Below are 57,671 nucleotides of genomic sequence, written 5' to 3' on the forward strand. Positions count from 1 at the left end.
CATGTGGCTGTGCGGGCTCTTACACGGCACACGCAGCTGTTGAACTGTACGCAGAAGTATTCGAACTAGAAGGCAAGATTGAGAACCTAGAAGCGTTCGCAAGCCACAACGGCCCAGACTTCTACGGCATCCCACGTAACACAGACACCATCACTCTAGTAAAAGAAGAGTGGAACGTTGCTGAAACCATGCCATTTGGTTCAGACATCGTTGTGCCAATTCGTGGCGGCGAGACGATCGCTTGGTCAGTAAAATAAGCACTCGGAAGGCAAATTAAATACGTTGTAGATACTTCGTAAATACTTCACTTCGACTAAAAAGGGTCACCCAGTTATGGGTGACCCTTTTTAATATGTATGAAAGGAACGCTTTTAGACGTTGTTTAAGCCCTACTTGCCGCGAACCTTCTCTATCACACTCCAAAACGCGACAACAAGTAACCCTGCCACTACACCAATCACACCATTCAACAAAGTAGGAACAACCGCAGTCGAAACCGTATGTCCGCTGAAGTCCATGATGATAGGCTCAATCAAATGATGAATGGCGGGAACGTTATGAACCACGATACCACCGCCAACCAAGAACATGGCAGCCGTGCCGACAACAGCAAGCATCTTCATTAGCTTTGGCGCAAAGGAAACAAGCCCATTACCAAGCTTTGCTTTTACTGCGCTACCGTCAGATGTACGTTGAAGATAGAAACCTAAGTCATCTAACTTAACGATCCCTGCAACCAAGCCATAGACGCCAATCGTCATCACAACAGCAATCAAGCTCACAACAATAATCTGGGTCAAGATACTTGTCCCCGTCACGGTACCCAGAGCAATCACAATGATTTCTGCGGATAAGATGAAGTCGGTGCGAATTGCGCCTTTAACCTTTCTCTTCTCATAGTCCTCAATGGACTCACCGGTTTTATCTTCATCTCCTTTGTCGTTATCTTGGTGGGCATGCGGGAAGAACTTTTCTAAGATCTTCTCGGCCCCTTCGAAACAAAGAAATAAGCCACCAATTAACAACAATGGCATGATCAACCAAGGAATAAATGCACTAATCAATAAAGCGGCAGGCACAAGAATCAACTTGTTCTTGAATGAGCCTTTTGCAACCGCCCACACCACAGGGATTTCTCGTTCAGCAGAGACACCCGAAACTTGCTGTGCGTTAAGTGCTAAATCATCGCCCAATACACCTGCGGTTTTCTTCGCCGCCACTTTAGACATCAGTGCAACATCGTCTAGCACTGTGGCTATGTCGTCTAACAGTGTGAGTAAACTTGCTCCAGCCATTTTATTGTCTCTTTTAAAGGATTGAACAACAGATAAAATGTAACACTATCAATTCACTCATCAAAGTTATGAGTCTGTAAAAAATAAAGTCACAAACTGTGTTTTCTATTGCCGTCTCAGCGAGACAGGACTAGTCTGTCTGCATCTTTCACGAACATAAAAGAAAAAGTATAGATGAAAAGTGAATACAGCTACCCAATCGGTGAACCTGGAAAAAAATGGCAAGAAGTAGAACGTCAAGCATGGTTTGCTCAAAGAACCGTTAAGCGAGAATACCAGCAAGAAGTCGTTCCTAAAATCCAAGCATTAGCAGACCGCTTTGACATCGAGCAGTACGGCGCACTGAGCTACGATGAAGCTCGTTTCCCTCTATTTGCAATCAAGAGCAAAAACTGGGATGCATCAAAACCAACCGCTCTGGTCACGGGCGGTGTTCACGGTTATGAGACAAGTGGTGTGCACGGTGCGATCAAATTCGCAGCTACTCAAGCAGAGAAATACGCAGCGCATTTCAACGTAGTAGTTGCACCTTGTGTTAGCCCTTGGGGTTACGAAGTTATCAATCGCTGGAACCCAAACGCCGTTGATCCAAACCGTTCTTTCTATGAAGGTACCCCTGCTGAAGAATCAGCAAACTTACGTGCATTAGTGACGTCTCTACCAGAGGTGCTGGTTCACGTTGATCTACACGAAACGACAGATTCTGATGAGACTGAATTCCGCCCAGCACTTGCTGCTCGTGACGGCATTGACTACATCGAAGGTATAATTCCAGATGGTTTCTACACAGTCGGCGACACTGAAAACCCTCAGCCAGAGTTCCAAGCGGCTGTCATTGCTTCAGTTGAAAAAGTAACGCACATTGCACCAGCAGATGCAGACGGCAAGATCATTGGCTCAGAGGTGACACAGCACGGTGTGATAAACTACCCAATGAAAGAGCTAGGCCTGTGTGGCAGCGTAACGAACTGTAAGTACGGCACAACGACAGAAGTTTACCCAGACAGCGACAAAGTAACAGATGAAGAGTGTAACGACGCACAAGTTGCAGCTATCGTTGGTGCTTTAGATTACGTGATTAAACACGAGCTAAAGGCGTAAGCGAATAATTTATCTCTAGAGAACTAGAATAAAGTTGAGAAAAGCCACAAGTGACAAATCATTTGTGGCTTTTTTATTTCTTGATAGCGCACATAAAAGACTCCCTCGCACTGAGTACAAGAGAGTTTCAGTAATACTTAGGGCGTCATTAGCGAGTAATTTATCTCACTAGAAAATCGCCCTATTTAGCTGTTTCGCTTACGTTTGCTTGGCTTTTATCTACTTCCGTAAATAGACCTTTCAGCAGGCTCACACAGCCAATCAGAAGAATGACAGTGAACGGCAGCGCTGCAATAATCGTGATAGATTGCAGTGCTTGGATAGATTGAGTACCACCAATCCACAACATCACCATCGCAATCACGCCTGAGATAACCGCCCACACTACTTTCTGTTTCACTGGTACTTCAAGCTTACCACCAGCCGTCATACCATCGATAACAATCGAACCTGAGTCAAGTGTCGTCACGAAGAACACAATGATCAGTGCCACTGCGATAACCGATAGAATACTACCAAACGAGTACGCATCTAACATATGGAACAAGCTTAGCGATACATCAGTGATACCCTGATCAAGACCAAGTTGACCGACATGATTAATAACCTGTTCAATCGCCACACCACCAAACACAGACATCCAAGCCGAAGTCACTAGCGTCGGAATAATCAGTACACAGAACAAGAACTCACGAACCGTACGACCTTTAGAAATACGCGCAACAAACATACCGAAGAATGGTGCATACGCTACCCACCACGCCCAGTAGAACACAGTCCAACCATGCAGCCATGTCGTGTCTTCACGACCTGAACTCTCGCTCAATGCCAAGATATTTTTCACATAGCCCGTTGCTGCTGTTGCCACAGAATCAAGCACAGTAGTGAAGTTGAGCACAGCGATAAGGCCAAGGAACACAAATGCAATAACCATGTTTAGGTTACTTAGGAACTTAACACCCCCGTCCATACCACGAAGTACAGATATGATCGCTAGGCCCATGATCAAAACAATAATAGATTGCTGGAGTAGGATATTATTTTCCAAGCCAAACACATGGCTAATACCACTTGCCGCTTGCGTACCACCTAAGCCTAACGAAGTCGCCAAACCGAACAGAGTAACCAGTACCGTTAGCACATCGATCACATCACCCGTTTTGCCCCACACTCGCTCACCCAAGATCGGGTAAAAAACGGAGCGCATAGATAGCGGAAGACCTTTGTTATAAACAAAATACGCTAGGCAAAGTGCTGTCATGCCGTAGATAGCCCAAGCATGGAAACCCCAGTGGAATACCGTTGCACCCAGCGCTAACTCACGACCTGCTTCTGTAAAAGGTTCTGCGTTCAACGGAGTACCAAACCAGTTGGTAAAGAACGCTGTTGGCTCAGCAACCCCCCAGAAAATAAGTCCGATACCCATGCCGGCTGCGAATAACATCGCAATCCAAGAGGCCATTGAATAGTCTGCCGTTGCGTCTTCACCACCTAAGCGAACTTTACCTAGCGGTGAGAATGCCAAAATAACAGCAAAAATTAACATGATGTTGGCTCCCCACATGAACAGGAAGTCAAACTTTGATAGAACCGCACCCTTGATGGAGTCAATTGCCGCTTTGGCATCTGCAGGAGGCAGAGCAAGAAGGGTGATGATGAAGAGAAGAGATAAGCCAACAGAGGCTACGAAAACTGTGTTATGGACATCCATGCCCCATTTACTGACGTTATCTTGACCAACTTGATAGTCAGTAGAATCAATACTGTACTTTTTTGATTTAAAACTCATAAATTATGATGTTCGAATATCCGAATCAACGAATATAAGGACTCGCTCCATATCCAACTATTACTTGATTGGCTCGCCAAATCACCTAAACAACGCATGGTGAAAGTCACTATCTGAGATAGTGAATGGACTTACTAGCTCAATCCCAAGCCGCACAATATAGCACAACACGAAGCATTTTTACTGATTTTTAGCTCAATAGTTACTCATAATCGCCTTAATAATGATAATTAACCCAATAAAATAAAGCTCAAAGAAACAATAAAAAACCATAAATTACAATAAGTTAAATCAGAACACTGCATCATAAAATCTTTTTTAAAATTTCGTCAGATAATTTTAATAAACACGATATTTACTTATAGCTCTAATAAAAAAGCCCCGCTATAGGGGCGGGGAAATTACCAAAGGTAAAAGAGAAATGGATGTTAGCGCTTCGCACTGCAGCGCTTGATATTAGAGTGCGAAACAAAAACCAAGGTTGTAGTCATCGCCATTTTTCGCAGTGAACTCTTTTTCTTCACTTGATGCATTTGGCCGACCACTTTCATCGCCCTTCACCAAGCTAACCCAGTGTCGGATTCCAGAAGAAATACTTGCGTCTTTTTGACCAAACGTGGTGCATGTCTCTAGTTGGATGTCTTCGATGTCTACAAACTCAAGATTACCTGTGCCTTTTCGAGCACCAATCGTCACTTCCAGATGTGTACCACTTTCATCGCGAAACAGGATTGATGAGGGCTTAGATTTATCACCGGTGTATGCCACAAAATGCTTCGCACGTTTCAGGCCTGTGTGTTCGCCATTTTTGAAGTAAACCTGAACATGTCGGTAGTCAATCTCATAGCTCACAACATTTTCATGAGAGCCCGACTCAAGAGGAAATAGAGTATCTAGCAACTGTTTCGACATCTTCTGCTTTTCGAGCTGCTTGTCTGCTTTCACCATTTCGACGGCAAAGACAGCTTCAGCAATAAAAGTTGAATGGTTTCTGTGAAGTTCTGTTTTGTCTAGTGTCAGCATATTCATAGTCTACCCCTCGTACGGCTTTAAATTTCACGTGTGTCAAACATCCTAATTGACCCTTTTCAGATTTGTTCTTTACTGCTTTGTTTCCATGCTTTTCATACTACTGTTATTTTTGAAACAATTTCACAACAAAAATTACACACTGTGAATTTTACTAAATTGCTTTTTTACACAGCCTTACTTTTGGGGGTAATATGGATAACAAGCATATAATTTTTATAGACTTATGGGGCGTAATATTCTCATTTCAGGTCTTGTTTGACTCGTGTACTAACTTCCTCGTGAAAATAGTGAGTAACAATTTAGTGATCCATTGGCGGAAAGAGTACATTTTAGTTGCTCATCAATAAGGAACCACAATGCTCAAAATCAACAATAAGCAATTACTCTCTTTTATGGTGACAGAAGCAGATAGTGCGGTTGCGGTCACCAATCCAGCAACCGGTGAGCTCATTGGCTATGCGCCAATCTCTACCGAGGTGGAGCTAGATAACGCTATCAAGCGTGCAAATATCGCACAGAAAGAGTGGGCAAAAGTTCCAGCCAAAACTCGCGCTGCGCTGCTTAATAATTGGTATAAGTTGATCCTTGAAAACAAAGATGCTCTTGCTCGCTTGATGACCATGGAACAAGGCAAACCGTTGGCTGAAGCCACTGGCGAAGTGGTTTACGGAGCAAGCTTCATTGAATGGTTCGCCGAAGAAGCTAAACGCACCTACGGCGATTCGATCCCTAGTACTGCGGCAGATAAGCGTTTAGTTACTATCAAACAACCAATTGGGGTGGCCTGTGCCATCACGCCATGGAACTTTCCCGTTGCGATGATCACCCGTAAAGCAGCGCCTGCATTAGCGGCTGGCTGTAGCTTCATTGTGAAACCTTCTGACGAGACACCACTTTCAGCATTTGCGGTCGTTAAACTGGCTTACCAAGCTGGAATCCCTGAAGACCTTATTCAAGTGGTTTTAGGTAATAGTCCTGAACAAATCGGTGAACTGTTTACCTCACACCCATTAATCAAAAAGATCTCATTTACGGGCTCTACCCGTGTTGGCAGCATCTTAATGGCGCAAGCCGCCAAAGGCATCAAACGCACTTCAATGGAGCTTGGCGGCAACGCACCCTTTATTGTGTTTGACGACGCAGACATCGACGCTGCCGTGCAAGGTGCAATGGCATCTAAATTCCGCAATGCAGGGCAAACTTGTGTTTGTGCTAACCGCTTCTATATCCACAGTAAAGTACACGACGAATTTGTGGCTAAGTTCGACCAAGCAGTACAACAGCTTAAGGTCGGAAATGGCTTTGATGAAGGCGTCAACATTGGCCCAGTCATCAGTGAAAGAGCGAAGCAAAATATCCAAGGTTTAATTGACCGAGCTATTGAGCAAGGTGCACAGCCAGTGACACCAATCCAATTACTCGATGGCCAGTTTATTCATCCCGTCATTCTTAAAGACGTGAAACATGACATGGACATCGTTCAACAAGAGATCTTTGGTCCTGTCGCTCCAGTTATGAAGTTCGACAGCGATGAAGAACTCATCGAGATGGCGAACGATACGATTTATGGTTTAGCGTCTTACTTCTACAGCCAGAATATTCACCGTGTGTGGAAGGTATCAGAAGCGCTTGAATACGGTATGGTTGGCATCAATGACGGCTTGATCTCTACTGAAGTAGCGCCGTTTGGTGGGGTGAAACAGTCGGGCATTGGTCGTGAAGGGGCAAAAGAAGGCATCGATGAGTACATGGATATTAAGTATCTATGTTTTGGTGGAAATTAAGGCTTCGGTGGAAACTAAGGTCTCGGCAAAAACTAGGTTTTAGCGGTAACTAAGCTTTTCTCCTCAAACCCTCTGAAACGAAAGCAAAAAAAAGCCGCGCTATATTGCGCGGCACCTTGGGCTCGGTTAAGGGGGGTACTTTTATCGTTGTTATTCTTTTCTTTCTTATTATCCGGTTATTTTGCTATTTAAGTGATTTCAGTTTCAAGCGCATAGCGTGGAGTACTGGCTCGGTATAACCGTTTGGCTGAGCACAGCCTTCAAACACCAACTGACACGCTGCAGAAAACGCAATGCTGTTTTCAAAGTTTGGCGCCATATTCTGGTAGCTTGGATCCCCAACGTTTTGCTCATCAACAACAGCAGCCATGCGCTTCATCGTTTCCATCACTTGGGCTTCATCGCAAATGCCATGACGTAACCAGTTTGCAATGTGCTGGCTCGAAATACGCAGCGTGGCACGGTCTTCCATGAGTCCTACGTTATTAATATCAGGAACTTTCGAACAACCTACACCTTGGTCAATCCAACGCACTACGTAACCTAGAATGCCTTGCGTGTTGTTATCCAATTCATTTTGAATATCTTGTGCAGTTAGCTTTTGATTACCCAGTAGAGGAATAGTAAGGATATCGTCAACGTTTGCTCTCACACGCTCGCGCAGCTCTTTTTGGCGACTCGGAACACTCACCTTGTGGTAGTGCAATGCGTGCAAAGTAGCAGCGGTTGGCGAAGGAACCCAAGCGGTATTAGCACCCGCTCGTGGGTGACCAATTTTGGCATCCATCATCTTGGCCATGTTATCAGGTTCTGGCCACATACCTTTACCAATTTGGGCTTTACCTTGCAGGCCACAAGCTAAGCCCAGATCAACGTTTTGATCTTCGTAAGCGCCAATCCATGTCATGGTTTTCAGTTGCGTTTTAGGAGCAAATGGACCCGCTTCCATACTCGTATGAATCTCATCCCCCGTTCGGTCTAAGAAACCTGTGTTGATAAACACAACACGATCTTTAGCGGCGCGGATACACTCTTTCAAGTTCACAGAGGTACGGCGCTCTTCATCCATAATGCCAACTTTGATAGTAAAGCGTTCTAAACCTAATGCGTCTTCAATGCGACCAAACAGCTCATTGGTAAATGCCACTTCTTCAGGGCCATGCATCTTAGGTTTTACGATATTGATGCTATTAGCGGTCGAGTTTTGGTAAGCACTGTTACCTTTCAAGTCGTGCATAGCGATCAGTGAAGTAATCATGCCATCCATGATGCCTTCAGGTACTTCATTCCCTTCATCATCAATGATCGCTGGGTTCGTCATTAAATGACCAACATTACGAACAAACAACATGCTTCGACCTTTAAGCGAGATCTCACCACCCGTTACGCTGGTGTATTGGCGATCTGGATTAAGGCTACGAACAATAGTTTTGCCATTTTTTTCTAGCGACTCTTGTAGGTCTCCTTTCATCAAGCCTAACCAGTTACGGTAAGCCAGTGCTTTATCTGCACCATCGACAGCGGCTACTGAGTCTTCAAAATCCATAATGGTCGTTAGTGCAGCTTCCACAAGCACATCTTTAATACCGGCTGCATCAATGCTGCCGATTGGCGCACTAGGATCGATTTGAATTTCGATATGAAGGTTATTGTGTTTAAGCAGGATACAAGACGGCGCACTAGCGTCACCTTGATACCCAATAAATTGATTGCAGTCGATTAGCGTGACTTCTTCGCCGTTATCTAGAGTCGCCGTAAGCGTATTACCAATACTCACGTTACTGATGCTGTATTTGGTCACGTCTTTATGAGAAACACCATTGAGCGGTGCGGCATCATCAAGGAAGCCGCGAGCATAGCTCACCACTTTGGCACCACGTACCGGGTTAAAGCTACCGCCTTTCTCGGCGCCATCACTCTCGCTGATCACGTCTGTGCCGTAGAGCGCATCATATAGACTGCCCCAGCGCGCGTTTGCTGCGTTAAGTGCAAATCGCGCGTTCATGATAGGCACTACAAGCTGCGGCCCAGCTTGCGTTGCGATTTCAGGCTCAACATTGGCAGTAGTTACTTGGAAGTCATCAGCCTCAGGTACTAGGTAGCCGATCTGCTGTAGGAACTGTTTATATTCTGCAGCATCCAGTTTTTGACCAGCACGCTCTTGGTGCCATACATCGATTTGATGTTGGAGATCTTCACGCTTGATAAGCAATGCACGATTCTTTGGTGCCAGATCTTTGAGGATGGCTGCAAATGACTGCCAGAAGTCTTCTGCAAGAATACCCGTGCCAGGGATGATCTGTTCATTAACTAGTTGGTAGAGGGTGCTATCTATGTTCAAGCTTCCCTGTTGAATACGACTGCTCATAAAATCTCTCTCAAGTTAATCACTGACTACTCACTTAAATTTACGTAACTGACAAAAATTTAGCTAATTTATGCCAGTTATAATGGACATTCACAAAAGAAATACCCTAAAAATAGGGTTATTCTGTCACACCACTTTCGATTTCATTGGCGACACTTTTGATCAAGCGACGCATCCACTGGTGGTCTGGATTGGTTTGTAACAACGGGCTCCACGCCATCTTCACCTCAAAAGGTTCAATGGCAAAAGGGGCAGGTTTGATCAATAACTTAGGGTTGTTGCGTTGCAGCTGTGCTGCTTTGGTTGGGATGGTAAGGATCAGGTTTTTCTGTTGCGCGAATAAAATCGCTGACAGGTAGTGTCGAGTAAACACAGTAATGTTTCGGGTTTTACCAATACGCATTAGCGCTTCATCGATCCACCCTAATTTCTGCGCTTCACTTGGGTTAATCCCGACCCCCGTCCCCATACCGGTTTTGCTCACCCAAATATGTTGCGCTTTCAAATAAGAAAGAATATCGAAATTGTCAGCTATCGGGTTGTCGCAGCTAAATAAGCAAGAGAAGCCGTCGTGCCAAAGGCTCATTTGGTGAAAAGACTGAGGAATATCATCGAAACGGTTAATAATGATATCAACGGTACCCTGTTCTACATCCTGATAGCTCACGTCACTTGGCGTCATAATATCGAGGCGTATTTTCGGCGCTATCTCACTCAACTTTCTTAATAGCGGCTGAATAATGGTGGATTCAGCATAGTCACTCGCCATGATACGAAATACGCGTTCACTATCTTCTGCGTTAAATTCCGTCGTTGGTTGCAAGGTCTTTTCTACATTCGCCAAGATGTTGCGAATCAAAGGTTGCAACTTTTGCGCGCGCTCGGTTGGCACCATTCCTTCACTTGTTCTTACCAGCAACGGGTCCTCAAGTAGATCGCGTAATCGGCGCAGTCCATTACTCATTGCAGGCTGAGTAATCCCCAACTGATTCGCTGCTCGTGTAACGTTTCTTTCACGTAGCAACATGTCTAAATACACAAGTAAATTAAGGTCTATACGAGCAATATTCATATAAAAAATACCGAATATAATAACTATAAATTAACAAAATTATCACATGCATGATTATTCTTTGTCCATGGCAAAGTTTTAATCCAAGCCAAGTTGGCAACCATACCCACGTGAAACTAAGGAATAGTTATGTCGCAAATTACACAAGATATCGAAATGATAGAAGTTGCAAAAAGCGCTGCAGGTGCTTCATGGGATGCAATCGATGCTGAATCTGCTGCTCGTATGCGAGCTCAAAACAAATTCAAAACAGGTCTAGATATCGCACAATACACGGCAGATATCATGCGTGCGGATATGGAGGCTTACGATAAAGACAGCTCTCAATACACTCAATCTCTAGGTTGCTGGCACGGTTTTATCGGCCAACAAAAGCTGATTTCTATTAAGAAGCACTTTGATGGTAAAACAGATCGCCGCTACCTTTACCTTTCTGGTTGGATGGTTGCAGCACTTCGTTCAGAGTTCGGTCCACTACCAGACCAATCAATGCACGAGAAAACATCAGTTGCAGCGCTAGTTGAAGAGCTATACACCTTCCTTCGCCAAGCAGATGCACGTGAACTAGGTGGTCTATTCCGTGAACTAGACGCAGCTCGTGAAGCGGGTGATGTTGACCTACAAGATCGCATCCAAGACCAAATTGACAACCACGTAACACACGTTGTACCAATCATTGCGGATATCGATGCTGGTTTCGGTAACGCAGAAGCGACTTACCTAATGGCTAAGCAGATGATTGAAGCTGGTGCTTGTTGCCTACAAATCGAGAACCAAGTTGCCGATGAGAAGCAATGTGGTCACCAAGACGGCAAAGTAACCGTACCTCACGCTGATTTCCACGCGAAACTACGTGCACTTCGTTACGCTTTCTTAGAGCTAGGTATCGACAACGGCATCATCGTTGCGCGTACTGACTCACAAGGTGCTGGTCTAACAAAAGAAATCGCAGTAGTGAAAGAGCCTGGCGACCAAGGTGACATCTACAACTCTTACCTAGATGTTGAAGAGATCGATGTAGCTGACATGAAACAAGGCGACGTTTGCTTCAACCGTGAAGGCAAGCTGGTACGTCCTAAGCGTCTACCATCTGGCTTGTACCAATTCCGTCAAGGTACTGGTGAAGACCGCTGTGTATTTGACTGTATTGAAGCAATCAACGCGGGTGCTGACCTGCTTTGGATTGAAACAGAGAAGCCTCATATCGGTCAGATCAAAGAGATGATGGATGGCGTTCGTGAAGTACACCCTAATGCGAAGCTGGTATACAACAACTCTCCATCGTTCAACTGGACGCTAAACTTCCGTCAACAAGCATACGATGCGATGGTTGAAGCTGGTGAAGACGTTTCTGCATACGACCGTGCTAACCTAATGAGCGCTGAGTACGATGAATCTGAACTATCTCAGCGTGCTGACGACAAGATCCGTACGTTCCAAGCAGATGCTTCTCGTGAAGCGGGTATCTTTCACCACTTGATTACTCTGCCTACGTACCACACTGCAGCGCTGTCTACTGACAACCTTGCTAAAGAGTACTTCGGTGACCAAGGCATGTTGGGCTACGTTGCTAACGTTCAACGTAAAGAGATCCGCCAAGGTATCGCATGTGTTAAACACCAAAACATGTCTGGTTCAGATATGGGTGATGACCACAAAGAGTACTTTGCAGGTGAAAACGCATTAAAAGCAGCGGGTGAACTAAATACATCGAACCAATTTGATTAATCGCTAGCACTTTTTGATTAGTCACTAAAGCTAAAACCTCCCCCGTCCTTCTCTCTTACTTCGGTAAGAGAGAAGGACGGGGGAAGGCTTTGAGATAAAGCTTGTACTGCCGGCTTTATCTCAAAGTCTCAGATTTGTGCCCTAACCCACGGCCAAGTGAGAAACTTCGGTTTAAGCTAACTGTATTCATGTTTTATGAGATTCCTGTTTGTTGAAATTTCTTTTGATTGAGAGCGCCTATGACTTCAATACCTAAACACCTACAAGATGCAAAAACACTGCTATCAGAAAATGGTTTCGCAACAGGTGATACTTGGTATCACGGAACCTCTTCAGCGCTAATCGCTTCCATTAAAGGCCAAGGACTAAAACGCTCGGGCGACAAAGCACTCAACCAAGCCGCCGTAAAAACCATGGCCACGATCGGCAATAACTACACAGAATCGGTTGAGCCAGTCTTCTTAACCCAAAGTAAAGAGCTTGCATACTACTGGGCACAACAAACGGTGAGAGAGCGCAGCGTTCGTTTCGAAGGGGAGGAACAGCCTGTTGTCTTAGAGGTGAATTTATCTGAAAAGCAACACGCTAAAGTAAGACCAGACGTTGGCGCAATGAGTTTGCTAATGATGAGTGTAGGCGAGAAGTTCATGGCTCACCTCGCTAAGGTTTACCAAGAGAACGACATTACAGGCCCAGATATCGATCTTCGTACTGCAGACCGCATGGATTACCTGAACAAACTGGGTATGGCGTACATCGATGAAGACATCAGCCGAGCTTGTATTTTGGAGTTATCCGAAAGCGAACTATCAAAACCTGAATTATCCGAGGCGTAATAAACCATTACGAACTTACGATAAAGCACTTACCAAAATAAAAATGGCTCCTAATTTTGGAGCCATTTTTGTGTTAGACGCTATGTTTGATATCTAACTGAGGCTATTGGCACAAACGGCCTTGCTGCGCGGCCTGAACCATTTCGGTATCGCCTTGTAGAGAGCGGTATACGATCGTATTCCACACTTCACCATTATCCATTTCAAACTCAATCGCGTAATTCAAACCAGCCACAACTTGAGTTCGAACGCTCAAAATCTGTTTAAGCTTTGCAGACGTGTTCATCTGGCTAAGCACGGCGTCTAACGCTTGCTCAGCTTGTGGTGTAACTTCACTTTTCGACCAACCACCTGTTAAGTTTTTAGTACTACAGATCGGATTCGTTTTCTCTTGTGATTGAGTCATCACTTCACCACTCTGACTGCATCCAGCCACAGCAACCACGCCAGCTAAAGTCGCTACCCCAAGTAGTGATGTTAATCGTGTTTTCTTCATAAATCCTCACTAAATAAATCATTCAGTTTTAACAAGTGACCACACCGTTATCGGGGTGTTTTATATGCTTACAAGCTTAAACCGCCAATGTCATCACTTCATCAGAGATTATGGTGAAACTACTCTATAAACACAGAAAAATGTCAGAAAAACAAAGCCGGGCATTCATACTCAGCTTGTTTTCCATGTATTCGAGATTTGTGCCTTAATGAAAATAGACCAAGATCTCGACATCATCACCTTGCTCTACTGCACTTAACAAGAAATGTAAGTACCCTTCCTCAGTCACTGGTATTTGCAGATACTCATTGCTGCCACGATAATCCGACGCATAATCATGCTGCCCAGCGGTTGGCCAGTATGCGCGGCTCGCAAACAGATCAACATTACCTTGTCCTATTGAACCAATGTTTTGATCGGTTAACCATACGCGAACCTCTCGCACTCCCTGCGGAACATAAACAGCAGCGTAACGTTGTTGATGAACCGTAAACAGGTGAGCCTTACCAGATTCTAGTACCACAGGCGTTAGGTCATCTTGCTCTGGAGAAGGTGGAACGGGGTGCTCTGTTTCCAACGATGCAAGCAGCCTCACCCCGTTGAATTCAGTTCGTCCCACAACACTCATGTAGTAACGACCAGGCTTAATATATCCCGTCGCCTCTGACTCAAATGTCACCATCTCATTACTGCCACTGCCATATTGACTGAACTCAAAATCATAGTAATGCGCAGTGCGGTTATAGCTCATGTAGAGATCTGCATCCCCCTGATTTTGTCCTTCAATTGATACCTCAAAATGAGTGGTGTTCTCAGGTACGTCGATGTAGAACAGTTGCTCACTGTATGCTTTACCGCTCAACAGCACGCTTTGGTTAGCGACAAGATCCTTGATTTGATCGCTTGGTTCTGTCGGCTCATTTGGTTTTTCGGGTTCTAGTTTTGGCTCGTCCGCTACCGTATCTAACCAACGCTCAAACTCACCCTCGTACTGCTGGCCAAACACTATAACCAGCTTTGCCCAGTCAGCGAACTGACCAGAGCGAGACAGTGCCAGTAAGCTTTGCACTTCATTGGGGTGCTCCTCTAGCATAAAGCGTGTCGCTAAATATCCCCATCGGTAAATACGATTAGAATCATGAGAGTAAGTGGTCGCAAACACATCTGATAGGCGCATCTTACCGCCATCAATTAAGCGAATTGCAGCATCGTAGCCTTGCTTATAGTGCATGTATTCAGCGAAGCCTTCTAACCACCACACTACGTAACCATGAGCCAAGTTATCATCAAATGAACCATGTAGATTGAAGCGCGCATCTAGGTAATGCGTATATTCATGTTCAAAATTCAGAATAGATAGCTCATCACCATCGTCGAATCGGTAAGCTACGAAGCGCGCTACATTCTCCAAGTCAGTCGGATTACCCTCTAAGTACTGACCACCGTTATCTGTCGTATTACCAAACAGGAATGAAGAGTAGTCAACGTAGCTACCTTTGCTACCAAATACCGCGATCTCAACATTATTATTGTTGTCATTAGCCACCGGTTGCTGCCCAGTATTAGCCACTTGGTGGAAATCTGCCTCTTTTGCCGCCAATACATCACATGCCTTTGCAGCTTGTAACTCGGTTAAATTTTGAGAGCGCAGAATAGCAGGGCCTTGGCACTCGTAGCGGTTAGGTAAGATACGTCGAGCAACGTCGCGTTTCGCCTGTTCAAGATCGAGCCCGTTCAAACCCTCTGGTGCAAAGTATCCCAGCATTTCTACCGCCGCTAGCCACAGTTTGTCTTGCTCACTACCCAATGGATTTTGCGCCATCACACCTTGCATCACTTGTAACGCTTTATCTTTGGTCGCTTTATCTGGGCTTGCTAGCAACCTCCCAGTCTCGCGAACTGCGTTGTAAACCAGAAAACTTGCATCTGTATCCAAAGCCCATCGATTGTCGCGAGCAAATTTCGCTAGTGTCTCTATATGTTGAGTGTTGTTTGCTAGGTAATCGTAGAAGTCATCCCGAGCGGCATGCCCGGCCATCGCTCTGAATAGATTATTAAGCCCATCGACCCAGTGTGTGTCTAACGCCGTTTCACGGTTGAATTGGCTAAGTGCCGCAAGTTGTGCATCCATAGTGAGTGGAAGTTGCTTCACGTTGTCGACCATTAATGTCAGGCTCTTCAGCGCACCAACTTGTTCTCTCCCTTGGTTTAGCGAATTCGGATTAGCAAGGAATGCATTAGTTGAGTGTGCAAAGCGCTCGCTTAATTCCTCAGAAAATTCCTCCGCCTGCGCGTTATAACGAACGTAATAAGCTGCACGAACAAATTCACCCAAGTTTTCAAGTTTGCGTGCTTGGTCAGCTTCGCCTTGGTAACGGGCTATCTCTAAGTTCAGTAAATGACTAACTTGGGTCAGGCTGTTTTCGCTGTAGATATTGGTTAACGAACTTTTTGATGCAGAGAACCAAGAGCTATAACAACTGTTGTCGGCTAATGAAACCGCATGAGCAAGATCTGGTGACAGCTGAAGTTCAGGCACCTCACATTGGCTTTGAGCAAAAGAGAAAGTAGATGCACTAGAGAGTAAGCAAGCGAGCACCAAACGGTGACGTGGAAATAAATGAGTATGAAGCATAAACATAATGACTTTTTGTATATTTAAGCCACTCTTATATCCCCCATAACTATCAGGGTAAATTATCATTTACACTAACTATGATTCCGATTCAAAAAATAGATTTTTGATATCGATATGTAAGTCTACAGATTTATGCTCGCAAACTGCATATTAGGCTAAGTTTATGAACTGAACCGCAAGCCATTGAAGACACGCTAATTTAGAGTTTATTAAATTAAAAATACCCTATTGTTAAGAATATGAGCAAGTAGTAGACTTGCGCGCTGTTATGCAACTAGCATCACCTTGTTGACACAAACAACGTTATCAATACACAACTAAAAAACGTTATTTAAAGGCTTAATAATATAAGTGTCAGAAAGTGAGTGCAGATCTAATAAAATAATTATATCAATCTAGGTTAACACCATGAAACTACTATCGTCTTTAAACTCGCTATTGGCTAGCGATGAGTCTATCGAAAAGCAACAACGAGCACTAATAGATCTCGTCATCAATACTTATCAGACCGAGCAGCGCACCGCTCTTTTCCAAACCGTTACTGATTTTCGTCGAAACCTTCTGGGAGCATTATACCCAGAGCATCAAAGCAAAAGTCTTTCAGTGTTATTTGAGTTAATGGATTATCGCGATCTCATTCAGCGGTACCCGAGCACTTTAGCTCCTGATATGGTTCTACTAGAAAAAGCAGCCAGCCATTGCTACATGTCTTGGTTAGACTTTTGGTGCGAATGCGAGATTGCCGCAATAAAGGCAAGATCACCACTGAGCGATCCTCCCAACTCACGTATCGAGTTACCTATTAAAGATTCCGCGTATTATGGCGCGATCATTGAGCACATCGAATCCGATTCACTCATAGTACAAACACCGTGCCATCCACAAGCCATGCCCATCAATGATGCGATTGCTTTGAGTAACCTAGAAACCTTCATAAAGGGCGAGAAATGGTTTGAGATGCTACCTCTCTTACACCTTTCGCAATCTGGTAAACACTTTATCTTGCTCAAGCACCCAGTAGATGAAGCGTTTCCAACACTAGTATCCTCTGCACTTCTGCAAGACTGGTCAACCAAGGATACTTGGTTAAGCTATGCACCACCTTTCAGTAATGAGCACTGGCAGTACTGCTTACCAGATCACGGCTACCAACAGCTGTCGGGATTGAAACTTTTCACGCCACCAACACTTCCAAAGTCTTACTCTCTTCCTGAGTTTGACAGTACTTTTCGCTTGCAATTGTCAGATACACAAGCCATATGTGAAGTGTTGCGCCTGACAGTCAGCGGTAGCACCCAGCAAAAGCTCTACTTCCTCTATCTCGGTCAAAAGGAGCTGATGAACGTATTACATCAAGTTGGGTATAAGGTCGGCTTCACTATTATAGAGCAAACCTTCATGCTCCAGTTTTATCAAGCTATAGATCCAAAAGCGTATTTCCACTCTGGTTTTTGTGATCTAAATAACGATGGTACAACCATTTATCGTGGTTTTTGGCATTTTGAACGAATGGTTAGAGTTTTCGAGGACACAGATTTTCACCGGTACAAGCTTACCGTACGTGAGACAAGACGATTAGACTCGGCCAGAAAGGGAAAACATGTTTGAACTGGACTTCGAATCAACGGAATATGCTAAAGCAATTACGCTGTTTGCAGCTGCCACTGCTGTCGTAATCTGGCTAGCGTATTATTGCTATCATCTAAAAAAACAGCATCTAACAATCAAAGGGACATATCATGTTCCCTATATAGCCTACTCGTTTTGTGTAATTTTTTGGATTAGCACTAATGCATATTTTCATACAGATTACTTGGTTAGATTTGGTCCTTCATTTGCAGTATTAGTGGCTAAATTAGCTAATCTCGCATCATCTTTAGCATTTGTCAGTGCTTACTACTTTTCATGTCAACTTTTGGCTAGTTATAAGAAAAGCAAAGTAGCAATTTGGCAAAAGTTAATATTTTCTAGCTCAGCTATATATTCGCTTGTTATTAATTTACAACCTAATTTAACTATTATAAATGTTGATATAGTGGGACGAAGCCAATTCACTATTGGCTTTGGAGCTCATACTTTTTACTTTTTTACTGCAATGCTTGTGCTTTTGTGCCTCACATTTACAAATGTGTTGGTTATGAGGATTAATAGCGATAGGCTTACTCAAGCAAAAACTAGTTATATGATTGCAGGTATCTTGGTATTCATGATATCAACAATTACAATACAAGTCGGAATGACTTACTTCCTCAAGGACTTTTCGCTAACTTGGCTCCCTCCCGCACTATCCATTAGCGAGATGATGTTTGTTGGGTATGCTCTGCTGACTTCACGTTTTTACAGCGTGAAATACCTTGCTTACCTTGGTCTTAATACACTTTTGGTGTGCATGATTTTAGCAGTTCCATTCGGCGCGATATTCATCCCCCAGACTGACGATAACCAATGGTTAATCGCAATCCCAATCTGTGCGATGATCGGTATCATCTGGCAATTGATCTACAAACGTGTCAGTCGCTATGCGTCTTTCTTCGTTTATGGAAAAAAGAAAACTCCAGTACAACAAATCCTCGATTTAGAAGAAGATTTTAAGCTATCGATTGACGATGCAATGCGCCGTTTAGGTCAACTATTGCAAATCCCTGAAGACAAGCTTCGTCTTGTTAACAGCAACTACAACGAAACCTTCTACGAAGACTACCTTTCAACAAACGAGTCAGTGCTAGTGTTCGACGAGTTATCTCAAGAGCTGGATTACAAAACACCCTCCAAACTTTCGCTCAAAGCGCTGTATGACAAGATGAGTTTGAACAATACCGCCTTGGTTATGCCACTGTTTGGGCAAGGGAAGTCTGTCACACATTTACTGGTCTCGTCGCACAAAAGCAATGATCAAATGTTCTCTAATGAAGAGATCTCAGCGCTACAGACCTTACTGGCCCGCGTTCAAAGTACCATAGAAGCCGATAGACGAGTCCGCCAAAGCCGAGCTCTCGCCAACTCAATAGCTCATGAGATGCGTAACCCACTTGCTCAAGTGCAACTTCACTTCGAGGTCTTGAAACAGCATATCGAAAACCAAGCCCCAGAAAAGCAGGTCCAACTTGACATTAAAAATGGACAAGCGGCCGTTCAGCGCGGGCGACAACTAATTGATATTATATTGCGAGAGGTTAGCGACAGCTCACTTGAGCACGGGCCAGTCACAATGACTTCAATCCACAAAGCAATAGATCAAGCAGTCAGCCATTATGGTTTTGAAAACGAGAAAATAATAGAACGTATTCGCTTGCCTCAACACACTGATTTTGTGGCAAATTTAAACGAAACTTTATTCAATTTTGTAATTTTCAATCTTATCCGAAACGCAATTTACTATTTTGATTCGTACCCAGATAGCCAAATCGAAATCAGTACTCAAGTCGGTTCTTACGAAAATATCCTCACTTTCAGAGATACAGGACCAGGTATTGATGAAGCGATTAGACACAAGATCTTCGACGACTTCTTTTCTTACCAGAAAAGCGGTGGTAGCGGCTTGGGGTTAGGCTACTGTCAACGAGTAATGCGTTCATTTGGCGGCAGAGTTGAGTGTCAATCCGAGCGCGGTAAATTTACTGAGTTCCATCTTTATTTCCCTGTGGTACCCAATGCACCAAAAGCGGACACCTTACGGACACCTTACTTTAACGACTGGCAGCAAAGCCAGACCCATGTCGAAAAAGCCAATGAAGCCGTCTCGCAGCCCCAAAAAATCAGAACTGAGGAAAAAAAATCCGCTCCAATAGCGACACAAGTTACTACGAATAGCATAGCCCCAACCGTGCTCATCGTTGACGACAAAGAGGTGCAACGCACCCTAGTTCAAATGTATCTAAGCAGACTGGGCGTAAACAGCCTACAAGCAAAAAATGGGGAAAATGCCATCGAACTGTTTAGAAAAAATCACGTCGATTTGATATTAATGGATGTACAAATGCCAGTCATGAATGGTTTTGAAGCAAGTCAGATCATCAAAGCACGCTCACCTAACACACCTATCATCGCCCTTTCTGGTGAGTCAGGCCAGCGTGAGTTAGAGACGATCGAACAGTTAATGGATGCCCGCCTAGAGAAGCCAACATCCATAGACGCTCTGAAAATTGTGCTCGATAAATGGCTCAAAAAAAGCAAACAACTTCAAGCTTTCCAAGAGGGCGAAAGTGAATAACCACCAAGCAATATTGAATTGAGTGTCATTCAAATATCCCCTAATAGATAGGTTTAGGGGATATGTTCAAACCACATTAAGATTCAGCGAGCACCAAGTTTTTAGATTGCTGACGATACATTATGATTAATGCGATTCCAGTGGATAGAGACAATATCCAGCTACTGATCACCATCACTTGATGGGTGGCTGGAACAAAGGATAAACAAAACGTAAAACCAAATGCTCCAACCATCTGTAATGCACCATAGATAGCACCAACCTGGCCTTTGTGATTAGGAAACAAATACAATGCAGATACACCCGCGACTGCTAACAAAAATGCTGAGCCAAACGCCATGACAGAAAACCCAATTAACATTAATAAATAGCTATGGAGAACAAGGCTTAAAGTAATCACAACACAACCTACAATTTGAATAAGGCTCCCATAAATTAGTGTCATATTCTCACTGATACGGTGCTTTAAAAATTGAGTCCATATAAATCGAGATGCAACACTACTTACAATCAAAACCATTGATCCAATGCCATAGTCTGCAGCCGTTAAATCAAATTCATGTTGGGCTACAAAAGAACCTGTAACTTGGAAGAGCAATATACAACTGGTCCCACTAAACATCATTGTTAAATAACACAGGAAGGTAACATTTGATGCAATGAGAGCATAATCTTTTAGTATCTGTTTAGGCTTTATTGCATCGGGGTTCTTCTTACGTATAGTTTCACGTTTAACAAATGCGATGATCAATAGTGTGGCAATCGATAAGCATGCCATAAACACGAAGTTACTATGCCAACCAAAGTGCTGAGTCAGATACCCACCTAAAATTAGCGTTAAACCGGGTAAACTCATAAAAAAAATCCCATACCAAGCAAGTATCCCCATGAGCTCTGTCTTCTCGAAAGCGTCTTGTAGTATCGTCCGACAAAGCAAATAGAGACCACCAACCCCCAAACCCTGTATGATCCTGCCGATTAACAAAACCTCTATACTATCAGCCAAAAGGCATGTCATTGAGCCAATAACAAAAACAAAAGATGAGAGCATCGCTATTGGTTTTCTCCCATAGCGCTCAGAGAGCGGACCACAGATAAGTTGACTACAGGCTAAAGCGATAAAAAATAGGCTTAAAGTCTGTTGCACCAGCGCCTCAGAAGTTTGAAGTCCACTTTGTATGTCCGGAAAGCTTGGTGTATACATACTTGACGAAAAAAAGTAGACCGATACCATTAGGACACTGATAGCTATATTAGTTATTTTAGACAATGGTTTTCCCCATAACATTAAGAACAGATCAACAGATTAAACTGATTGCGCTGCTAAGGTTTTGGGTGAAACGACACTCGGTTTACAAATTGCGCCAAATTTACCACTAAAGAGATTTTTTCTGATGCTCTTTAAATGCAGTAGAAAATGAAGATAAGCTTGAGTATTCGAGTTCAAATGCAATATCAGTTGCGCTAACGCCTTCTGCCATCATTTTTTCAGCACGTTCCATCACAACTTTTTGGCGAATATCTCTGAAAGACGCTTTAAAACTAGAGAGAAAAAGTCGGTTTAAAGTACGCACAGAGGCACCAGTTTGTTTAGACATATCTAAAATAGACAATTTGATACTTGGCTCGTTTGATAGTGCGTCGATTATCGGTAATAATCTTCGATCCATTCCTCCCTTTGCAATTAAAGGGTTATTAGCTGCTTTACAACAGATACACTGGTCGATTAGGACATGTATATAATGAGGTTCAAGCTTTGGTTCTGGGCTACCATTTTCCCACAAGCGAAATAATTGAGTAACGATGGGGGATACATCCAACATGCATATTTCTGTGAGTTCAGGAATTGATGTTAGGGGCAGCCGAAGTAAAGAGACCTGGGATTGTTTTAAGAAATCAGCACAGTGTGGAACGCCGGCTGGAATATAAATTAAAGACCCCGGCATAGAAAGCAAACTATGCTTATCAGTAGATAGAATCTGACAACCCTTATGTATAAAAGCGAGGAGTGGGTAGTCGTGGCTATGTAACTCACTCGAATGATGAGATTCATGATATGTCACAATAAGTTGATGCTCGTTCAAATTAGTTATCTCGTCGACTCTTTCATTAATGTAATATCCAGTATAATCATATTTTCCACCATCTTCTCTAGTCCATTTATTCTGGTGTTCTTAGCCTAACTCTGATAACAAAACAATAATTGATAGCTTACGGCACACCTATTGGAGACGCGACAGTCAAATTTATAACCCATATGGATGTGTTTAATCGAACAAGAATTATGTGGACCTTGCCTAACTTAAGGTCATTTCGCCACTTAAACTCGTAAAAGTTTCAATAATCATATGATTTAAATGGTAAAAAGGTTATAAAAAAGAATGTTTAATTTAACTTGCTGAAATCTCGTGACAGCTAAAGAAATCCTAAAAATTCCCAATGTTCGCTATTTTCTAATGTTTCGAAGTAGCTACTTTGCGCGTTTTTATTACCCAGTATTCACTCTACTCTACCTTGATTACGGCCTAACCCTATCGCAATTTGCCATGCTTAACGTAGTGTGGGCGGCGACCATAGTACTTGCTGAGGTCCCATCTGGAGCATTTGCCGACACCTTGGGTCGTAAGAAGCTAGTGTTACTCTCTTCCCTTGTGATGTTTGTTGAAATCGCCATGATTGCCTTAGTGCCGACCGAAAACCCGAACTTAGTTTTCATGGTCTTTCTGGTCAACCGAATACTCAGCGGGTTAGCCATGGCATTGGCAAGCGGTGCTGATGAAGCACTGGCGTATGACACCTTAAAAGAGCAAGGCAATGAGGAGCTGTGGCCTCGTGTGTTGCAAATCCAGCTTCGTATCGCCTCAAGCGTCGGCATATTTGTCACCTTAATTGGTGCTGCCATGTACGATGTAAACTTCATGACGAACATTTTCCATGCACTAGGGTTAACCGCGCCAGCAAGTACCAAAGACTTAATGCGTATTCCTGTATTCGCCACTTTATTGGTTGCACTACTTGCGATTTATGCGGCGGTAAACATGCGTGAAAAAAAGAAAGTGATGCCAAATGGTCAAACAAAATTAGCCACAACCATTGCTAGCCTTAAGCTCACTGCTGACACAGGTAAGTGGGTATTCGCTACGCCATACGTGCTTTTCATACTGCTCTATTACAGCCTGTTTGAGCACACATCACGTATGTTCCTCACCATGAACAGCCAATACTACCTTGCCATTGATATTCCAATTATTTACTTTGGTTTTATTGGCGCGGGAATCAGCCTATTAAAAATTATTTTAGCGGGCCAAAGCCGTAGACTGGCAGAAAATATCGAGCCGAAAACCTTTATTATCATCATGGGCTTAGCAAGTATCCTCACCTACTATTGGATCAGCTTGGGTTGGTCAATCTATGGGGTAGTTCCTGCACTGGTGCTTATCTTTATCATCATGACGATGAACATTTTTATCAGTTACCACCTGAACAAAAGGACCAAGTCGCATAACCGTGCCACCGTTCTTAGCTTCAAAGGTTTGATGTTTAACCTCGGATATGGGCTGATCGGTATTTTGTATGCGTACTACTACAAACTGGTTTCTAATAACTACTCTGAGCAAGAGATAGAGCAAAACCTCGCCTTCTTGGCGTCACTATCTTCGTTCTGCTATTACTTCGCCTTTCTATTCGTATTAATCAGCGGATGGTTCTACTACAAAAACAAAAAGACACCAATCTTTTGAAATATAACGTAACAGCAACTCAAAAATGAGGTGATTCCCCTACCCATAAATAGGCTATATCACTTCTTATTATCTGTTTTTTTATTACTATAAATCAAACCATTACATCACTTTTGGAAGTTATATGTCTTTTAGTTGGATTGCCTTTACCCTCCTTGCAGCCTTCAGCCAATCTTGGCGGAATGCCTTTCAAAGCAAATTAAGTGGCACCATGAGTGTCGCAGGTGTAACACTAGCAAGATTCATTTGGGCTGGTCCGGTCGCCCTCATTTACCTTTACACTTTATATCAATGGCAGCCAGTCTCCGCCCCTCATTTTTCCGGAGAATTTGTTTTCTACATTGTTGCAGCCGCAATTATGCAGATCATCGCAACAGGCTTAATGGTAATGCTATTCAAACTCGAAAACTATGCCATTGGTGCGGGACTTGCTAAATGCGAAGCCCCTGTTTCAGCGGTGCTCTCAGTATTATTTTTTGGTACAGCATTAACTGCTACTGGCTGGATAGGAGTTTTAATTGGTACTCTGGGAGTTCTAATCATGAGCTGCTCTTCGGGGTGGCGCAGCCTATCTCCAAAGGTCTTTTTTCTCGGTATGGCTTGCAGTACCGCCTTTGCTCTTACTTCTCTTTGGGTACGTGAGGCGAGCTTAAGTATTGGTCTTCCCTTCCCTCACCGCGCCGCTTGGGTTCTGTTTTTGGTGATCACTCTTCAAACACTTATAATCTGTACTTATCTCTTTCTTAAAGAACGTGAAACATTACGCCAAATATTCAAGAAGTCGAGATTAGTTCTGATGACAAGCCTAACAAGTGTGATTGGCTCTCTTGGTTGGTTCAGTGCTATGTCGCTTCAAGCCGTGCCATACGTGAAAACATTAGGCCAAGTCGAAGTGGTCTTTATGGTCTTGATTTCTTACTTCTGGCTAGGACAAAGTATTGCCCGCAAAGACATTATTGCGCTGATATTACTTTCAGTCGCTGCAATCTTGGTGATGTGGCAATAGAGGCTGTGTTGCAACAAAAAGCCATGTAGTAATAAACAGCAAGGTTCAAGCAACCAATTCAGTGATTATCTCAAAACCTTTGCGCCTGTGGCAGCTACAGTCAATGCAATAAATACGACAAACTAAGCACAAGAACCCGACATATAGTCTCAAAATCAGAAACATGAAAATGAGTTACTTGGTTGAGCAGCACCTAACTGGCATAATGAAATAGCACTGATGGGAATAACTTTTTAGATCCCACCAGTGCATATCCTATTGCCAACACAGACGGCTTGTTAACGTGCTATCTAGAAAACGAATGCGTCCACTTGACCTAACTTAAGTAATCGGCTCATGACAGATACCAAAAGAAACACCCGAATTAGCCAGTTCCGATTCGGTCAGCCGAAAGAATCTCTCAAGATCGAGCATGTCACTTTAGGAATACTCGATAAAGATAAGGTTCGAGTACAAATTGAAGCGACCAACATTAACCCAAGTGATCTATTGTCGATTCATGGAGTGGGGCAATACAAACACAGTCACCAGCCGCCCAGAGTTCCAGGATTTGAAGCAGCAGGTACGGTTGTAGAGTCTAGTCACTCTGAATTTACTGTGGGCCAGCGAGTGCTTGTGGCGACAAGTGGAACCTGGCAGAGATACGTCAATGTTTCACCTGACAACCTTTTCCATCTGCCTACACATCTAGATAACGACTACGCATGTCAGTTATACATTAATGCACTCACCGCATGGATACTTACCACTGAAGTAACAAAGTTGACCAAAGAAGATGCGTTAATCATCAACGCTGGCAACTCAGCCATTGGTAAGATTTTCTCCCAATTATCACAATCGCTTGGCTTTCAAATCATCGTTGTGAAGTCACAACCCAAACGCGCTCTTACGACTTCAAAACATGTGTTGGATGCCAAAAATGACTTAGTTGCACAAATCCAGCAACTTGGCCTACCGCAACCAACGGTTGCCTTTGATGCGATTGGCGGTTCACCCGGAACCGAGCTTATTCACACGCTGGGCAAACAAGGGCGTTTCATCAACTATGGTACGCTTTCTCTGGATTTTTATGAGCCGCGTTTCTTCGAGTATGCCAAAAGCCAAGCTATCGAGTTCAGCACCTTCTTCTTGAAGTATTGGGAAGAAGCTGAGGGTAAAAAAGCACGCCGTGACCAATTCGAGTCCATGCTCGATCACTTCATCAAGAACGAGATTCAACTCGATGTCGACCGTTGCTTTCCTCTCGATCAAGTTCAGACAGCGATTGATCTTGTCGAATCTAAAACCACACGATTGGATGGCAAGATCATCTTGCTGCCTGCTTAAGTTGAAGATATTTAGGAATGCACTTTCAACCACCAAAGTGAAGGTCGAAAGTGCCAGTGTGAAGATATTGGTTAGAATTCCATAGGCTCTATGGTTAGTGAACTTTCAGATTAAACCAACAAGCTACTTGCGCCAGACAAGATACAAAACAAACAACCCACCCAGCGCCGCTGTTACAATCCCAACTGGAAGTTCTTGTGGTGCCAATATCGTCCTACTTACCACATCCCCAAACAGCAAAAGCACCGCTCCCCAAACTGCGATCAAAGGAATCGCTCGTTTATGGGTTACCCCAGAAAATGGTCGAACAAGATGAGGCACCATCAAACCAATAAAGCCAACTACCCCAGTCATTGCAACGATTGATGCAGTACAAAACGCGCAGCAGAGAAAAATCTCACTTTGTAGGCGATGAACGTTGACGCCCAATGAGCTTGTCGTTTGCTCACTCACTAATAAGGTGTCGAGTTCGCGATAACGCTTAACCACTAGAGCAACCAGACACAGCACACCCACCAGAGCAAAAATCAAATTATCCCAACGAGCAAGCCCTAGACCGCCCATCGTCCAGAATAAAATTGAGCTCGCCGCTCTTTGATCGCCGGAATAGATTAAAAAGCTGGTGATTGCTCCAAATAGGAATGAAATCGCCAAACCACACAAGATCAGGTTGTCGTTACCCTTTTTCTTCTGCATCGAGAACAGAATCAAAACTGCCGTGGCTGAAACAATACCTCCTGAGAACGCCGCCAACGGCAATGACCAAATGCCCAAGGCATCACCCAATTGAGTGATCACCAATACTGCACCAGCAGACGCACCTGAGGACAAGCCAAACAGAAATGGATCCGCCAAGTCATTGCGTGTCGACGTCTGGAGTAAGGCTCCTACCATCGCCAGCCCCGCACCAGCAATAACAGCCAGTAACGCCCTAGGTAACCTAAGGTCGAACAGTATTCTGCTTGCCATATCAGGGCTTGGATCATTAAAAGAGATTAATCCAACCATCACCTCTCTAAAAGAAAGAGGGACAGAACCAAATTGTAAGCTCATCATAAAGGCGAGCAGCATTGCGCTGATACCCATCAACCAAGCTGCTCGATATTTATCAAATAAAATCAAAAGACTACTACTCTTTTCGATAATAACCTTGCCAACTATTCAGAAACAAACGCTGCTGCAAGTTTCTCAATAGCATCAATATTGGCTGGCCCAGGGGTCAGCTGCTCATAACGCAATTTGACATAGCGACCAGCAGTCACCGCATTGGTGTATTTCATTAACGGATGCGCTTCTAGAAAACGTTGCAACGAATCGGCACCACTTGCAGTTTGGTAGTCGAGAAGAATGATGACATCAGGGTTGGCGCTAGCCACATTTTCCCAAGAAGTTCGTGCCCAGCTAGCTTCCATATCACCTGTAATATTTTGTCCACCGGCTGCTTCAATCATTGCATTAGGCATTCCGTACTTACCTGAAGTAAAAGGCTTGTCTTCACCGGAATCAAACAGAAAGACTTTTGGACTAGGTTTTCCAGACGCTTTTTGTTGTTCAGCGACTTTTGCAATTCTCTCTTTCCAACTGTTCACCAGAGCTTCGGCCTCTGGCTGTTTATCGAAAATAACGCCTAGCTTTTCCATATCATCATAAAGTAAGTCCATGGTAGCGCCTTGCTTTTGGCTCTGAGTATGAATACAGCTTTCCGACAACACTAAAGTATCAATTCCATAGGGTTTCAGCGTTTGAGGCGTCACTTCTCCCCCTACTTTCATCCCGTAATTCCAGCCAGCAAAAAAGAAATCGGCATCCGAGGCAATCAATGTTTCTAATGACGGGTACTTAGGGGCAAGCTCTGGAATATCGCCTAAGCGTTGTTTGAATGAACCAGACATCTTGTACCAACCAGTAATGCCCGTCACACCCACCATGTCCTCCTGAAGGCCAAGAGCAAATGCCATATCAGCCATGTTTATGTCATGCACGACCGCACGCGAAGGGTGCTTCTCAATCGTTAGTGGGCTCCCGCAATTATCCACCGTAACCGGGTATTGAGTGCTTGTTGCATGAGCTATAGATAAAGGTAAAAGACACAAAAGGCTAGAAATTACAGGCCACTTCATTGGGCTGCTCCTATTAGAGATAAATTAGAGTGATTGGATGCAGCTTCAAAATGATGGATGGTGCTGCACATATTGGGGTGATTGAACGACAAAACGCGCAACCCAAAAACGGGAACCATATAGCGGTCTTGAATGACCGTATCTGGCGATGCAAATGTGACCATTTTTTGGTCAGACATCAGAAGAACTTTATCGGCAAATGGGGCAACTAAGGGCAGATCATGCAGCACAACAACTGATGCAATGCCGCGTTGTTTAATAAGGCTCAGAAGTTCAAGACGAGCCAGAGGATCAAGGTGATTAGTCGGCTCGTCTAGCAATAAAAGCCTAGGCTCTTGTGCAAATGCTCGCGCAATACTTGCACGTTGTTGTTCACCACCCGATAACTCACCAAAGCTATGTTGGCTTTTATGTAATAGCCCAACATCTTCCATTGCCTGTTTGACTGCTCGCTTGTGCTCTTTCGTACTGCAGCAGAAAGTATGCGGCGTACGGCCCAAGCCAACGTATTCAGAGACACTCAAGCGGGGATCCACATGCTCATGTTGCGTAACCAACGCGACCTTTTTCGCTACCTGTTGCCTTGCTAGACTTTCAAGTTCGATACCAGACAACAACATCTCACCGGCAACGGCTTTGTACTCGCCTGTAATTCCTTTTAGTAAGCTAGACTTTCCACTTCCATTCGGCCCAATGATGGCAATACACTCCCCATCATTCACGTCAAATGTCACATCCGAGACCGCCCTCCAGTTTGCTAAACCATTGGCGCAGAGCCCCTTCACTGACAAAACAGGTTTATTCAATTTCCCCACCGAGTATCAAAAAACAACACTTGGTTATGTTATAACATAACAATAAATTAAAAATACAGTTATTCGTAAATAATCTTAGAAGGTGCCAATCAACGCGAGAAACCCCAAGTACCCTAACCGAGCCTAGAGAATAACAACCTATTTAGGGGGGACTTATCCAGCGACCAACTGATCCATTCCTTCAAGAATCAAGTACAAGTTATTAATAATTCGATATAAATCGCTCTATATCCTCAAATTGTCGTCTACAGTTTGAGAGAGTCTATCGTGATAGTAATCACCAACACATAACACCTTTGGTGATCGCTTTTTGATTACAAGGAGAGGAAATGGAAAGCCCAGTGGTCACACTGCAACAGGCCAGTAAGAGCTTTATTGATGGCAAAGAGAGCCATCAAGTGCTGGACAATATCGACTTCAACCTAGGAACTGGTGTCAGCGTTGCTTTGACTGGTTCAAGTGGCAGTGGCAAGAGTACTCTACTCAATTTAATTGCGGGCTTTGAACCTCTTTCCGAAGGCGAGTTATGGCTCGATGGTGAAAATACATCAGCTTGGAAAGACCAACACTGGAGCCGTTTCCGCCATCAAAAGCTCGGCGTTATCTTTCAGCAGTTCAACTTGCTCACTCCACTCAATGTAAAACAAAACATCGCCTTTCCATTGCATTTAAACCAACAGAAATGGGGATCTTGGTGTGATTACTTAGTCGAAGCATTAAGTATCAGCGAACTACTTAATAGACACGTATCTGCCCTCTCTGGTGGTCAACAACAGCGGGTCGCTATTGCTCGAGCATTGGCTCACAAACCTAAACTTTTGCTTGCAGATGAGCCCACAGGAAATCTAGATCATAAAGCAGGGTTGGAGGTGATGAGATTACTAAGTGAAATCACTACACAAGGCAACACCGCTGTATTACTGGTAACGCACAGCGCTGAATGCGCTGATTTTATGCAGAGACAGCTGGTCTTGGACAATGGAAACCTTAAGCATATGAGCCAAAATCAAGTCAGTGAGATGACTCATGCTAAAGGCTAATTCTACTAGCTTACTAGCTCGCTTAGCGATCACACATACCAAACTGACGCTAAACCTATTCGCCGCGCACTATCGTCAGTCACCATTGCAAGCTGCGGCAATCTTGATTGGTATTGTGTTGGCAGTCACCTTATTTGTCGCAGTACAAGCCATCAACTTGAATGCCAAACGTAGCTATGCAGAATCCACCGAGCAACTGAGCGCTCAGGCTCAGAACCTAATCATTCCACCAGCAGGACAAAAGTACCTACCTGAGTCGCTCTACTTCAAGCTAAGACAAAACGGACTCAGCGCGGTACTACCTGTGATTGAAGGGCGTGTGAGAGACGAGCAAGGACGTCGTTGGTCAATCCAAGGCAGTGAGCTCATCGCCGCTCTTACCTCAAGAGCTCGCTACTCCGAAGAGAACGAACAAAGCATATCTCTTTTTGACAGTGCACTTCCCCTACCTCAGCTCTTGGCAGGCAAGCCCATCGTGATGATGAGCCAGTCGCAGCATCAAAACTTAGACGAAGTGGACACGCTGATTCTCGATGACATCGTTACCCAAGTGGTTGTTCTGCCTGATGAATGGCAACTAGGGAGTCGAATGCTGATGGATATAGGATTCGCTCAACAACTGCTCAACAAACAAGGTCAACTGAGCTACATCGCCGTTTTTGATGTCGAGAACCAACCACAAGATAACTGGCAGAATCTCATCTCAGAACAAGGACAATGGATCACCAATAATCAAAGTACCGACCTTGGCTCCATTACCGACAGCTTTCACCTCAACCTGACGGCCATGAGCTTACTCGCGTTCTTGGTTGGTTTGTTCATCGCTTATAACGGCGTGAAATACAGCTTACTGAAACGTAATCGACTATTGGTTCAAATTCAGCAAGCCGGTGTAGCACCAAGCATCGTATTTTCTGCTTTGCTCATTGAACTTACCGTTTTGGTAACCCTGGGAACTTCACTCGGTTTCATTTTGGGTATTCAATTAAGCCACTGGCTCCACCCCACCGTGGCGATCACGCTGGAACAACTTTACGGAGCAACACTTCTGCCTGGCACATGGCAGTGGTCATGGTTAGTTCAGGCCTTAGTGCTCACCTTAGCCGCCACACTTGTTGCCTGCTGGCAGCACTTTAAACAACGCATTCACCAACCGCTCTCCTCTCATGGTGGCTTTTATCAAGCGCCAGAGGCTTCAAACGAAAACCAACTATTTATCATCGGAATAACACTCACGGGTATCGCATTAGCTGGCTTGTGGCTTAGCGAACACCACCGCTTCACTATAGCGTGGCTTGGCGTGTTAGTGGTATCTATTCCTTTGTATCTGCCTAAAACCCTCAGCGTATTAGCAAATTGGACTGAACAGCGCACTCAATCGGGGTTGATGCAGTATCTGTTCGCTGAATTGCGAGAACTCATATCTCCGCTTTCCCTTGCCATGATGGCGCTATTGCTTGCTGTAACGGCTAATATGGGAATGAATACCTTAGTAGGCAGCTTTGAATCCACTCTAAAGCAATGGTTAGAACAGCGGCTGCATGCCGACATTTACGTGAGCCCGGCTCAAGGTGAAATCGCTAATGTAGAACGTGCGTTAGAGCAGTTTGAGAACGTTGAAACCGTCTATAAGCAATATTACGTCGACGATAACTTGCAAGGCTTGCCAACGTTACTCGGTACCAAAGACAAAGATACACTAGCGCAAACCATGGTGTTCCAATCGCAGCTAGATAACTTTTGGCTGCGCTTCTACCAAGGTGAACTGGTAGCGATCAGCGAACCCACGGCGGTGAAGCTTGGTTTGTCTTTGAACAGCGAACTTAAGCTCGACTCTATTCCAAACCAATCACTAGTCGTCGGTGCGATTTTCCACGACTACGGCTCACCCAATGGAGAGGTATTGCTGGCCCCTAATTTATGGCTTGAAAGCGGTTTTACTAACTTGCCGACTAGCTTAGGGATTAAAGTCTCTGGAGACCAACAACAAGTCTACGAACAGTTACGCCAGCAATTGAACTTGCACCCAAGTCAGCTCTACGATCAAGCTCAGATCAAGTCTCTCGCCTTGGACATCTTTTCACAAACCTTCGCCATCACTCGCGCACTAAATGGCGTTACCTTAATGGTCGCTGTTATTGGCTTATTCTGTGCGTGTTTTATGCTGCTTGATGCTCGTAAGGCCGCTATCGCAAGGTTGTATGCACTTGGCGTAAGCCGTAAAAAATTGATGGCGATGGTGATCGGGCAAATCGTTGTGCTTGTGGCCTTTACTTTGGTTATCGCCATTCCACTCGGCGCTATGGTTGGCTACGTACTAACAGACATCGTCACCCTTCGCGCCTTCGGTTGGAGCTTAAATTATCAGTGGAATTGGAGTGATGCGCTTAGCATATCCTTCATCACAATTATTGTGGCAGTGATTGCAACACTCATTCCTCTATGGCGATTAGTCAGTAAGCCTGTGGTATCTAGTTTGCAAAGTGAGGTGTTGTAATGAACATTGGCTTGAAGAGTAAGTTAATCAGACTATCTGCTCTATCACTGGGTCTGCTATCTCTATGGGGTTGTGACAAGGCTGATCCGAATTCCGCTCAAAACATGGGATCAATACTCGGCGGGAGCAGTGAGCAGCAGAGTGATCAATTCAGTACCGTGATTAGAGGCGTTGAACTCACCTTCCCTAAAGACCATCAAGCGCACCCGAGCTTCCGTCATGAGTGGTGGTATCTAACCGCTAATCTCATCGATGAAGACGGGAATGCGCTAGGCGTACAATGGACACAGTTCCGTTTTGCCGCAGCCCCAAAAAACAGCGTCGAACAAACTAAACAAACCGCATGGCAAAACCAACAGATCTACATGGCGCACAGTGCCGTCACCACCGAAGACAAACACTACGCCGATGAAAAATGGTCACGCGATCACGCAGAACTGGCAGGGGTAAACACATCACCATTTCGCGTCTATCTTGATGATTGGCAATGGACATCTTCTACTGATGACTTATTCCCTGCCACATTGAATGCTAACTCAGAGCAGTTTGGCTACTCGTTAACACTGATTAGCGACGCTCCCTACCAAAAACAAGGAGAGCAAGGCTACAGCACCAAAAGCAGCGATGGCAAAGTCGCCTCCTACTACTACAGCCAGCCAATCATCAATGTGTCAGGTGACGTGACGATCGATGGCGTGACGCATGAAGTTTCAGGCAAAGGCTGGATTGACAGAGAGTGGAGTTCGCAGTTCTTACTCGACTCTCAACAAGGCTGGGATTGGTTTGCACTTAGGCTCAATGATGAAACTAGCCTAGTCGTGTTTCAACTGCGAAACTCGGCAACAGGCGAAGCCAGTTATGCACACGCAAGGCTGATGCAGCAAAATGGTTCTGGTACTGCCATTTCGCAGCAAGACATTACTCTCACTGCAACCAAACAAACAGTTATTGATGGGCGCGATTATCCAACAGAGTGGCAGGTTTCAATTCCAAGCCAGCAAATAGAACTGACAGTCTCGGCACTCAACCCAAACGCAAAAATGCCACTATCGGTTCCCTATTGGGAGGGTCCAATCTCAATTAAAGGAACACACTCAGGTTCGGGCTATATGGAGTTGACTGGATATTAGGTATTTATCACTAAAGCTCCTCGCAATCTCAAATTAGCATAATAAAGACGGTTCTGTCTGGAGATAGCATTGAAGTTATATAGACTGGCTAGGATAGATTTAAAACGCTAAGTAAAAAAGTGTCTGATAAAAATGAGTTGCCAACCTTTTAACAGAGGGATTGGCAACTTAACTGTAACTACTTTGAGTATTAAACAACTTCTACAGGGCCATGATCATCGCAATGATTGCCGTGTTGATGATGCAAACGCCCATCTACGATATAATCAATGTGGTCTCCATGTTGTATGGCTTCATGGCCACAGTTTGGACCATGAACATGCTCCCCACACGAATGAATTGGCTTGCACTCGTTTGGATTAACGTCACTATATTCGACAACATGTTCATCGCAATGGTCACCATGTGGATGGTGCAACTTCCCATCGACTAAATAATCGGTGTGACCGCTATGACGAATAGCAGTATGACCACAACCTGGACCATGGATGTGATTTTCATGAGTATGAGTGTTAGAGCATGGCATCCTTAAATCCCCTTAAATATAAAACCACTTACATTTAATATTAGTCGTGGATCACTTAAACACATACTATGTGCGCTAAAATGCGATCACCATCAATATGAAAATTAGCCAACACCTAGATTCATTATTTCGCATAAACTTTTCGTTAAACAATCTATCTAGAAAACATTGAGGTTTGCCCTCCTATCTTTCTTGTTCTGATAACTCTCTTATCTTGATGGCTGTTTACGCTACTTATTATTTTTCATCAGTGACTTAGAACAGACTCCCGGCACTCTGTTTCACTTTTAATTTAGGCAGACGCTATTCTGAAATAGTCTGTGAGTTATTATTCGGCTCAACATCTCTGTGAAGGTTTTTCTTTGATGAAAATCCATATCACTGATTAGTCTCAATCAGCTAAGCTTTAAGTTTATTCAGGGAGAGCTGCATGTGGTGGATCGTTTTTAAATATTTAACAACAGCAGCAATTGTTGTTCTTATCTCTGAACTTGCCAAGCGCAGTGACAAGCTTGGTGCGCTAGTCGCAGCTTTACCAACAGTCACCATTCTTGCCTTAATATGGATGTATATTGAAGGTCAAGGTTCCGACAGATTATCAAACCACGCTTTCTATACGTTCTGGTTTGTCGTGCCAACGCTTCCTATGTTCTTGCTGTTCCCATACTTATTAAGCAAATATTCGTTTTGGATAACGCTATTACTAAGTTGTTTTGTATCAATCATTTGCTTTGGTATCGTAAATACGATGGCCAAGCATTTTGGAGTTAATCTCTTATAGTTGATGAGTCCGCAATAAACATTTGAACCATTGTCAGAGTGACGCTCAATGTTCGGCTATTTCCATGAAGATTGAAGGTTGTGTTTACCGAGCTGATGTTTAAGCTAGTAATTTGAAATCATCACCCAAAGGGCGTTAATCGAAGGAAAATATAAATCATTTTTTATCAGCGAAGCCCGGTTTAGTTGTTATGACTTGTGGTGTCGCAGGTTCAGGCAAAACTACATTCGCACAGAAACTAGAAACACAAGGTTTCAGTCGGCTGTCAATCGATGAAGAAATATGGGCTACTTTTGGGCGTTTCGGTATCAACTATCCCGAAGCTGATTATAGCAAATATCAAGATCTCGCTCGTGATATCGTTGAGGGAAAAATTCTTGATAACCTCAAGAACAACCAAGCCACCGTCTTAGACTTATCGTTTTGGAGTAAAGACGAAATAGAACGAGTAGCTAAGCCAGTCGCACATCATGGTGATGAGCACCAAATTGTTTATTTGAAAGTTCCGGGAGATGTATTGAAAGCACGCTTAAAGGAACGCAGTAAAAGGTTTGATACTAATGCTGCGTTCACCATTACCGATGAGATTTTTGACCTTTACTTCAATGGATTCCAAGAACCAAAAGGGGAAGATGAAATTGTCATCGAAGTCTATTAACCAGAAAGCCATTACTGAGATGGCTTTTTTATTTTTCAGAGTGACAAATAACGATTAGTCTTGTTTCGACGCTCAATCAACCGTTACAGCGGCTGTCATATATGTCATTTACCCAGCTTGGGTTATCAATAAACGGGTTGCGGTTGCCTTGCCATTTAACAGCTTTTTCATGGCGATTACGCTCCCAATCATCGACAGGGTCGGCGTTATGCCATTGCAGTAATGTACACAGTTTTCCAACCTTAGGTTGCCCTGAAGAACTCGACGTGTCATCAACTAAGTACAAGTCCGGCATTTTCGCGTTATTGCCTTCATAGCGCACCGCCATGTAAAAAAGCGAACGAGCGGTATCCCCTTTCACCGCATCGCGAGGTTCAAAGCTGTCGTAATCCGTCTTGTTAAGCGGTGACTTTTTCAATGGCGCACCACCAAAATCGAAGTCTTTGTTCGAACGGATAGAGTTAATCTCTGCGTCGGTTGGTTGAAGATGGTGAATGTCTGTATAACCCCACTGATCTTTGCGCTTGAAACCAAAAGATTTTGGCCAAAGATGTTCACGATTCCAAGCATTCTTGTCGTTATTGCCTGATGACGTAAATTCTTTGGATTGTGAACGACCGCTATAATATAAAATCACATTATTCGGGTTATTAGGATCTTCGTTGGTGTCTTTCAACGCAGACCACACCTGAGTATACGTGAGTTGCTTTTGCCCGCGAGCAGCAATCACACCAAGCATGTCTTTTAAGGCATTACCGCTTAGCCCTTCAGCTTCAATATAATAACCATCAGGGTAGCTAGTATTAGCAAGCGCAACTGGACTAAGAGCCGTCGAAATCAGCAAGAGGCTTAGATTTAAACGCATTTTCATTGTTTTTATTATCCTTGTTATTGTTGTTATTCACCCACCATTGATGAGTGCCCTCATACTCTACAAAACACAATTGATATGCAATCTGTTTGTTTATAAATCTTACTTGAGCTACAGCCTTAATATTTAAGCCATAAGGTATAGCTGTATACAAACTTACAATGATCCATGCTAGGTAGTAAGTACTTTGGGGTTAGTATGCTTACTCCCGAACACGAATAAGCCGCTTTTATTAGTGACGCAGGGCGAAAGTGAATCACTTACGCCCTGCTATCTTCGGTTAAGTTAAGTTCGAGACAGATCTAGCCACGTCTTCCGCGCCTTTTTGTATCTCTTCGATCACAACAGATACGCTTTCTAGCCTATCGTTTGTTTCGATGGACGATTGACTGATAACTTCCATAGATTGAGTAATATCGTTGGTTAGAGATAAGTTCTCTGCAACGACTCGACTAATTTCCTCTGTTGAATCGGATGTTCTCGAGGCTAAAACTCTGACCTCATCAGCAACCACGGCAAAACCACGACCGTAATCTCCAGCCCTAGCCGCCTCAATGGCCGCATTAAGCGGCAATAAATTCGTTTGATCAGCAATATTGCCAATGACCTGCACAATGTTTTCGATGCTGCCCGATAATTCAGTCAGTCGGCGAATCAAATTTTCAGACTTCTCGATATCTTCAACTACATTTCTAGACAGCTCACGGGTCAATGCGAGAGAAGATTGCCCATCACTTGCCACTTGCACTGTCTCTACTGCGGTACTATAAGCTATAGAAGTCGCATCCGACGTCGCCTCTTCTTGCAACACTTCATTGGTAATATCGGAAGCAAACTTTACGACTTTATAGACATCGCCTCGCTCGTTCTTTATTGGGCTGTAAGAGGCTTGAATCCAAACTTTGCCACCATGTCGATCTTTTCTTAAGAAGCGCCCAGTAAATGCTCGACCCGATTGCAGCTCTTGCCAAAAGTTAGGGTTTTCTTTGTAAAATTCGTCAAAGCAGAACATCCGATGATTCTGCGAAATAACCTGTTCTTTTGAGTAACCCAAGGTTTTCAGGAAGTTGTCATTTGCATCCAAAACATTACCATCAGGCGTAAACGAAATAGTCGCAAAGGTTTGGTTGAGTGCTTCTAATAGCTCGCTGTCTAGCGTCTGCTTTAAATGAGACTCGGTAACATCAGCAGCAACTTTAACGACCTTTTGCACTTCCCCATTTGAAATGATTGGGCAATAAGTCGCTTCGATATGAACTTGTCGCTTGCCCTTCGCATAACGAGGAAAAATGCCGCTTTTCTTTGAACCTGCTGCAAGGTCTCGCCAAAACTGCGTATAGTGCGAGGTATTCACTATCTCGCCGGAACAAAATAGTGAGTGATGTTTCCCTTTTATTTCATCCAGTGAATAACCCATCAATGTTAAGAATGGCTCACTCGCATCCAACACATGCCCGCGGGTATCAAAAGACACCATTGCTAAAGAACGATTCAGTGAATCAACAATATCCATATTGTGATCAGATTGATCTGTGCTTTTTTCCTTCTTTTTAAAAAAATGATACTGTCCACCTTCAAAAATAATAATTGGTTTCGTGTTTTATACCCTTAGTAAATAAGGACTAAATCCCCATCGTGCCGATTTAATTAACGACTGAGAGTTCGATTGGCAAACTGCTAGTAGGATGCGTGTTGAGTTCGACTTTATGAAAGCCAAATAGTTGGACAATATGAATAAAATTGTCCATGTTAATATTGGATAAACTGACTGTTAATGGCCTAATTTGTTGTTACTCGTCTGAGAAGCATTGCTCTAGGTCTGCCTGAGAAACATATAAAGTACTAGGAAGATATTCGGACACACCTTCATTAAGATCTGCCCTTATTCCATGATCTTCTTTCGAATATTCAAGTAGGTAGTGAAGTTTATGCATGTCATTCAACCTATCCCTGTAGCTTTGGGATAGCTCTCTAAGTTCACATAAACGCTCTTCAAGTAAAGTTTTACCATACTTGCCAGCCTGTATGATCGACTTTATCTCTTTCTTAATTGTTTTATATTTGATCTTATTTATTTTTGGCTTAAACCATCGCACCAATATCTAGTTTCGGGCATCTCTAGAAACATGACTTCTTGAGTTGGCAAACGAAATCCAAAGGTGCAATAAAGCGTTGTCTATCGTTGTTGATTGTAAACGCTCGTATTTGTAACTCGACATTGTCACTCTTTATTTTCGAACTGCTACGTTTTGTAAAATCAACTGGGCTGATTACCTGCCTACCTGTATCCCCCCAAGAAATGAAAAATTATCTGGTTGACTATTGAGGTATGGGTTTATTTATTAACGGATGCTTCTTTTTCAAAAAATATTGTCATACACATTTCTCTGATGTAACAGAACATTTATTAAACAATAATTGAATTTATGATCAAATAGCAACAGCAAGGCTATAGAAATAATGGAAACTAATGAAAAACTGGCTAAGGATTAGATGTAATGAAATATAGTCAACCTAACAGCTCTCTTCACTGTTCATCAGGTTCACCCGCGAGTAAAACGTGATCAGGTGCATATTAATGTCATCTAGCAATATAATAAGCAACTAATCACTCATCAAATAGAGATGCTAGTGATAGTATTGATTCTCATTAACATTAAGTTACCATGCAACTTTTAATGTTTTATCTGCACAGAGTAAAGGACTCTCGTTAGTCAACAAACTCTTAGGTAACTCTTGTAGTAATACGTTCCAAAAGCAACATTTTGCATATTAGAATCACGAAGGTTTAGTGCGTTAATAATTAGAGTCGAAAGTCGTTGTGTAAATCTGTCGTGAAGAAATTAAGCTAATTATGAATCTTTATAAGAATTATCGAAACTCTAAGCTAGAAAGCCTCCTGCGAATCTCTAATATCAAGCAAGAGGATATAAAGTAATGATCACTAAAATAGCACAATATTATATTACGCAAGAGCTGCTCCCTGCTCTCGCCCGATCTAAAACTGGACTTATAATAGGAACGATTGCGGAAGGGGTTGCTGCTCTGACTAAAGTTTTCGCTCTATTATGCTTAATACAACTGATAGATAACTTTTCGAGTCAATGGTTATATACAGCCATTGTATTATGGATTACGAGCGCTGCGCTTTCATCACTAGCCTCTTGGTCGATTCACAAGGCGGAAGCACAGTTCTCTTCTCAATTGCGTAGACAAATAGCTCAGCACCTCGTGAGGTTACCCCATAAAGCGTTAACACAATACAGCGATAACCAACTTCGTCGTTTGACGACAGAGGATATTAATGCACTTCATCATATGGTGGCTCATTTACCCTCAGAGTTCGTTACATTTATGGTAGTGCCATTGGCATCAATAACTATCATGATACATTTTGCTGGTGCAACCGCCCTGCTGGTTCTGCTCCCTGGGCTAGTTGCATCACTCTATTACCTAATATTTCTCCCGAACTACGCAGCTAAACATGGTAAACGACGTATGAGCATCATGGGAGAAATAGTAACGGCAGTTAACGATTACATACGAGGAATCAAAATAAACAGAATCTTTGAAACTCACGTTGGTGCTATGGCAGATTATAATAAAGCCACCCAATGCTTCACTAATGGTATTGTTGGTTGGGTAAGTAAAGTCGCTTTACCAGCCGCAATAGCTGTAGCACTTCTGCAAGCAGTGGCTACATTTTCAATTGCATATACTGTGTCCTACCAATTACCCGTTCCAGAAATGGCAACAATCTTCTTTTTTAGCTTAGCTATTGTAACGCCAGTGTTGAAGCTAGGGCACGGACTCGATTATGTCGTTGCAGGAAAAAGTGCAGCAAGACGACTTCAAAGCTTCTTGAAAGAGTCCCCAATAAAAAAAGCTCAAGCTACCGTCGATACTGCCGAGCAATTACATGCAAGAAATATACATGCTATCTATGAGCGAACACTCCTGATTGACAATGTCAGTCATACGTTTACTCCAGGTTCATGTACTGCGATTATGGGACCTAGTGGAGTCGGTAAAAGTACTTTTCTACGAATCCTATCTGGTTCTGAAATTCCAACTAAAGGCTCGGTTTTTCTTGGAGAAACACCAATCCAGCAATTAAACGAAAAGTCACAATTCTCTGCCATTCGCTACTTACCACAGCAGGTCAGTATTTTGAACACAACAGTGAGAAGTAACTTACAGTTGGCAAATAGCGAAGTTACTGAAAGGCAGATGATAGAGGCACTTGACATTGCACAGATAAGTATTGACTTAGAAGACAATGCCGGTGCCTTATCGGGAGGACAAAAACAACGAATCGCACTCGCTTGTTTGCTTCTCACTGATGCGAACATATTTTTACTTGATGAACCGACCAGTGCACTCGACAAGCACACCGCAATCTCAGTCATCGAGAATTTGCGGACCTTTGCCCACGAGAAGAATAAAACTTTGATCATAGTCACCCATGACTCAGAGTTGGCTCAGAAAACAGATGTCAAGCTAACCTTAACACGAACGAACCGCACTTGGAGTGAAGCAATATGACAGCGCAAGATTCACGACTTTCTGAGCAAAAACTTCCATTGGCAGTAAAACAACGTTTGCTTGGTATTGGCTGTGCTTGGGGAGTTATTGCAGCTCTGGAAGCCTTTTCCTATACATGCCTTGCGATGGCAATCGTGCAACAGCTCCCGCCACTCTACGTAGTCGTTCCCGCTTTCATTACAATATTAGTAACCATCGTTGTTACTCGGAGTGGCTTCATAGCTGGCGCACAATTGGCTGGTATCCTTTATCAGTCACTTGGATATGCGCTAAGCCGAGCGAAATTAGCATGGTTTAACGATAAAAATCGGGCCCAGACAACCCAACTTGCGGAACAGGGGATACCGGACTTTATGGCAATTCCCGCACACCAATTACAAACCTTTATTTATGCCCCACTTCTTCCCTTATTTATTATTTTTGGTATCGGTTTTGTCGGAGGCTTTCAGATTGCAATGCTGAGTGCAGCTTTGCTTTTTATGTCACTTTTCTTTCATCACAAGCTTCAAACCCTACTCAGTAAAGCCGATGCATCACGCCATGATTCGGATACTCAAGCTTCGCAATCAACAATAGAGCTTCTTGAGCATCTCGATTTTCTGCGCTCAACCGTAGGTCCTGGAAGAGCAGTAAAAAGAATGGAATCTAGTTGGGTCAGACAAGAAAAAATTTACGCACATATCAATTGCACAATTGCAAAAGTCACATTTTTATCAGCTCTTGTAAACATAATTCCAATTACAGGCATAGCAAGTTATATGGTCTTTAATGATATAGACCAGCCTGTACTAATTTTGGCCATACTAATTCTTATTACAAGAGCTTCTGCAACATTAGAAAAGTTAGTATTTACAGGGATGGACGTTAACACCGTAAAAAATTCAATAAGTGACTACCTTTACTTAACGAACGTCCCCTGCTTACCCGACCCGGAAAAAGTCAGTGCACAATCCCCAAGTCATCATCACCTTCAGTTATCTGGAATAAGCTATGGTGACATCTTCAGTCACATTGCAGCCGATATCCCCCAAGGCTCAAACGTCGTTATAACTGGGCCTAGTGGTTGCGGAAAAAGCACGTTGTTAGGGCTGCTGTTACGGTTTGATGATCCTACATGTGGGCATATTTCTTTGGGGGGCATCGATCTAACCAGAATTCCGTATAATACGCTCACTAAGCAACTTTCTTACGTTGCACAAGACCCTATCATTTTTACGGGTACGATAGCTGAAAATATACGACTAGGAAAGCCCGACGCGAGCGATGAGGAAGTAGAGGAATACGCTAGGCTAGCTCAACTCAGTCAAGTACTCGAACGATCGGCTTTAGGCATTCACCAACACGTTGGACTAAAAGGTAGAAGTTTATCCGGAGGTGAAAATCAGCGAATAGCGATTGCGAGAGCATTGATAAAACAAGCTCCTATTTTGATCCTTGACGAAGCCACCTCAGCTTTGGATGAAATGACTGAACGTTCTATTGCTGAGCTCACTCACTCATTAGCATCGACTGTTCTTGTTGTTACGCATCGTGATTCAAGTATTTGGCAACCAACTTTCGAGTTAAATATGGAAAGCTAATTTAAAGTACTGTATTAAAGAATAGCCCAAATTAATATTTATCAGCGAGCGAAAACGTACTTGCGCTCGCTGATAAGTTTAGCTGCAACTCAATGTGTAAAGTTAATTAGGCTAAACTTGGGCGACGTGACAGAGAGAACTTGCTCATTGAAAGGCTATTGCGTCAAATCAGCCTTAATCTGATCAACTTGATTCGCCAGAGAAGTATCTTGGAAATATTCACTGTGTGTTTTTCCTAAGTACAACTTCTTGTTTTTAACGCGTTGATCCAACTTATCTTTAACAACAGTGCCTTGTACTAACTTGTTGTTTAGCTCGTCGGCGATAGCAGAGCTGTCTGATACTTTGTTTCCTTTCGTATCATAATAACGAACTTTGCCGATATTTTTATCAAATGGATCACAGTAGGCTATGTCTAAATCACCACTTTCAATAATGTTGTTGTATTGGGCTTTTGTGATTGGCTTCTCTTTATTTGATGCGAATTGGCTACCTCGAATACACCAATTGATTCGGGTACCTACACCTGGGAAATACGCCGAAATTAAGTTAACGGCATAATATGAATCAGGGTCTGACAGATTTCGTTTTGCATATCTATCAATCACCTTACCGCCAACCACTTGATATTCGGCTTCGCCATTATTATAAGGCTCCAAAAAATAGCTATTTCTAAACATATCACTGAAACTAACAGTATCAACTATACGCTCGCTACCTGAGCTGAAACTCTTCAATTGCTGCTTGTTCTGAGTAGCACCAGTAATGCTAGTTGTCACTAGACCAATCACTGTGTTTTTCTGAGAATCAATTTGCCAAGCAGTATAGTTTTTCCAATTTTGTTGAGGTGTGTTTTTAGCGGCATCAACGCTGTATTGGTGCCTAAGCTCTGTAATGTCTTCACCCACCTTATTCACTTTGGCATAGGACTTGTAGCGACGAGCTTCGCAATCTTGATGGTTTGCATCATAGTAGAAGTAGCTGATCCAATCTTTTGCTTCAATCATTTCTTTGCTGTTCTCAGCATAGTCTACGATCCCATTTGCGCCGTAAACCCCGTAAAACCCTTTGAGGTCTTTTTGCTGCTTAAGTGATAACTCTTCATTAAATTTATTATCCCAGCCAATACTATAAATATTAAATAAGTTTAAAGATTTGATGCACTCTTTGATATCAGTGCTGCCAATGGTATTTGCCGAATACATGGCAGGGCTGCTAGAGAACTTCTGTGCTGTATCATCTTTTGGATCAGCCACACTACCTTTTGCTGGAGTGACCGACATTTGAGGCACTACTGTTTGTGTCTTTTGAGCCGGTGGCGCTGAATCGCCGCCGCCGCCACCGCATGCAGAAAGTGTGGCAACTAACACTGATAATATTGAGATTTGGAACTTCAAGGTTTTCCTCGATACGTTAAGCAAGTGGTAAATAAATCATCACCGAATGACCGAAAGAAAACTAAATGCTTATATAACCAAATTAAAACCATAAAAGAATCAGGTCTAGAATCAAGCTAAAATCAATTGAGTTTAGTCAACTAAAACAATAATTTAGATATAAAAACAAGAACCTCCACACTGTTAATCGAAGGAATTAACAAAACCTATTACAACAAACGGTTCTTATACTGCTCAGGAGTTTGACCTGAATACTTCTTGAACATACTGATGAAAGGACTGGCTTGGTTATAGCCTAACGTAAGCGCAACTTCTTTAACCGATTGCCCATTTCTTAGCAGATCCATTGAGTATAAATAGCGAACACGCAGTCGCCATTCAGTAAAACTCATGCCCAATTCACTCTGGCAATGACGCGACAAAGTGCGCTCGGTAGCATGGACTTTCTCCGCCCAATCTTTCAACGATACTTCATCCGTTGGGTTCTCTTCTATCGCCGCTAAAATAGGCGCGAGGTATTTGTTGTCGGTTGACGGTAAGAAATGGTGTTCAACTTTACGTTCTGCGAGTTGATCCAATAAAACCTGGACCAGTCTCTTATCTGGTTCGGTTTGTGCAACATTAATGTCACGCTGACGAAAGTCATCAATGATCGAAGAGACTATCGGCGTGATCTTAATAAGGCTGGTCTTTTCTGGAAGGTGCTGAGTTAACTCCGGGGCGATATTCAGTGAGCAGTAATCAAGTGGTTTACGGTTATAGCTGCAGTGCCTAACCCCTGCTGGCACCCAAATTGCGAGATGTGGCGGCGCCAAGAAGCGAGTGCCCTCTGCCTCCATTTCAAGAATCCCTCCACTGATCAACTGAACCTGTCCCCAAGGGTGACTGTGGACACGCGTTTCAGTATTCGATAAGAACGCTTCAAAATTCATAAATACGTTGGATGGTGCCTTATCAATTGATAAGGATGGATGAAGGTTTCTTGGGTGTTTTTTCAAACTTGTCTTCCTATCGCGCCTGATGTCTTTTTAAAGATATCTGTAAGTATAACGACCTGTCAAACTAGCCGCATCAACTCATTTTGCGATGGAATTCACATGCATTATCTTTTACCTTTTTTCACAGTCTGTATCTGGGGTGCAAATGCGATAGTCAACAAGCTCGCTGCAAGCACCATCGAACCAAGCGCGATGAGTTTTTACCGTTGGTTTATTGCGATGTTAATTCTGACTCCTTTCTGCATTCGCTCGGTTATCAAACAGTGGCCAATCATTAAACCTAATTTATCAAAACTAGCTTTCCTTGGCTTTCTAGGCATGGTGTTGAACCAATCTTTAGGTTACTACGCAGGCTTAACCACTTCCGCTTCGAACATGGCTTTGATTACATCATTAGTGCCATTGATCAGCGTATTCCTTAGCGTTCCACTGCTTAAAAAGTCGATTTCAAGTTTGAGTATTGTAGGCGGTGTGTTGTCTCTTTCAGGCTTAGCATTAATGCTTGGCAAAGGCGATCCTCTATTCTTCATCCACCAGGAGTTAACGCAGGGCGATGGCTACATGTTAATCGCAGCTTGTGTGTATGCTTCTTACTGCGTATTGCTAAAACGTTGGAAAATGCCGTTCAGCAATTGGGTTGTCATCTACACGCAAGGGATATTCGCGGTCGCGATGTTGGCGCCACTTTGGCTAACGAGCGATCAGCTAGTGCCTTCACAACAAGCCATTCCTTTGATTGGTTACGCAGCTGTAGCGGCTTCTATTTTAGCACCTTGGATGTGGGTTAAAGCAATTGACACGATTGGCGCTGATTCAAGTGCGATGTTCATGAATTTAATGCCTGTAGTCGCGATTGTATTGGCATCGACATGGTTAGGCGAAGAGATCAACCAGTTCCATATCATTGGCGGTATCATGGTCGTTTCTGGTGTTATCCTTGCTCAAGTAAAAAGAAAGCCAAGGCTGGAAGTGCCACTACCTCAACAAAGTTAGGCTAACTTCTCATGCTCTGAGCTATCAACACGAGAACAAGTTCTACTTAAGAGTGCCTGCGTAATCCTGCAGGCATTTCTACCTAGGTTTATTATCTCAAACCGCTTAGCTTATTTGTCATTAGTCTGGTGAGATTGGTATGACTATTCGCATACAACTTGAGTACTACCAAAAACTTGTCAAAGAGAGCCCTGAGCAAATTAAAGCGCAAGCTCTGCTATTTTCTTACGTTTACTCGTTCAAAACTCGTCAGGCACCATTTGATGATTTCAGAGTACGTCAAGCACTAAGTATGGCCGTATTTGAAGCACTAAATAGTGTAAAACGTCAAGCTGAAGCGAAATAGCTACTTGAAGACGCTGGATACGACAAAGCAAACCCTCTGAAATTCACACTCACCTATAACACCAGCGAGAACCACAAAAATTGCCATCGCAATTGCCTCAATGTCGAAGCCTCTTGGGGTAAATGTTGAATTACAAAACATGGAATGGAAAGCACATGTCGCAGCGAAAGGAACCGTAGACTATCAGCTTGCTCATTCATGGGGATTTGGCGATTACCCAGAACTCTCTGCTCTTCTAAAAGCACTCATTTGCGATCACACAGCAAACGAAAGTGGTTTCTGTAATCCAGACTAAGATGAGCTTTTACAGCAAGCAAGCAAGACGGAAGTTCAGGCTAATCGCTTTGCTTTATACCAGCATGTTGAGTCGATATTAAATGAATCTGCAGCAGCTATGCCTATATATCAATACAATCACACTCGATTAGTTCGAAATACTCTCAAAGGCTTCCCAAGCAACAATCCGAAAGGAAATATCTACGCGAAGGATCTATACTTCATAAAACAGTAGAGTGAGCTCAGTAACAAAGCTTTTACTACCACTTTAGTGGTAATGGAGATAAAATCACTTTAACTAAACCAAATAAAACAACGGTTAGTTGGCTAACACAATAAAGGTACCGCATGAGTACCTAATGGCTTAAAACACCTAGCACTGCGCTAGGTGTTTTTCTTTGTTACTCGAGTGCGCTACAGTTTGTTTATTAAAGCTCCCATAAGCCCCGTAAACACTAACCTTCATCTGATTCTCATCCGTTTGAAAAAATACTCATGACCTTGAGATTATCCGCTTTAAATTATGTCGTCTTAAGTATATTGTTATTAGCAAGTAACACGCATGTTATGCAATAAAATAATAAAGGAAGACACATGAGCAGTAACAATAGCCGACAAGATGGTAAACGAGACGTTACTCTGCGTTTTTTAGCTGAACCCGGGGATGTAAACTTTGGTGGTAAAGTTCATGGTGGCGCAGCAATGAAATGGATCGATTTAGCGGCCTATGCTTGCTCTGCTGGATGGAGTGGCAAATATTGTATTACAGCCTATGCTGGTGGTATTCGATTTGTTGCCCCAATCCATGTAGGTAACTTGGTAGAAGTAAGTGCAAAAGTGATCTATACCGGTTCCTCTTCTATGCATATTGCTATCGATGTACAAGCCAGCGACCCTAAAGAATTGAATAACCGACTAACCACTCACTGTATCGTTATTATGGTAGCTGTTGATGAAAATGGAAACCCGACTAAAGTCCCAGAGTGGGTTCCAGAAACACCTGAAGACGTCGAACTAAGAGATTCAGCTATTCGCCTCATGAACATGAGAAAGCAGATCGGTGAAGAGATGGAAGCACACGTGAAATACTTGAAATAAGGTTAATCATTAGCCCTACATTATCATTTAACAGCTATTTTCAGACCAAACCGTTTCAATGCCAAGCGCTCGCTTGGCATTCGTTTATCTAACCCTATCTACCTATCTAACATGCCCTAAAGGCACTCTGTTACACACATAGAACGTGATTCTCAGCCAACACTTATAATGAATTGCCCTAAGCTCAATGATTTATTTTGACTGTAATAAAGTCGTCATTTTGCTCTGGTTAAATACCGCCAATCATAATGGATGCATTAAATTTCCCGGAGCCAAACTTGAGCGTTACACGCCCCACTCTTAGCGAAGCTACACTGAATAATTTGAAGGCTGTTGAGTACCAATGGGTTAGAACTTTGTACGTCGAAGGCTACGACAGTAATGAGATCAACCACTACATCCAAACCTGTTTCGGCGGTGACTCGACGTTTGCGGACCTGTTTCGTCGCGTGGCCTTGGATCAAGAAAGTATCTATGTATTACTGCAACACCTTGGATGCGCTCCTTCAAGTAAAGAGTTCTAACTCAATACTCAACCAAACACTTCACAAAACCAATACCCAAAGTACCTTATGCCTTATACCTTATATAAGCATATAAAATAACGTTGAAAAGCTCCAAAAGACACCATTGTGCCCACGTCCTTTTTTTATGCAATATCTATAGTTGTTGCATACAAATCATTGAAGTATCACGCAATAGAATATTAGCAATATATCAATAGACTAATCCGCCCTTATACTGAAAGTCTGATATGTGAGACTAGTTCACTTCCTCAAGTGACCGGGATGATGCAGTCAATATTTAGGAGAGAAGTGACTCGAAACTTTGAATACTCAAACCCTTGTAAACGTAACAATTGCGCTGGGTACACTGTTAACGAGTAAAGCTGACACAAAGGTAAGATTAAAAACAGCAGGCATAAAAAAACCCAAGTAAATACCTGGGTTAGAGTTACAAAAACCACCAATCATTAATAACGTAAGGAATCTGATTAGTAGCCAGCTATGCGTAACCTGAGGGTTATTTTTATTACTGATCGGCGGCCAAACCAAATGATGTAATAAAAATGCCAATATAGAGCGACCTAATAGTCGCTCTTTTTCTTTCTTATAGATTACAGCTTATCCTTTTACACCACCTGCCGTCAAACCGCCAACTAACCAACGTTGAGCAAGTAAGAACACGATAGTGATAGGAAGCGCTGAAAGTACAGCCGCTGCCGCAAAGTCACCCCATAAGTAGTTCTGAGGGTATAGGTATTGCTGCATACCTACTGCTAGCGTGTAAGAGTTCACATCGGTAAGTAGGATAGACGCTACTGGAACCTCACCAACTGTCGCAATAAAAGATAGGATAAACACCACCGCTAGAATTGGCACAGACAGCGGCAGTAGAACCAGCCTGAATGCTTGCCATGGCGTAGCACCGTCTAGTGCTGCCGCTTCTTCTAGAGAGTTATCAATCGTCTCAAAGTAGCCTTTAATCGTCCATACGTGCAGTGCAATACCGCCTAAGTAAGAGAAGATCAAACCACCGTGCGTATTCAAGCCTAAGAACGGAACGTATTGTCCAAGTTTGTCGAATAGCGCGTAAATCGCTACAAGAGCCAATACCGCAGGGAACATTTGGAAAATCATCATCGCTTTCAGGATTGTATTTTTACCTTTAAAGCGCATACGAGCAAACGCGTAAGCTGATGTCGTAGACAGTGCCACAATCAGAATCGATGTAATACCCGCCACTTTCACTGAGTTCCACAACCAAGTCAGTACTGGGAATGGTGGTGTTGTTACCGAACCATCCGCGTTTGTTACTGAAATGCCTAGTGCAAGTTTCCAGTGCTCCAGCGATGGATTATCTGGAATCAAGCTACCCGTTGCGAAGTTACCTTCACGGAACGAGATCGCGATGATCATCAGTAGTGGGAAGATAATCATTGCCAGGAAGCACCACAACAGAGCATGTGTTGCCCACACTCGGTATTTAAGGCCTTTACCTTGTACCATAGCCATTGTCGTGCTCCTTAATCTTGAGACAGTTTAGTGAAACGAAGGTTTAGTAACGCTAGTGCACCAACCAATAGGAAGATAAGCGTCGCGATAGCACTTGCTAGACCAAAGTCTTGACCGCCGCCGCCTTCGAATGCGATTCGGTAGGTATAGCTTACAAGTAAGTCTGTGTAACCCGCTGGCTCAGAAGTGCCAATCATGTTCGGGCCACCGTTCGTTAATAGTTGAATCATTACGAAGTTGTTGAAGTTAAAGGCGAACGCTGCAATCAATAGCGGTGTTAGCGGCTTAATCATCAATGGGAAAGTGATTCGCTTGAAGTTATCGAGGAAGTTCGCACCATCGATTGCTGACGCTTCGTACAGGTCATCAGGAATCGCTTTAAGCAGACCCATACATAGAATCATCATATAAGGGAAACCTAGCCATGTGTTTACAATCAACACCATGGTTTTCGCAAGAATCGGGTCAGAGAACCAGTTCGGGCTTAGGCCGAAGATATTCTCAAGTACCATGTTGATCTCACCAAAGCTCTGGTTGAATAGACCTTTAAAGATAAGAATCGAGATGAACGCTGGTACCGCGTAAGGCAAAATAAGTAAAACTCGGTAAATCGAACGACCTTTCAGTTCTTCCCACTGTACGATGTTTGCAAGTACAAGACCGATAATCAGTGTGAACGCCACAGTACATACAGAGAAAATAACCGTCCAGATGAAGATGCTGATGAAAGGTTCTTTAATACCGTCATCTTTCCATACACGTTCAAAGTTGTGCGTACCGATGCCAACGACGAAGCCAGGAGAAATAGTGTCACCAGTAAACTCACCGTTTGTATCAACAGGTTGGTAGAAACCGACTTCCATATTTGGCTTTAATACATCACCAGTTTCGTTGTTAACCAGTGTTTCACCATCTTCTTGTAGTGTGTAAAGCGGAGCAACAGAAGCAAACTTACGTAAACCACTCATGCGGATGTCATCGCCGTTTGGCAAATGGAAGTCTACGCTACTGATCGCAGCTCTGTTTTGAATGATCGCTTTGATCTTCTCTTTTTCACCTTGAGTCGACTCGATAACGGATAGGTCCATATCTGTCGCTGTCATGCCTTCTAACGAAAATACTTCAGTCGCTAACAGTTGATCGCCATCTTTAACCACGATTTGATGGCCGTTATCTGTTTTGTACAAAGTGAATGGGTAGCTTTCGCCGCTTTGGAAAGAGCGGTCTAAAAGAACGGTTTGAGTACGTTCTAGAGAAAGTTGGTTTTTTGCGCTGTAGTTAGTAAACGCAAGCCCAACGGTGTATGCCAATGGGAAAAGAATGAACAAGATCATTCCGGCAATACCCGGGTAAATATAACGGTGGGCGTAAGTTTTCTTACTACCAAAAATGTAAAGAGCTAAAGCCGTTAAGATCACTGTAAGCAGCGCAAAAGCGAGCTCACCGCGAGAATACATTAGAATTGTAGCGTAGCCATTAATTAAGCCAACGCTACCAAGCAACCCCCATTTGATGAAGACGCTTTTACTGCCTGGAAGGCTTGATGGTGCTGGGATAGCATCTGTACCTTGAACTGACTGCATAGAGGAACCTGCTAGCGATATAGATAAAAATAGAAAAGTAAGGAGAGGTTGCCCTCTCCTTAAAAGGTAGTGCTTAGTTATTACTTAGTCATGCGAGCTTCAGCACCTTTCAGCGCTTGGTCTACTGTTTGACGACCATCAACTACGTTGCCGATCGCTTCTTCCATGCTGTACCAGAACGTTGTGAACTGAGGGATGTTAGGCATGATTTCGCCGTTCATCGCGTTGTCCATTGTCGCTGCGATACGAGTGTCGCTGTCTAGTTGACGTTGGAAAGAGTTTAGAGCAACAGCGCCAAGTGGTTTGTCGTCGTTCAGGCTCTTCATACCTTCATCAGTTAGTAGGTAGTTTTCCATGAACTCAACCGCTAGGTCACGGTTTGGAGAAGCTGTGCTGATACCACCAGCCCATACGCCAACGAAAGGTTTAGATGCTTTACCGTTGAACTTAGGTAGAGTTGCTACGCCGTAGTCTACGCCAGCTTTCTCGATGTTTGCCCAGCCCCAAGGACCGTTGATTGTCATTGCAACGTTACCTGCAACGAACTCAGACTCCGCTACTGAGTAGTCCATGTCTGCAGAGATAACTTTGTCTTGTACCATTTTCTCGATGAAACCTAGTGACTTCTGAACACCTTCAGTCGCTACGCCTGCATCTTTAATGTCGTAACCTTCAGCAACCTGTTTGAATGCGTAACCGCCGTCAGCTGCTAGTAGAGGCCATGTGAAGTATGCGCCACCACGTAGAGGCCACATTATCGCTTTCTTACCTTCTTTTTGAAGTTCAGCGTTAAGTGCTGGGATTTCTTCCCAAGACTTAGGTGGGTTAGGAACAAGTGCTTTGTTGTAGATTAGAGAAACTGACTCAACAGCAACTGGGTAAGCGATTGTTTTACCCTCGTAAGAAACTGCGTCCCATGCGAAGTCTACGATACCTTCTTTTGTTTCTTTAGAAGGTTTGATATCAACAAGAAGACCCGCTTCTGCAAAACCACCAAAACGGTCGTGTGCGTAGAAAATCATATCTGGGCCGTCACCAGCCGCTGCAACTTGAGAGAACTTCTCTTCTAGTTTGTCAGGGAAAGCTACTGTTACTTTAACGCCAGTGTCTTCTTCAAAGCGTTTACCTACTTCAGCCATCCCTTCGTAAGCTTTGTCACCACCTACCCAGATTGTTAGTTGTCCTTCTTCGATAGCAGCGTTTGCACCAAAAGAACTCAATGCAACTAATGTACCTAGAGCTACAGCGCTTAGAGCGTTTTTCATGTTAATATCCTTTTTATACTTATACGTAGGGCACATCAGCCAAGACGAGCCAGTTATCGACAGTTATGATCTGAGAAAACACTCACTAGCTCATCATCCTAGCCACTACGCCCTAGCTATTATGGCTTAAATTCGTGATCACCATCCGGTCAGATTAGAGACTAAAATCACAAAAAACGCACTCACCGTGATCGGCATCACCGTTATCCGGTGGATTTATTTGAACTGGATCGCTAATTATTATTGAGCTCATTTATCTACTCATCCCCTCCTACTCCCCCTAGTTAATTTTCCATTAGGAGGATGTGCGCTTACGCTAATTCTCCGAGACTACGTTCATCCAAGAGTGGATAGTGAGAACTCTTTCCCAGCGAGTATTATGTGTATCGCATGATTCATTAAGCTGGCTTAACTGCCCGCTGTTGTCTTTATTAGGCATCAAGCTAAACCTGTGATGGAATCACGGGGGAGGTTTAGCTTGTTGTGGGGGAAATAGGCATCAGTTTGGCAATGACGGGGGGGCTCGGGTAACGATTCAAGCCCCACCCACTTTTTTTACTCACTCAGTACTTACCAATTCCTACAGTTACTGCTGGCCCACAAATTCCTTATAATGATAAGCAGTACAACTTAAAATTTGATCGAGGACGAGCTAGATGGCGAGTGTCACTTTAAAGAACGTTTATAAATCATATGGCGATGTACAGATTTCTAAGGACGTAAACTTAGAGATCAACGAAGGTGAATTCGTCGTATTCGTTGGACCATCAGGCTGTGGTAAATCGACGTTGTTACGTTGTATCGCAGGTCTAGAAGACATCACTTCAGGTGATTTGTACATTGGCGACGAGCGTATGAACGACGTTGAGCCATCAAAGCGTGGCGTAGGTATGGTATTCCAATCATACGCGCTATACCCTCACCTAAACCTTTACGACAACATGTCTTTTGGCCTTAAGCTAGCGAAAGCGGATAAAGCTGAGATTGATAAGCGTGTTGAACATGCAGCTGAAATCCTGCAGCTTGGTCACCTACTAGAGCGTCAACCTAAAGCGCTTTCTGGTGGTCAACGTCAGCGTGTTGCGATTGGTCGAACACTGGTTTCTCAACCAAACGTATTCCTACTGGATGAGCCGTTATCTAACCTAGATGCTGCACTTCGTGTTCAAATGCGTTCACAAATCACGAAACTACAGCGTCAGCTTGGCTGCACCATGATCTACGTTACCCACGACCAAGTGGAAGCGATGACAATGGCTGACAAAATCGTTGTTCTTGATGGCGGTTACGTATCTCAAGTGGGTAAGCCACTGGACCTTTACCACTACCCTCAAAACCGTTTTGTTGCAGGCTTCATTGGCTCACCTAAGATGAACTTTATGTCAGTTCATATCGAGCAAGCTGAAGCAGAGCGCGTACTGGTTCAACTTTCAAACGGCACGACTTTCTGGATCCCTGTTGATGGCACAACCGTTAACGTGGGTGACCGTATGTCTCTGGGTGTTCGTCCTGAGCACTTGATGTCTGCTGACCAAGGCGACGCAACGATCGAAGGCGACGTAATGATCGTTGAGAAACTAGGTAACGAAACTCAGGTTTACCTAAACCTTGAAAGTGCTGATGCAGACGTTATCTACCGTCAACCAGACACACTAACTTTAGAGCCTGGCGACAAGCTTGCTATCGGTATCCCAGCCCACCGTTGTCACCTTTTCCACAGCGATGGCAAAGCATGTCGTCGTCTGTACAAAGAGTACGGCACCGAATAAGCGCTAAGCCTTTAGGATATTGCTTGCCCAATTTAAATCCCTCTTACGCTGTAAGCGGGATTTTTCTTTAGATTCAACCTATATCACTAAACAACAAAAACCAGTAAGCAATAAAAAAGGCCTAGCGAGTGCTAGACCTTTATTTGTTCTGTTTGAGCCTTAGCCCAACCAATCACTTAACAGTTTCACCTAAAATAGGTCTGTTTCAAGCTTAGTGGATTGGCGTATCATTCTTTTTGTTGAACTGACCAAAGTGCGCTTCTAATACTTCAGGTGTCAGTTTGCCTTCCGCTTCTAGTCGCTTAAATTCAGCAACGATCGCTTTTTGCTCTTCAAGTGATGGCAGTTTTACCTCAGGCTCATCGCCCATCTCTTGAGTCATCTGCTCTAGTTCTTTTTCAAAATCGCTCATGATACATACTTACCTAAATATTAAACCTAATCAGATTTTACTCATTTCCGCTCTATGATGCTAGGTTGATTAAAAGCAAAGCCCGAAACCAGATCAAGCTAAATGCAGTTAGAAGCAAATAAGCCCACCAATAAAAAGAGCCGGATTCACGATGAAATGAATCCAGCTCTTCGTCTATATCACTTTCTAAGCCATGTTATCGCTTGAAAGGGTTAAAGCTTAAATGAACCGACCATCTTATCTAGGCGAGAAGACAAGTCACGAAGCTCTTGGCTCGCTTCAGCAAGTTGCTCAGCTGTGCCTGTTGTAACTTCGTTAATCGCGTTGATCTCTTCGATGTTCTGGTTAATGGTGTGAACCACCGTTGATTGCTCTTCAGTTGCTGTTGCGACTTGCGTGTTACGGTCAGAGATATCAACAATACGGTCAGAAATACCGCCCAATACATCGACCGCTTCATCTGATGCTGATACACCTTCAAGCGTGATCACTTTGCCCGCACTCATCGCCGTTACCGCATCTTTTGCATCGCTTTGCAGTTGGTTGATCATCTTCTGAATCTCTTCCGTTGAATCCGCAGTTCGACTTGCTAAGTTACGAACTTCATCCGCTACAACCGCAAAACCACGACCTTGCTCACCGGCACGCGCAGCTTCAATCGCAGCGTTCAATGCAAGTAAGTTGGTTTGCTCTGAAATATCACGGATAACACCCAGAATAGAGCCAATGTCTTGCGTTGTTGAAGCAAGCTGCTCAACTACTTGACCTGTACTTTCGATGTCTTGTGCCAAACGGCTAATCGCATCTTTTGCTTTATTCACTACAGAACGGCCAACTTCTGTATTGCCTGAAGCCTGTGTTGCCGTTTCAGCAGCGGTTGCCGCGTTCGATGCAATCTCGCTGATGGTCATGCCCATCTGGTTGATTGCAGCCACCACTTGAAGGGTCTGGTCACGTTGCTCTTGGCTGTTGTCATGGGTGATGTGTGCTTTGTTAGAAACACTCTCTGCCGCCACTTGAAGCGCTTGGCTTGTAGAGCATACTTCTTTCATCGACTCGTGAATCTTCTCAATGAAGCCGTTGAAGCCTTTTGAAAGCTGGGCGATTTCATCATTGCCTTTCACTTCGATACGCTGTGCAAGGTCACCGTCACCTTCACCAAGGTCACTGAAACGCTTAGCCAGTAGTTTAATTGGCTGAGTAATGCTGTTTGCTAGCACTACGCCCATGAGGATAAATGCGAATGCTACAACCGCAGTCATGATAAGCATCTTTTGTGCTGTCTCATCGAGCTCAGCAAACACTTCACCTGTTGGTACCACGCCAATAACAAACCAATCCATTGAAGACACATACAAACTTGCGACAAACAGTTCTTGGCCTTGGCTTTCCGTTGTGATCAGGTTAAAGCCTGATTTTTTCAAAAGTTGGCTTGCTTGAGGACCGTAAAGTTGTTGAAGAGAAGAATCACTGCGAGAACGCTCACGGTGAATCTGCACATCACCTTGGCTATCAGTTAAGAATACAAAACCAGTATTCTCAATTTTGAAGCCATTAAGCAAGCTCACCATGTCATCCATCGACTTTGAGAGACCAGACATCGCCAAACCAGAAGGCTGTTGGTAGTTAGCGAACATCTTCACTTCACCGTTCGCTTCTTGGAACATGCTTACCATGGTTGGCTGCCCAGATTGAGTAAAGCCGAAGAACCAACCATCTTGTTGTTGGTTAAGCTGGCGTAGGAAGCCATTTTGGTTCCAGTAATACGCCGTTTGACGGTTCGCTACTGAAGCATCGTTTAAGTTGTATTGGTTACGCACATTATTCAGTTGTTTGACCAACTTACTCTCTAACGCTGGATCGCGCTCTGTAGACTCGATTGCATCGGAAATGAATTCGTTTGAAGCGATTTGCTCAGCGGCCAGCAATAGCTGAGAAACTTCACGGTCAATCTCGCCATTGATTCGCTCTAGCATTCCAGGAAGTTCAATACCGACCAGTCGATGACTCAGTACATCTCGTGCTTGTTGCTGTGCCATCGCGCCAACAATAACCGTAGAGGCAAGAACCGCAAAAGTAATACCTAGTACTACCTTTTGCTTAATACTCAGGGAGTTAGTTTTAAACATATTTGGACCTTTAAAAAGAATCACTCTTAATTTGTATCCCCAAAATAGGGCTTTTTCGTGCACTCTTAGGTTGGAATGCACAATCTAAGTTATGTATCGACCACCCCCCATAAATCTAAAGAATTATATCTCTAAAATTTGCAAAACAATGTAATAAGCAAAATCATCAAAAATCGCACAGTATCGACACACCAAGAATGCCTTCATTCGACCTTCATCAACCATCTACGCAATTAAAACTTCCACACACATACACAACTACCTAAGTAAGTACTTTGGTGTATAAACATCAATTGATATGGTAAAACAACCTATCAAACGCGTTTCTCGCTAAGCGCTTATAATTCACTCCAAATTTGAAAAGATAAATTGCGTGGATGTACCGGAACTTTTTGCCTTCAAGAAG

44 protein-coding genes and 1 pseudogene (1 of these 45 only partly in view) are annotated in these 57,671 nt (G+C 43.5%); 22 read left to right on the top strand and 23 right to left on the bottom strand.

What is annotated here, in order from left to right:
- On the top strand, window positions 1-257 hold the 3' portion of the coding sequence (gene pyrC, locus A3712_RS24435) for a dihydroorotase (protein ID WP_063525304.1). Its footprint begins 772 nt before the window's first position; the window shows 257 of its 1,029 coding nt (coding positions 773-1,029); its start codon lies beyond the left edge, outside the window; its stop codon occupies window positions 255-257.
- Between the two features lie 132 nt (window positions 258-389).
- Here pyrC and A3712_RS24440 read toward each other — a convergent pair whose 3' ends face one another.
- On the bottom strand, window positions 390-1,295 hold the full coding sequence (locus A3712_RS24440; RefSeq protein ID WP_063525305.1) for a DUF808 domain-containing protein: 906 nt from the start codon (window positions 1,293-1,295) through the stop codon (window positions 390-392).
- Window positions 1,296-1,469: 174 nt separating this feature from the next.
- On the opposite strand from A3712_RS24440, the gene A3712_RS24445 reads away from it, so the two are divergent.
- Window positions 1,470-2,396, top strand: a complete 927-nt coding sequence (locus A3712_RS24445) for a M14 family metallopeptidase (RefSeq protein WP_063525306.1) — start codon at window positions 1,470-1,472, stop codon at window positions 2,394-2,396.
- Between the two features lie 181 nt (window positions 2,397-2,577).
- Here the strand turns inward: A3712_RS24445 and A3712_RS24450 are convergent, their stop codons facing one another.
- Window positions 2,578-4,185, bottom strand: coding sequence for a BCCT family transporter (locus A3712_RS24450; protein WP_063525307.1), 1,608 nt, complete (start codon window positions 4,183-4,185; stop codon window positions 2,578-2,580).
- 456 nt (window positions 4,186-4,641) lie between these two features.
- Entirely contained in the window at window positions 4,642-5,214 is a 573-nt protein-coding gene (locus A3712_RS24455) for a malate synthase (RefSeq protein ID WP_063525308.1), read from the bottom strand.
- A gap of 359 nt (window positions 5,215-5,573) precedes the next feature.
- Between A3712_RS24455 and A3712_RS24460 the strand changes: the two genes are divergently transcribed.
- Window positions 5,574-7,001, top strand: a complete 1,428-nt coding sequence (locus tag A3712_RS24460; RefSeq protein WP_063525309.1) for an NAD-dependent succinate-semialdehyde dehydrogenase — start codon at window positions 5,574-5,576, stop codon at window positions 6,999-7,001.
- Window positions 7,002-7,185: 184 nt separating this feature from the next.
- On the opposite strand, the gene A3712_RS24465 is transcribed toward A3712_RS24460, so the two are convergent.
- Both A3712_RS24465 and A3712_RS24470 read right to left on the bottom strand, forming a co-directional pair.
- Entirely contained in the window at window positions 7,186-9,369 is a 2,184-nt protein-coding gene (locus tag A3712_RS24465) for a malate synthase G (protein WP_063525310.1), read from the bottom strand.
- Window positions 9,370-9,487: 118 nt separating this feature from the next.
- On the bottom strand, window positions 9,488-10,441 hold the full coding sequence (locus A3712_RS24470) for a LysR family transcriptional regulator (RefSeq protein WP_063525311.1): 954 nt from the start codon (window positions 10,439-10,441) through the stop codon (window positions 9,488-9,490).
- Window positions 10,442-10,570: 129 nt separating this feature from the next.
- Between A3712_RS24470 and A3712_RS24475 the strand changes: the two genes are divergently transcribed.
- Together A3712_RS24475 and A3712_RS24480 are read left to right on the top strand one after the other, a co-directional pair.
- Window positions 10,571-12,169 (top strand): isocitrate lyase, encoded by a 1,599-nt coding sequence (locus A3712_RS24475; RefSeq protein WP_063525312.1) that lies wholly within the window; start codon window positions 10,571-10,573, stop codon window positions 12,167-12,169.
- 239 nt (window positions 12,170-12,408) lie between these two features.
- Window positions 12,409-13,005, top strand: coding sequence for a hypothetical protein (locus A3712_RS24480; RefSeq protein WP_063525313.1), 597 nt, complete (start codon window positions 12,409-12,411; stop codon window positions 13,003-13,005).
- 103 nt (window positions 13,006-13,108) lie between these two features.
- On the opposite strand, the gene A3712_RS24485 is transcribed toward A3712_RS24480, so the two are convergent.
- The gene (locus tag A3712_RS24485; RefSeq protein ID WP_063525314.1) at window positions 13,109-13,501 is read right to left on the bottom strand and encodes a cystatin domain-containing protein; all 393 of its coding nucleotides are present in this window, start codon (window positions 13,499-13,501) and stop codon (window positions 13,109-13,111) included.
- A gap of 205 nt (window positions 13,502-13,706) precedes the next feature.
- Window positions 13,707-16,136, bottom strand: a complete 2,430-nt coding sequence (locus tag A3712_RS24490; RefSeq protein WP_063525399.1) for a M9 family metallopeptidase — start codon at window positions 16,134-16,136, stop codon at window positions 13,707-13,709.
- A gap of 411 nt (window positions 16,137-16,547) precedes the next feature.
- On the opposite strand from A3712_RS24490, the gene A3712_RS24495 reads away from it, so the two are divergent.
- Complete coding sequence (locus tag A3712_RS24495; RefSeq protein ID WP_063525315.1) at window positions 16,548-17,747, top strand: acyl-homoserine-lactone synthase; 1,200 nt, start codon at window positions 16,548-16,550, stop codon at window positions 17,745-17,747.
- Window positions 17,740-20,349, top strand: coding sequence for a quorum-sensing autoinducer 1 sensor kinase/phosphatase LuxN (gene luxN, locus A3712_RS24500; RefSeq protein ID WP_063525316.1), 2,610 nt, complete (start codon window positions 17,740-17,742; stop codon window positions 20,347-20,349). The genes A3712_RS24495 and luxN overlap by 8 nt, the downstream gene beginning before the upstream one ends.
- 76 nt (window positions 20,350-20,425) lie before the next feature.
- On the opposite strand, the gene A3712_RS24505 is transcribed toward luxN, so the two are convergent.
- Together A3712_RS24505 and A3712_RS28530 are read right to left on the bottom strand one after the other, a co-directional pair.
- On the bottom strand, window positions 20,426-21,619 hold the full coding sequence (locus A3712_RS24505; protein ID WP_063525317.1) for an MFS transporter: 1,194 nt from the start codon (window positions 21,617-21,619) through the stop codon (window positions 20,426-20,428).
- 106 nt (window positions 21,620-21,725) lie between these two features.
- On the bottom strand, window positions 21,726-22,172 hold the full coding sequence (locus tag A3712_RS28530; RefSeq protein WP_063525318.1) for a helix-turn-helix domain-containing protein: 447 nt from the start codon (window positions 22,170-22,172) through the stop codon (window positions 21,726-21,728).
- A gap of 585 nt (window positions 22,173-22,757) precedes the next feature.
- On the opposite strand from A3712_RS28530, the gene A3712_RS24515 reads away from it, so the two are divergent.
- From A3712_RS24515 to A3712_RS24525, 3 genes are all read left to right on the top strand, one after another.
- On the top strand, window positions 22,758-24,089 hold the full coding sequence (locus A3712_RS24515; protein ID WP_063525319.1) for an MFS transporter: 1,332 nt from the start codon (window positions 22,758-22,760) through the stop codon (window positions 24,087-24,089).
- A 124-nt stretch (window positions 24,090-24,213) separates the two neighbouring features.
- A complete protein-coding gene (locus A3712_RS24520; RefSeq protein WP_063525320.1) occupies window positions 24,214-25,095 on the top strand; it encodes a DMT family transporter in 882 nt (293 codons plus the stop codon).
- 336 nt (window positions 25,096-25,431) lie between these two features.
- Window positions 25,432-26,421 carry a zinc-dependent alcohol dehydrogenase family protein gene (locus tag A3712_RS24525; protein ID WP_063525321.1) on the top strand — a complete coding sequence of 330 codons (990 nt, stop codon included), beginning with the start codon at window positions 25,432-25,434 and terminating at the stop codon, window positions 26,419-26,421.
- 123 nt (window positions 26,422-26,544) lie between these two features.
- Here A3712_RS24525 and A3712_RS24530 read toward each other — a convergent pair whose 3' ends face one another.
- From A3712_RS24530 to A3712_RS24540, 3 genes are all read right to left on the bottom strand, one after another.
- Entirely contained in the window at window positions 26,545-27,492 is a 948-nt protein-coding gene (locus tag A3712_RS24530; RefSeq protein WP_063525400.1) for a FecCD family ABC transporter permease, read from the bottom strand.
- A gap of 86 nt (window positions 27,493-27,578) precedes the next feature.
- Complete coding sequence (locus A3712_RS24535) at window positions 27,579-28,541, bottom strand: ABC transporter substrate-binding protein (protein WP_063525322.1); 963 nt, start codon at window positions 28,539-28,541, stop codon at window positions 27,579-27,581.
- Window positions 28,538-29,332, bottom strand: a complete 795-nt coding sequence (locus tag A3712_RS24540) for an ABC transporter ATP-binding protein (protein ID WP_063525401.1) — start codon at window positions 29,330-29,332, stop codon at window positions 28,538-28,540. Before A3712_RS24540 ends, A3712_RS24535 begins: the two co-directional genes overlap by 4 nt.
- A 353-nt stretch (window positions 29,333-29,685) precedes the next feature.
- Between A3712_RS24540 and A3712_RS24545 the strand changes: the two genes are divergently transcribed.
- Genes A3712_RS24545 through A3712_RS24555 form a run of 3 tightly spaced genes read left to right on the top strand, consistent with a single transcriptional unit; the run spans window position 29,686 to window position 34,023 of the window.
- Entirely contained in the window at window positions 29,686-30,396 is a 711-nt protein-coding gene (locus A3712_RS24545; RefSeq protein WP_063525323.1) for an ABC transporter ATP-binding protein, read from the top strand.
- Window positions 30,383-32,893 carry an ABC transporter permease gene (locus A3712_RS24550; RefSeq protein ID WP_063525324.1) on the top strand — a complete coding sequence of 837 codons (2,511 nt, stop codon included), beginning with the start codon at window positions 30,383-30,385 and terminating at the stop codon, window positions 32,891-32,893. The genes A3712_RS24545 and A3712_RS24550 overlap by 14 nt, the downstream gene beginning before the upstream one ends.
- Window positions 32,893-34,023: a lipocalin-like domain-containing protein gene (locus tag A3712_RS24555; protein WP_063525325.1), complete on the top strand. Its 1,131-nt coding sequence runs from the start codon at window positions 32,893-32,895 to the stop codon at window positions 34,021-34,023. The genes A3712_RS24550 and A3712_RS24555 overlap by 1 nt, the downstream gene beginning before the upstream one ends.
- A gap of 190 nt (window positions 34,024-34,213) precedes the next feature.
- On the opposite strand, the gene A3712_RS27225 is transcribed toward A3712_RS24555, so the two are convergent.
- Window positions 34,214-34,549, bottom strand: coding sequence for a hypothetical protein (locus A3712_RS27225; protein ID WP_082856311.1), 336 nt, complete (start codon window positions 34,547-34,549; stop codon window positions 34,214-34,216).
- Between the two features lie 430 nt (window positions 34,550-34,979).
- On the opposite strand from A3712_RS27225, the gene A3712_RS24565 reads away from it, so the two are divergent.
- Together A3712_RS24565 and A3712_RS24570 are read left to right on the top strand one after the other, a co-directional pair.
- Window positions 34,980-35,330, top strand: coding sequence for a DUF3147 family protein (locus A3712_RS24565; protein ID WP_063525327.1), 351 nt, complete (start codon window positions 34,980-34,982; stop codon window positions 35,328-35,330).
- Window positions 35,331-35,520: 190 nt separating this feature from the next.
- Complete coding sequence (locus A3712_RS24570) at window positions 35,521-35,988, top strand: AAA family ATPase (protein WP_082856312.1); 468 nt, start codon at window positions 35,521-35,523, stop codon at window positions 35,986-35,988.
- A gap of 76 nt (window positions 35,989-36,064) precedes the next feature.
- Here the strand turns inward: A3712_RS24570 and A3712_RS24575 are convergent, their stop codons facing one another.
- The 3 genes from A3712_RS24575 to A3712_RS28535 form a co-directional block, all read right to left on the bottom strand.
- Window positions 36,065-36,859, bottom strand: a complete 795-nt coding sequence (locus A3712_RS24575) for an endonuclease I family protein (protein WP_063525329.1) — start codon at window positions 36,857-36,859, stop codon at window positions 36,065-36,067.
- A 280-nt stretch (window positions 36,860-37,139) separates the two neighbouring features.
- On the bottom strand, window positions 37,140-38,372 hold the full coding sequence (locus A3712_RS24580; protein WP_063525330.1) for a methyl-accepting chemotaxis protein: 1,233 nt from the start codon (window positions 38,370-38,372) through the stop codon (window positions 37,140-37,142).
- A 277-nt stretch (window positions 38,373-38,649) separates the two neighbouring features.
- Entirely contained in the window at window positions 38,650-38,955 is a 306-nt protein-coding gene (locus tag A3712_RS28535; RefSeq protein ID WP_231891885.1) for a DUF2913 family protein, read from the bottom strand.
- 841 nt (window positions 38,956-39,796) lie between these two features.
- Here A3712_RS28535 and A3712_RS24590 point away from each other — a divergent pair.
- Both A3712_RS24590 and A3712_RS24595 read left to right on the top strand, forming a co-directional pair.
- A complete protein-coding gene (locus A3712_RS24590; protein WP_063525331.1) occupies window positions 39,797-41,404 on the top strand; it encodes an ATP-binding cassette domain-containing protein in 1,608 nt (535 codons plus the stop codon).
- Window positions 41,401-42,984 (top strand): ATP-binding cassette domain-containing protein, encoded by a 1,584-nt coding sequence (locus tag A3712_RS24595; RefSeq protein ID WP_063525332.1) that lies wholly within the window; start codon window positions 41,401-41,403, stop codon window positions 42,982-42,984. The genes A3712_RS24590 and A3712_RS24595 overlap by 4 nt, the downstream gene beginning before the upstream one ends.
- A gap of 155 nt (window positions 42,985-43,139) precedes the next feature.
- On the opposite strand, the gene A3712_RS24600 is transcribed toward A3712_RS24595, so the two are convergent.
- Complete coding sequence (locus A3712_RS24600) at window positions 43,140-44,381, bottom strand: hypothetical protein (RefSeq protein WP_063525333.1); 1,242 nt, start codon at window positions 44,379-44,381, stop codon at window positions 43,140-43,142.
- 209 nt (window positions 44,382-44,590) lie between these two features.
- Window positions 44,591-45,379, bottom strand: a complete 789-nt coding sequence (locus A3712_RS24605; protein WP_063525334.1) for an AraC family transcriptional regulator — start codon at window positions 45,377-45,379, stop codon at window positions 44,591-44,593.
- Window positions 45,380-45,478: 99 nt separating this feature from the next.
- Between A3712_RS24605 and A3712_RS24610 the strand changes: the two genes are divergently transcribed.
- The 4 genes and pseudogenes from A3712_RS24610 (at window position 45,479) to A3712_RS24625 (ending at window position 48,616) form a co-directional block, all read left to right on the top strand.
- Window positions 45,479-46,372: a DMT family transporter gene (locus tag A3712_RS24610; protein WP_063525335.1), complete on the top strand. Its 894-nt coding sequence runs from the start codon at window positions 45,479-45,481 to the stop codon at window positions 46,370-46,372.
- Between the two features lie 124 nt (window positions 46,373-46,496).
- Window positions 46,497-47,229: pseudogene (locus A3712_RS28760) on the top strand (peptide ABC transporter substrate-binding protein); the annotation flags it as partial.
- A gap of 359 nt (window positions 47,230-47,588) precedes the next feature.
- Window positions 47,589-48,092, top strand: a complete 504-nt coding sequence (locus A3712_RS24620; RefSeq protein WP_063525336.1) for an acyl-CoA thioesterase — start codon at window positions 47,589-47,591, stop codon at window positions 48,090-48,092.
- 278 nt (window positions 48,093-48,370) lie between these two features.
- Window positions 48,371-48,616 (top strand): hypothetical protein, encoded by a 246-nt coding sequence (locus A3712_RS24625; protein WP_032498029.1) that lies wholly within the window; start codon window positions 48,371-48,373, stop codon window positions 48,614-48,616.
- A gap of 600 nt (window positions 48,617-49,216) precedes the next feature.
- Here the strand turns inward: A3712_RS24625 and malG are convergent.
- The 3 genes from malG to malE form a co-directional block, all read right to left on the bottom strand.
- Complete coding sequence (gene malG / locus A3712_RS24630; RefSeq protein WP_063525338.1) at window positions 49,217-50,107, bottom strand: maltose ABC transporter permease MalG; 891 nt, start codon at window positions 50,105-50,107, stop codon at window positions 49,217-49,219.
- A gap of 11 nt (window positions 50,108-50,118) precedes the next feature.
- A complete protein-coding gene (malF, locus tag A3712_RS24635; RefSeq protein ID WP_063525339.1) occupies window positions 50,119-51,690 on the bottom strand; it encodes a maltose ABC transporter permease MalF in 1,572 nt (523 codons plus the stop codon).
- An 80-nt stretch (window positions 51,691-51,770) separates the two neighbouring features.
- On the bottom strand, window positions 51,771-52,955 hold the full coding sequence (gene malE / locus A3712_RS24640) for a maltose/maltodextrin ABC transporter substrate-binding protein MalE (protein WP_063525340.1): 1,185 nt from the start codon (window positions 52,953-52,955) through the stop codon (window positions 51,771-51,773).
- 656 nt (window positions 52,956-53,611) lie between these two features.
- Here malE and malK point away from each other — a divergent pair.
- Entirely contained in the window at window positions 53,612-54,724 is a 1,113-nt protein-coding gene (gene malK / locus A3712_RS24645) for a maltose/maltodextrin ABC transporter ATP-binding protein MalK (RefSeq protein WP_063525341.1), read from the top strand.
- A 211-nt stretch (window positions 54,725-54,935) separates the two neighbouring features.
- Here the strand turns inward: malK and A3712_RS24650 are convergent, their stop codons facing one another.
- Together A3712_RS24650 and A3712_RS24655 are read right to left on the bottom strand one after the other, a co-directional pair.
- Window positions 54,936-55,136 (bottom strand): hypothetical protein, encoded by a 201-nt coding sequence (locus tag A3712_RS24650; RefSeq protein ID WP_004737706.1) that lies wholly within the window; start codon window positions 55,134-55,136, stop codon window positions 54,936-54,938.
- 212 nt (window positions 55,137-55,348) lie between these two features.
- Window positions 55,349-57,265, bottom strand: a complete 1,917-nt coding sequence (locus tag A3712_RS24655) for a methyl-accepting chemotaxis protein (RefSeq protein ID WP_063525342.1) — start codon at window positions 57,263-57,265, stop codon at window positions 55,349-55,351.
- Window positions 57,266-57,671 lie beyond the last annotated feature (406 nt).

Origin of the sequence: Vibrio sp. HI00D65 (assembly GCF_001635455.1) — a bacterium.
GTDB lineage: Bacteria > Pseudomonadota > Gammaproteobacteria > Enterobacterales > Vibrionaceae > Vibrio.

Coding starts and splice junctions, on each gene's coding strand:
- malF (WP_063525339.1), bottom strand. CDS start 51,690: ATGCAGTCAGTTCAAGGTACAGATGCTATCCCAGCACCATCAAGCCTT.
- A3712_RS24520 (WP_063525320.1), top strand. CDS start 24,214: ATGTCTTTTAGTTGGATTGCCTTTACCCTCCTTGCAGCCTTCAGCCAA.
- A3712_RS24485 (WP_063525314.1), bottom strand. CDS start 13,501: ATGAAGAAAACACGATTAACATCACTACTTGGGGTAGCGACTTTAGCT.
- A3712_RS24460 (WP_063525309.1), top strand. CDS start 5,574: ATGCTCAAAATCAACAATAAGCAATTACTCTCTTTTATGGTGACAGAA.
- A3712_RS24440 (WP_063525305.1), bottom strand. CDS start 1,295: ATGGCTGGAGCAAGTTTACTCACACTGTTAGACGACATAGCCACAGTG.
- A3712_RS24655 (WP_063525342.1), bottom strand. CDS start 57,265: ATGTTTAAAACTAACTCCCTGAGTATTAAGCAAAAGGTAGTACTAGGT.
- A3712_RS28530 (WP_063525318.1), bottom strand. CDS start 22,172: ATGTTGGATGTATCCCCCATCGTTACTCAATTATTTCGCTTGTGGGAA.
- A3712_RS27225 (WP_082856311.1), bottom strand. CDS start 34,549: ATGCCATGCTCTAACACTCATACTCATGAAAATCACATCCATGGTCCA.
- A3712_RS24530 (WP_063525400.1), bottom strand. CDS start 27,492: ATGCTGCTCGCCTTTATGATGAGCTTACAATTTGGTTCTGTCCCTCTT.
- A3712_RS24575 (WP_063525329.1), bottom strand. CDS start 36,859: ATGAAAATGCGTTTAAATCTAAGCCTCTTGCTGATTTCGACGGCTCTT.
- A3712_RS24550 (WP_063525324.1), top strand. CDS start 30,383: ATGCTAAAGGCTAATTCTACTAGCTTACTAGCTCGCTTAGCGATCACA.
- malE (WP_063525340.1), bottom strand. CDS start 52,955: ATGAAAAACGCTCTAAGCGCTGTAGCTCTAGGTACATTAGTTGCATTG.
- A3712_RS24555 (WP_063525325.1), top strand. CDS start 32,893: ATGAACATTGGCTTGAAGAGTAAGTTAATCAGACTATCTGCTCTATCA.
- A3712_RS24535 (WP_063525322.1), bottom strand. CDS start 28,541: ATGAAGTGGCCTGTAATTTCTAGCCTTTTGTGTCTTTTACCTTTATCT.
- A3712_RS24580 (WP_063525330.1), bottom strand. CDS start 38,372: ATGGATATTGTTGATTCACTGAATCGTTCTTTAGCAATGGTGTCTTTT.
- A3712_RS24465 (WP_063525310.1), bottom strand. CDS start 9,369: ATGAGCAGTCGTATTCAACAGGGAAGCTTGAACATAGATAGCACCCTC.
- malK (WP_063525341.1), top strand. CDS start 53,612: ATGGCGAGTGTCACTTTAAAGAACGTTTATAAATCATATGGCGATGTA.
- A3712_RS24480 (WP_063525313.1), top strand. CDS start 12,409: ATGACTTCAATACCTAAACACCTACAAGATGCAAAAACACTGCTATCA.
- A3712_RS24610 (WP_063525335.1), top strand. CDS start 45,479: ATGCATTATCTTTTACCTTTTTTCACAGTCTGTATCTGGGGTGCAAAT.
- A3712_RS24545 (WP_063525323.1), top strand. CDS start 29,686: ATGGAAAGCCCAGTGGTCACACTGCAACAGGCCAGTAAGAGCTTTATT.
- A3712_RS24490 (WP_063525399.1), bottom strand. CDS start 16,136: ATGCTTCATACTCATTTATTTCCACGTCACCGTTTGGTGCTCGCTTGC.
- A3712_RS24595 (WP_063525332.1), top strand. CDS start 41,401: ATGACAGCGCAAGATTCACGACTTTCTGAGCAAAAACTTCCATTGGCA.
- A3712_RS24455 (WP_063525308.1), bottom strand. CDS start 5,214: ATGAATATGCTGACACTAGACAAAACAGAACTTCACAGAAACCATTCA.
- A3712_RS24450 (WP_063525307.1), bottom strand. CDS start 4,185: ATGAGTTTTAAATCAAAAAAGTACAGTATTGATTCTACTGACTATCAA.
- A3712_RS24525 (WP_063525321.1), top strand. CDS start 25,432: ATGACAGATACCAAAAGAAACACCCGAATTAGCCAGTTCCGATTCGGT.
- A3712_RS24470 (WP_063525311.1), bottom strand. CDS start 10,441: ATGAATATTGCTCGTATAGACCTTAATTTACTTGTGTATTTAGACATG.
- A3712_RS24565 (WP_063525327.1), top strand. CDS start 34,980: ATGTGGTGGATCGTTTTTAAATATTTAACAACAGCAGCAATTGTTGTT.
- luxN (WP_063525316.1), top strand. CDS start 17,740: ATGTTTGAACTGGACTTCGAATCAACGGAATATGCTAAAGCAATTACG.
- malG (WP_063525338.1), bottom strand. CDS start 50,107: ATGGCTATGGTACAAGGTAAAGGCCTTAAATACCGAGTGTGGGCAACA.
- A3712_RS24495 (WP_063525315.1), top strand. CDS start 16,548: ATGAAACTACTATCGTCTTTAAACTCGCTATTGGCTAGCGATGAGTCT.
- A3712_RS24620 (WP_063525336.1), top strand. CDS start 47,589: ATGAGCAGTAACAATAGCCGACAAGATGGTAAACGAGACGTTACTCTG.
- A3712_RS24475 (WP_063525312.1), top strand. CDS start 10,571: ATGTCGCAAATTACACAAGATATCGAAATGATAGAAGTTGCAAAAAGC.
- A3712_RS24650 (WP_004737706.1), bottom strand. CDS start 55,136: ATGAGCGATTTTGAAAAAGAACTAGAGCAGATGACTCAAGAGATGGGC.
- A3712_RS24590 (WP_063525331.1), top strand. CDS start 39,797: ATGATCACTAAAATAGCACAATATTATATTACGCAAGAGCTGCTCCCT.
- A3712_RS24445 (WP_063525306.1), top strand. CDS start 1,470: ATGAAAAGTGAATACAGCTACCCAATCGGTGAACCTGGAAAAAAATGG.
- A3712_RS24570 (WP_082856312.1), top strand. CDS start 35,521: ATGACTTGTGGTGTCGCAGGTTCAGGCAAAACTACATTCGCACAGAAA.